General features: G+C 70.7%; 59 protein-coding genes and 1 tRNA gene (2 of these 60 only partly in view). 36 read left to right on the forward strand and 24 right to left on the reverse strand.

Annotation, left to right across the window (positions count from 1 at the left end):
• The 5 genes from BIU95_RS03095 to BIU95_RS03115 form a co-directional block, all read right to left on the reverse strand.
• A protein-coding gene (locus tag BIU95_RS03095) for a cell wall metabolism sensor histidine kinase WalK (RefSeq protein ID WP_031260211.1) crosses the window boundary here: on the reverse strand, positions 1-1,549 show its 5' portion. 149 nt of this gene lie to the left of the window's left edge; 1,549 of the gene's 1,698 nt are visible here — the first part of the coding sequence; it begins with the start codon at positions 1,547-1,549; its stop codon lies off the left edge, out of view.
• Positions 1,550-1,628: 79 nt separating this feature from the next.
• A complete protein-coding gene (locus BIU95_RS03100; RefSeq protein WP_017888045.1) occupies positions 1,629-2,324 on the reverse strand; it encodes a response regulator transcription factor in 696 nt (231 codons plus the stop codon).
• A 51-nt stretch (positions 2,325-2,375) separates the two neighbouring features.
• The gene (locus BIU95_RS03105; RefSeq protein WP_017888044.1) at positions 2,376-4,073 is read right to left on the reverse strand and encodes a DNA repair helicase XPB; all 1,698 of its coding nucleotides are present in this window, start codon (positions 4,071-4,073) and stop codon (positions 2,376-2,378) included.
• A 48-nt stretch (positions 4,074-4,121) separates the two neighbouring features.
• Entirely contained in the window at positions 4,122-5,888 is a 1,767-nt protein-coding gene (locus BIU95_RS03110) for a helicase-associated domain-containing protein (RefSeq protein ID WP_071250297.1), read from the reverse strand.
• Between the two features lie 28 nt (positions 5,889-5,916).
• Positions 5,917-6,216, reverse strand: a complete 300-nt coding sequence (locus BIU95_RS03115) for a hypothetical protein (protein WP_139179609.1) — start codon at positions 6,214-6,216, stop codon at positions 5,917-5,919.
• A gap of 55 nt (positions 6,217-6,271) precedes the next feature.
• On the opposite strand from BIU95_RS03115, the gene BIU95_RS03120 reads away from it, so the two are divergent.
• Positions 6,272-6,649 (forward strand): cold-shock protein, encoded by a 378-nt coding sequence (locus BIU95_RS03120; protein WP_017888041.1) that lies wholly within the window; start codon positions 6,272-6,274, stop codon positions 6,647-6,649.
• Between the two features lie 4 nt (positions 6,650-6,653).
• Entirely contained in the window at positions 6,654-7,475 is an 822-nt protein-coding gene (locus BIU95_RS03125; protein WP_071250299.1) for a DUF3027 domain-containing protein, read from the forward strand.
• Between the two features lie 87 nt (positions 7,476-7,562).
• Here the strand turns inward: BIU95_RS03125 and serC are convergent, their stop codons facing one another.
• Positions 7,563-8,678 carry a phosphoserine transaminase gene (gene serC / locus BIU95_RS03130; RefSeq protein WP_017888039.1) on the reverse strand — a complete coding sequence of 372 codons (1,116 nt, stop codon included), beginning with the start codon at positions 8,676-8,678 and terminating at the stop codon, positions 7,563-7,565.
• A gap of 184 nt (positions 8,679-8,862) precedes the next feature.
• Between serC and BIU95_RS03135 the strand changes: the two genes are divergently transcribed.
• The 6 genes from BIU95_RS03135 (at position 8,863) to BIU95_RS03160 (ending at position 14,816) form a co-directional block, all read left to right on the forward strand.
• The gene (locus BIU95_RS03135; RefSeq protein ID WP_017888038.1) at positions 8,863-9,558 is read left to right on the forward strand and encodes a metal-dependent transcriptional regulator; all 696 of its coding nucleotides are present in this window, start codon (positions 8,863-8,865) and stop codon (positions 9,556-9,558) included.
• A gap of 242 nt (positions 9,559-9,800) precedes the next feature.
• Positions 9,801-10,772 carry a C40 family peptidase gene (locus BIU95_RS03140; RefSeq protein WP_051067405.1) on the forward strand — a complete coding sequence of 324 codons (972 nt, stop codon included), beginning with the start codon at positions 9,801-9,803 and terminating at the stop codon, positions 10,770-10,772.
• Between the two features lie 354 nt (positions 10,773-11,126).
• Positions 11,127-11,621 (forward strand): HNH endonuclease, encoded by a 495-nt coding sequence (locus tag BIU95_RS03145; protein ID WP_017888036.1) that lies wholly within the window; start codon positions 11,127-11,129, stop codon positions 11,619-11,621.
• Between the two features lie 172 nt (positions 11,622-11,793).
• Complete coding sequence (locus BIU95_RS03150; protein ID WP_017888035.1) at positions 11,794-12,690, forward strand: CPBP family intramembrane glutamic endopeptidase; 897 nt, start codon at positions 11,794-11,796, stop codon at positions 12,688-12,690.
• A complete protein-coding gene (locus BIU95_RS03155) occupies positions 12,687-13,523 on the forward strand; it encodes a CPBP family intramembrane glutamic endopeptidase (RefSeq protein WP_017888034.1) in 837 nt (278 codons plus the stop codon). The genes BIU95_RS03150 and BIU95_RS03155 overlap by 4 nt, the downstream gene beginning before the upstream one ends.
• 147 nt (positions 13,524-13,670) lie before the next feature.
• Positions 13,671-14,816 carry a TIGR03364 family FAD-dependent oxidoreductase gene (locus BIU95_RS03160; protein ID WP_082046978.1) on the forward strand — a complete coding sequence of 382 codons (1,146 nt, stop codon included), beginning with the start codon at positions 13,671-13,673 and terminating at the stop codon, positions 14,814-14,816.
• A gap of 90 nt (positions 14,817-14,906) precedes the next feature.
• On the opposite strand, the gene BIU95_RS03165 is transcribed toward BIU95_RS03160, so the two are convergent.
• A complete protein-coding gene (locus BIU95_RS03165) occupies positions 14,907-15,599 on the reverse strand; it encodes an HAD family hydrolase (protein ID WP_071250300.1) in 693 nt (230 codons plus the stop codon).
• Positions 15,600-15,815: 216 nt separating this feature from the next.
• On the opposite strand from BIU95_RS03165, the gene BIU95_RS03170 reads away from it, so the two are divergent.
• Both BIU95_RS03170 and BIU95_RS03175 read left to right on the forward strand, forming a co-directional pair.
• Positions 15,816-16,919 carry an epoxide hydrolase family protein gene (locus tag BIU95_RS03170; protein ID WP_071250302.1) on the forward strand — a complete coding sequence of 368 codons (1,104 nt, stop codon included), beginning with the start codon at positions 15,816-15,818 and terminating at the stop codon, positions 16,917-16,919.
• A 13-nt stretch (positions 16,920-16,932) separates the two neighbouring features.
• A tRNA-Arg gene (locus tag BIU95_RS03175) sits at positions 16,933-17,004 on the forward strand.
• A 625-nt stretch (positions 17,005-17,629) separates the two neighbouring features.
• On the opposite strand, the gene BIU95_RS03180 is transcribed toward BIU95_RS03175, so the two are convergent.
• Together BIU95_RS03180 and BIU95_RS03185 are read right to left on the reverse strand one after the other, a co-directional pair.
• Positions 17,630-18,289 (reverse strand): hypothetical protein, encoded by a 660-nt coding sequence (locus BIU95_RS03180; RefSeq protein WP_139179611.1) that lies wholly within the window; start codon positions 18,287-18,289, stop codon positions 17,630-17,632.
• A gap of 258 nt (positions 18,290-18,547) precedes the next feature.
• On the reverse strand, positions 18,548-18,799 hold the full coding sequence (locus BIU95_RS03185; RefSeq protein ID WP_042540092.1) for a hypothetical protein: 252 nt from the start codon (positions 18,797-18,799) through the stop codon (positions 18,548-18,550).
• Positions 18,800-18,881: 82 nt separating this feature from the next.
• Here BIU95_RS03185 and BIU95_RS03190 point away from each other — a divergent pair, with 82 nt between their 5' ends.
• The 3 genes from BIU95_RS03190 (at position 18,882) to BIU95_RS03200 (ending at position 20,419) form a co-directional block, all read left to right on the forward strand.
• On the forward strand, positions 18,882-19,499 hold the full coding sequence (locus tag BIU95_RS03190; protein WP_071250306.1) for a hypothetical protein: 618 nt from the start codon (positions 18,882-18,884) through the stop codon (positions 19,497-19,499).
• Between the two features lie 32 nt (positions 19,500-19,531).
• Positions 19,532-20,035: a hypothetical protein gene (locus tag BIU95_RS18110; RefSeq protein WP_139179612.1), complete on the forward strand. Its 504-nt coding sequence runs from the start codon at positions 19,532-19,534 to the stop codon at positions 20,033-20,035.
• 75 nt (positions 20,036-20,110) lie between these two features.
• A complete protein-coding gene (locus BIU95_RS03200; RefSeq protein WP_042540086.1) occupies positions 20,111-20,419 on the forward strand; it encodes a hypothetical protein in 309 nt (102 codons plus the stop codon).
• 204 nt (positions 20,420-20,623) lie between these two features.
• Here BIU95_RS03200 and BIU95_RS03205 read toward each other — a convergent pair whose 3' ends face one another.
• Genes BIU95_RS03205 through BIU95_RS03215 form a run of 3 tightly spaced genes read right to left on the reverse strand, consistent with a single transcriptional unit; the run spans position 20,624 to position 22,721 of the window.
• Entirely contained in the window at positions 20,624-21,223 is a 600-nt protein-coding gene (locus BIU95_RS03205; protein WP_139179613.1) for an HTH domain-containing protein, read from the reverse strand.
• A gap of 44 nt (positions 21,224-21,267) precedes the next feature.
• Entirely contained in the window at positions 21,268-22,170 is a 903-nt protein-coding gene (locus BIU95_RS03210) for a hypothetical protein (protein WP_017888029.1), read from the reverse strand.
• Positions 22,167-22,721 (reverse strand): RNA polymerase sigma factor, encoded by a 555-nt coding sequence (locus BIU95_RS03215; RefSeq protein WP_071250312.1) that lies wholly within the window; start codon positions 22,719-22,721, stop codon positions 22,167-22,169. Before BIU95_RS03215 ends, BIU95_RS03210 begins: the two co-directional genes overlap by 4 nt.
• A 111-nt stretch (positions 22,722-22,832) precedes the next feature.
• Between BIU95_RS03215 and argG the strand changes: the two genes are divergently transcribed.
• From argG to BIU95_RS03235, 5 genes are all read left to right on the forward strand, one after another.
• Positions 22,833-24,275, forward strand: coding sequence for an argininosuccinate synthase (gene argG / locus BIU95_RS03220; protein WP_042540079.1), 1,443 nt, complete (start codon positions 22,833-22,835; stop codon positions 24,273-24,275).
• 258 nt (positions 24,276-24,533) lie between these two features.
• Positions 24,534-24,701: a hypothetical protein gene (locus BIU95_RS18500; protein WP_017888026.1), complete on the forward strand. Its 168-nt coding sequence runs from the start codon at positions 24,534-24,536 to the stop codon at positions 24,699-24,701.
• A gap of 41 nt (positions 24,702-24,742) precedes the next feature.
• Complete coding sequence (locus BIU95_RS03225) at positions 24,743-25,354, forward strand: copper resistance CopC family protein (RefSeq protein ID WP_042540077.1); 612 nt, start codon at positions 24,743-24,745, stop codon at positions 25,352-25,354.
• A gap of 245 nt (positions 25,355-25,599) precedes the next feature.
• A complete protein-coding gene (nadE, locus tag BIU95_RS03230; RefSeq protein WP_042540131.1) occupies positions 25,600-26,427 on the forward strand; it encodes an ammonia-dependent NAD(+) synthetase in 828 nt (275 codons plus the stop codon).
• 178 nt (positions 26,428-26,605) lie between these two features.
• Positions 26,606-28,063: an SPFH domain-containing protein gene (locus BIU95_RS03235; protein WP_017888023.1), complete on the forward strand. Its 1,458-nt coding sequence runs from the start codon at positions 26,606-26,608 to the stop codon at positions 28,061-28,063.
• Positions 28,064-28,096: 33 nt separating this feature from the next.
• Here BIU95_RS03235 and BIU95_RS03240 read toward each other — a convergent pair whose 3' ends face one another.
• Both BIU95_RS03240 and BIU95_RS03245 read right to left on the reverse strand, forming a co-directional pair.
• Complete coding sequence (locus BIU95_RS03240; protein ID WP_017888022.1) at positions 28,097-28,510, reverse strand: hypothetical protein; 414 nt, start codon at positions 28,508-28,510, stop codon at positions 28,097-28,099.
• A gap of 72 nt (positions 28,511-28,582) precedes the next feature.
• On the reverse strand, positions 28,583-29,533 hold the full coding sequence (locus BIU95_RS03245) for a phosphotransferase (RefSeq protein ID WP_017888021.1): 951 nt from the start codon (positions 29,531-29,533) through the stop codon (positions 28,583-28,585).
• A gap of 169 nt (positions 29,534-29,702) precedes the next feature.
• Between BIU95_RS03245 and BIU95_RS03250 the strand changes: the two genes are divergently transcribed.
• From BIU95_RS03250 to BIU95_RS03290, 9 genes are all read left to right on the forward strand, one after another.
• On the forward strand, positions 29,703-31,763 hold the full coding sequence (locus BIU95_RS03250) for an MDR family MFS transporter (RefSeq protein ID WP_071250316.1): 2,061 nt from the start codon (positions 29,703-29,705) through the stop codon (positions 31,761-31,763).
• Positions 31,764-31,840: 77 nt separating this feature from the next.
• Positions 31,841-32,434, forward strand: a complete 594-nt coding sequence (locus BIU95_RS03255; RefSeq protein ID WP_052481880.1) for a TetR/AcrR family transcriptional regulator — start codon at positions 31,841-31,843, stop codon at positions 32,432-32,434.
• A 241-nt stretch (positions 32,435-32,675) separates the two neighbouring features.
• Positions 32,676-34,013: an enolase C-terminal domain-like protein gene (locus BIU95_RS03260; RefSeq protein WP_071250318.1), complete on the forward strand. Its 1,338-nt coding sequence runs from the start codon at positions 32,676-32,678 to the stop codon at positions 34,011-34,013.
• 48 nt (positions 34,014-34,061) lie between these two features.
• Positions 34,062-35,297 carry a sugar ABC transporter substrate-binding protein gene (locus BIU95_RS03265; RefSeq protein WP_235517659.1) on the forward strand — a complete coding sequence of 412 codons (1,236 nt, stop codon included), beginning with the start codon at positions 34,062-34,064 and terminating at the stop codon, positions 35,295-35,297.
• A gap of 108 nt (positions 35,298-35,405) precedes the next feature.
• The gene (locus tag BIU95_RS03270) at positions 35,406-36,380 is read left to right on the forward strand and encodes a carbohydrate ABC transporter permease (protein WP_042540073.1); all 975 of its coding nucleotides are present in this window, start codon (positions 35,406-35,408) and stop codon (positions 36,378-36,380) included.
• Entirely contained in the window at positions 36,373-37,263 is an 891-nt protein-coding gene (locus BIU95_RS03275) for a carbohydrate ABC transporter permease (protein WP_052481878.1), read from the forward strand. The genes BIU95_RS03270 and BIU95_RS03275 overlap by 8 nt, the downstream gene beginning before the upstream one ends.
• Before the next feature lie 49 nt (positions 37,264-37,312).
• Positions 37,313-38,638: an alpha-L-fucosidase gene (locus tag BIU95_RS03280; protein ID WP_071250320.1), complete on the forward strand. Its 1,326-nt coding sequence runs from the start codon at positions 37,313-37,315 to the stop codon at positions 38,636-38,638.
• Positions 38,638-38,982 (forward strand): L-rhamnose mutarotase, encoded by a 345-nt coding sequence (locus tag BIU95_RS03285; protein WP_071250322.1) that lies wholly within the window; start codon positions 38,638-38,640, stop codon positions 38,980-38,982. Before BIU95_RS03280 ends, BIU95_RS03285 begins: the two co-directional genes overlap by 1 nt.
• Positions 38,979-39,941, forward strand: a complete 963-nt coding sequence (locus BIU95_RS03290; RefSeq protein WP_071250324.1) for an aldo/keto reductase — start codon at positions 38,979-38,981, stop codon at positions 39,939-39,941. The genes BIU95_RS03285 and BIU95_RS03290 overlap by 4 nt, the downstream gene beginning before the upstream one ends.
• An 86-nt stretch (positions 39,942-40,027) precedes the next feature.
• On the opposite strand, the gene BIU95_RS03295 is transcribed toward BIU95_RS03290, so the two are convergent.
• From BIU95_RS03295 to BIU95_RS03320, 6 genes are all read right to left on the reverse strand, one after another.
• Complete coding sequence (locus BIU95_RS03295) at positions 40,028-40,312, reverse strand: GlsB/YeaQ/YmgE family stress response membrane protein (RefSeq protein WP_017888011.1); 285 nt, start codon at positions 40,310-40,312, stop codon at positions 40,028-40,030.
• A gap of 101 nt (positions 40,313-40,413) precedes the next feature.
• Positions 40,414-41,091 carry a FadR/GntR family transcriptional regulator gene (locus BIU95_RS03300; RefSeq protein WP_017888010.1) on the reverse strand — a complete coding sequence of 226 codons (678 nt, stop codon included), beginning with the start codon at positions 41,089-41,091 and terminating at the stop codon, positions 40,414-40,416.
• A gap of 96 nt (positions 41,092-41,187) precedes the next feature.
• The gene (locus tag BIU95_RS03305; RefSeq protein WP_201300444.1) at positions 41,188-41,982 is read right to left on the reverse strand and encodes an SDR family NAD(P)-dependent oxidoreductase; all 795 of its coding nucleotides are present in this window, start codon (positions 41,980-41,982) and stop codon (positions 41,188-41,190) included.
• Positions 41,982-42,830 carry a fumarylacetoacetate hydrolase family protein gene (locus BIU95_RS03310; RefSeq protein ID WP_071250326.1) on the reverse strand — a complete coding sequence of 283 codons (849 nt, stop codon included), beginning with the start codon at positions 42,828-42,830 and terminating at the stop codon, positions 41,982-41,984. Before BIU95_RS03310 ends, BIU95_RS03305 begins: the two co-directional genes overlap by 1 nt.
• A gap of 42 nt (positions 42,831-42,872) precedes the next feature.
• Positions 42,873-43,766 carry an amidohydrolase gene (locus BIU95_RS03315; RefSeq protein WP_139179614.1) on the reverse strand — a complete coding sequence of 298 codons (894 nt, stop codon included), beginning with the start codon at positions 43,764-43,766 and terminating at the stop codon, positions 42,873-42,875.
• Positions 43,767-43,819: 53 nt separating this feature from the next.
• Positions 43,820-44,089 (reverse strand): glutaredoxin family protein, encoded by a 270-nt coding sequence (locus BIU95_RS03320; protein ID WP_017888006.1) that lies wholly within the window; start codon positions 44,087-44,089, stop codon positions 43,820-43,822.
• A 114-nt stretch (positions 44,090-44,203) separates the two neighbouring features.
• Here BIU95_RS03320 and BIU95_RS03325 point away from each other — a divergent pair, with 114 nt between their 5' ends.
• From BIU95_RS03325 to BIU95_RS03350, 6 genes are all read left to right on the forward strand, one after another.
• Complete coding sequence (locus tag BIU95_RS03325) at positions 44,204-46,036, forward strand: adenosylhomocysteinase (RefSeq protein WP_071250331.1); 1,833 nt, start codon at positions 44,204-44,206, stop codon at positions 46,034-46,036.
• The gene (locus tag BIU95_RS03330; RefSeq protein ID WP_071250333.1) at positions 46,033-47,418 is read left to right on the forward strand and encodes an amidohydrolase family protein; all 1,386 of its coding nucleotides are present in this window, start codon (positions 46,033-46,035) and stop codon (positions 47,416-47,418) included. Before BIU95_RS03325 ends, BIU95_RS03330 begins: the two co-directional genes overlap by 4 nt.
• The gene (locus BIU95_RS03335; protein WP_231564110.1) at positions 47,415-47,933 is read left to right on the forward strand and encodes a cupin domain-containing protein; all 519 of its coding nucleotides are present in this window, start codon (positions 47,415-47,417) and stop codon (positions 47,931-47,933) included. Before BIU95_RS03330 ends, BIU95_RS03335 begins: the two co-directional genes overlap by 4 nt.
• Before the next feature lie 87 nt (positions 47,934-48,020).
• On the forward strand, positions 48,021-48,842 hold the full coding sequence (locus tag BIU95_RS03340; protein WP_056071722.1) for an ABC transporter substrate-binding protein: 822 nt from the start codon (positions 48,021-48,023) through the stop codon (positions 48,840-48,842).
• A gap of 4 nt (positions 48,843-48,846) precedes the next feature.
• Entirely contained in the window at positions 48,847-49,725 is an 879-nt protein-coding gene (locus BIU95_RS03345) for an amino acid ABC transporter permease (RefSeq protein WP_071250335.1), read from the forward strand.
• Positions 49,722-50,498: an amino acid ABC transporter ATP-binding protein gene (locus BIU95_RS03350; protein WP_042540059.1), complete on the forward strand. Its 777-nt coding sequence runs from the start codon at positions 49,722-49,724 to the stop codon at positions 50,496-50,498. Before BIU95_RS03345 ends, BIU95_RS03350 begins: the two co-directional genes overlap by 4 nt.
• Here the strand turns inward: BIU95_RS03350 and BIU95_RS03355 are convergent.
• On the reverse strand, positions 50,495-51,460 hold the full coding sequence (locus tag BIU95_RS03355) for an NAD(P)H-quinone oxidoreductase (RefSeq protein ID WP_017887999.1): 966 nt from the start codon (positions 51,458-51,460) through the stop codon (positions 50,495-50,497). The genes BIU95_RS03350 and BIU95_RS03355 overlap by 4 nt on opposite strands.
• Positions 51,461-51,606: 146 nt before the next feature.
• Between BIU95_RS03355 and BIU95_RS03360 the strand changes: the two genes are divergently transcribed.
• Complete coding sequence (locus BIU95_RS03360) at positions 51,607-52,014, forward strand: hypothetical protein (protein WP_017887998.1); 408 nt, start codon at positions 51,607-51,609, stop codon at positions 52,012-52,014.
• Positions 52,014-52,499, forward strand: coding sequence for a hypothetical protein (locus BIU95_RS03365; protein ID WP_071250337.1), 486 nt, complete (start codon positions 52,014-52,016; stop codon positions 52,497-52,499). Before BIU95_RS03360 ends, BIU95_RS03365 begins: the two co-directional genes overlap by 1 nt.
• 81 nt (positions 52,500-52,580) lie before the next feature.
• On the opposite strand, the gene BIU95_RS03370 is transcribed toward BIU95_RS03365, so the two are convergent.
• From BIU95_RS03370 to BIU95_RS03380, 3 genes are all read right to left on the reverse strand, one after another.
• Positions 52,581-53,459 carry an aldo/keto reductase gene (locus BIU95_RS03370; protein ID WP_031260190.1) on the reverse strand — a complete coding sequence of 293 codons (879 nt, stop codon included), beginning with the start codon at positions 53,457-53,459 and terminating at the stop codon, positions 52,581-52,583.
• A 181-nt stretch (positions 53,460-53,640) separates the two neighbouring features.
• Complete coding sequence (locus BIU95_RS03375) at positions 53,641-54,108, reverse strand: DUF6264 family protein (RefSeq protein ID WP_071250339.1); 468 nt, start codon at positions 54,106-54,108, stop codon at positions 53,641-53,643.
• Positions 54,109-54,118: 10 nt separating this feature from the next.
• Positions 54,119-54,991 carry a CoA ester lyase gene (locus BIU95_RS03380; protein WP_017887994.1) on the reverse strand — a complete coding sequence of 291 codons (873 nt, stop codon included), beginning with the start codon at positions 54,989-54,991 and terminating at the stop codon, positions 54,119-54,121.
• A 143-nt stretch (positions 54,992-55,134) separates the two neighbouring features.
• Between BIU95_RS03380 and BIU95_RS03385 the strand changes: the two genes are divergently transcribed.
• Positions 55,135-55,163 carry the beginning of an ATP-binding protein gene (locus BIU95_RS03385; RefSeq protein WP_017887993.1) on the forward strand. The gene runs 3,799 nt beyond the window's last position, so 29 of the gene's 3,828 nt are visible here — the first part of the coding sequence; the start codon lies at positions 55,135-55,137; the stop codon falls past the right edge of the window.

Genomic DNA, 55,163 nt, shown 5'->3' on the forward strand with positions numbered 1-55,163 from the left:
GTGCGCGCGAGGTGTCGGCACGCCAGAAGCGCTGGAAGATCTTCTCGCGCAGCTGCGGCGGGATCCCCTCACCGTGGTCGATCACGTCGAGGTGCGCCATGCCGCGCTCGTCGTCCACGCCGATGCCGATCTCGATCGGGTCGTCGTGCGCCGTGAACCGCATGGCGTTGCCCATCAGGTTCGTGACGATCTGGCGGATCTTGTTCTCCTCTGCCAGGACGATCGGCGGGCGCTTCGGCAGCACGACCGTGGGCAGCGGCGTGGTCTCGTCGGTCGGTGTGGCGCCGGCGTCGATGTTCATCGCGCGCGTGCGGCGGGCTCGGAGGCGCGCGATGGTCTGGCGCGAGAACGCGATCGGGCCCGTGGTGTTCGCCGAGGTCGGCGACACGGGGGGTGCCTCGCCGGTGTCCGGAGAGACGACGGACGACGGGGACGACGACGGACGGACGGCCTGCGGCACGCTCTCGCCGGTCAGGGAGTCCTCGACGAGGACCTGGATCTCGCGGTCGGGGTTGGAGGCCATGGTGTCGAGCGCCGAGTCGCGGGCGATGGCGACGAGGTCGACGGGGCCGAGCTCGAGCGGCTTGGACTCGTCGATGCGGGCGAGCTGCAGCAGGTCCTGCACGAGCAGGCCCATCCGCTGCGCTTCCTTCTCGATGCGCTCCATCGCCTGGGCGACGTCTTCTTCCTTGCGGAGGGCACCCATCCGGTACAGCTCGGCGTACCCGCGCAGGGACACCAGCGGGGTGCGGAGCTCGTGGGAGGCGTCCCCGACGAACCGGCGCATCTGGTCGATGGTGCGCTCACGGTCCTCGAACGCGGAGTCGATCCGCTCGAGCATCACGTTGAGGGAGCGGTTGAGCCGGCCGACCTCGGTGTTCGGGGTGTCGGCTTCGAGGCGCTGGTTGAAGTCACCGGCGGCGAACCGGGCCGCGGTGTCCTCGACGTCGCGCAGCGGGTCGAAGGTCGCGGTGACGAGCAGCCGGGTGAGCATGGCGCCGAGCAGGATGACCGAGGCGCCGAACCCGAGGAAGATCGCGGTGAACTTGCCGATCGTCTCGTCGGTGCCGGCACTGGAGACCGCAATGAGCACGTAGCCGGTCTCGGTGGTGCCGTCGGACTGGTTCTGCAGCGACGCCGGGATGATCTGGGCACGCCACTCGTGGTCGTGCTGGCTGTCGTAGAGCGAGATGCGCTGGTTCGACTGCGCGGCCTGCACCAGGGTGGCTTCGCGGACGTCGGGCCGACTCGACGCCTTCGTCTGGCAGATCCGGTCGCCGTCGGCGTCGTACGCGGCGACGTAGGCGCTCTGCGACACCACGACGGACAGCTTGCAGTACTGCTCGCCGTCACTGATGTTCTGGCCCTCGAGCTGCTCGGTGGTCTGCTTGACCGTGTTGTCGAGCTGCTGCATGAGGTAGGTGGACAGCACCGTCATCGTGCCGAGTCCGGCGACGAGCAGTCCGAGCGCGACGAGGAGCACCGTGATCCCGGTGATCTTGGTGCGCAGGGAGATCCCGTCCCACCAGTGGTTCATTCGCGTGTGCATGCTGCCTCAACGATAGACAGCGGCCGCCCGGTGAAACCGGACGGCCGCCGTGAAGTCGAGCCCCGAGGGGCCTTGGCCCCTAGGAAGCCTTGGACGCCTTCAGCATGTAGCCGAAGCCGCGCTTGGTCTGGATGATCGGCTCGGCGGAGTACTGGTCGAGCTTGCGGCGCAGGTACGAGATGTAGCTCTCGACGATGCCCGCGTCGCCGTTGAAGTCGTACTCCCACACGTGGTCGAGGATCTGCGCCTTCGACAGCACGCGGTTCGGGTTGAGCATGAGGTAGCGGAGCAGCTTGAACTCGGTGGGGGAGAGCTCGATCTGCGCGTCACCGATCGTGACCTCGTGCGTGTCCTGGTCCATCGTGAGCTCACCGGCGCGGATGATCGCGTCTTCCTCGTCGTTCATGGTGCGACGGAGGATGGCCTTGATGCGGGCGACGATCTCGTCGAGCGAGAACGGCTTGGTGACGTAGTCGTCACCACCGACGGTGAGGCCGGTGATCTTGTCCTCGGTGTCGTCCTTCGCCGTCAGGAACAGGATCGGCGAGGTGTAGCCCGAGGAACGCAGGCGCTTGGTCACACCGAAGCCGTTCATGTCGGGCAGCATCACGTCGAGGATGATGAGGTCCGGCTCTTCTTCCAGCACGGCGGAGATCGCCTGTGCGCCGTTGCCCACCGCACGCACGGCGAAGCCGGCGAAGCGCAACGAGGTCGTCAGGAGGTCGCGGATGTTCGGCTCGTCGTCGACGATCAGGATCTTGGGGCCATCGCTCATGGTCTTATCTTCTGACTGTTCCCTCGGGGTTTCCTGAGAGCGCTTCGTACGTCAGCCCACGGGCGTCTGGACCTGGTCGGCGTCGAGGATCGTGTAGGAGTACCCCTGCTCCGCCAGGAACCGCTGCCGGTTCTGCGCGAAGTCCTGGTCGACGGTGTCCCGGGCCACGAGCGTGTAGAACGAGGCGGGCAGGCCGTCCTTGTTCGGTCGGAGGAGTCGGCCGAGCCGCTGCGCCTCTTCCTGCCGGGACCCGAACGAGCCGGACACCTGGATCGCGACGGTCGCGTCGGGCAGGTCGATCGAGAAGTTCGCGACCTTGGACACGACGAGCACATCGACCTCGCCGGACCGGAACGCGTCGTACAGCCGCTCCCGTTCGTCGACCGGGGTCGCTCCGGTGATCTCCGCCGCGTCGAGCGACGCGGCCAGTTCGTCGAGCTGGTCGATGTACTGCCCGATCACCAGGATCTGCTCACCGCGGTGCTTCTCGATGAGTTCCCGCACCACCGGGGTCTTCGCCGGCGACGTCGCGGCGAGCCGGTAGCGCTCGTCGTCGCTCGACGCCGCGTACTCCAGGCGGTCCTGGTGCGGCAGGTCGATGCGGACCTCGTAGCAGGAGGCCGGCGAGATGTAGCCCTGCGCCTCGATCTCCTTCCACGGGGCGTCGTAGCGCTTCGGCCCGATGAGCGAGAAGACGTCGCCCTCGCGGCCGTCCTCGCGCACGAGCGTGGCGGTGAGGCCGAGGCGTCGGCGGGCCTGCAGGTCGGCGGTCAGCTTGAACACCGGAGCGGGGAGCAGGTGCACTTCGTCGTAGACGATGAGGCCCCAGTCGAGGGCATCGAGGAGCGACAGGTGCGTGTACTCGCCCTTCCGACGGGCGGTGAGGATCTGGTACGTCGCGATCGTGACCGGCCGGATCTCCTTGACGCTGCCCGAGTACTCGCCGATGTCCTCCGGCGTCAGGGTCGTGCGCTTCAGGAGCTCGGTGCGCCACTGCCGCGCCGAGACGGTGTTGGTGACCAGGATGAGCGTCGTCGCCTTGACGGTCGCCATCGCACCGGCGCCGACGAGCGTCTTGCCCGCACCGCAGGGCAGCACGACGACGCCGGAGCCCTGGGCGAAGAACGTGTCGACCGCCTGCTCCTGGTACGGCCGCATGTGCCACTCGGCGGTGTCCAGGTCGATCGGGTGCGGCTGGCCCGGGGTGTAGCCGGCCAGGTCCTCGGCCGGCCAGCCGAGCTTCACGAGTTCCTGCTTGATCTGCCCACGCGCCCACGGCTGCAGTTCGACCTCGGTCGAGGACCGCATGTCACCGAGCAGCGGCTTGATCCGCTTCGACCGGATGACCTCGGCGAGCACCGACGGGTCCTCGGCGGTGAGCAGCAGGAGCGGCAGCCGCTCGAGTTCCTCGGCGGGGGAGTTCGCGATCACGGGCGCGTCGGGGCGTTCCTCGCGACGGATCACGAGTCGTCCGTAGCGCGAGACCGTGTCGCGGATGTCGACCGTGACGCTCTGCGGCACGGGGAACTTCGCGAAGCGTTCCAGGGTGTCGATCATCGCCTCGGCGTCGTGGCCCGCGGCGCGCGCGTTCCAGAGTCCGAGTCGGGTGATCCGGTAGGTGTGCACGTGCTCGGGAGCGCGTTCGAGCTCGGCGAAGGCCGCGAGCTCGTGGCGTGCGTCCTCGGCGTCGGGGTGCGCGACCTCGAGGAGCACGGTGCGGTCGCTCTGCACGATCAGCGGTCCGTTCATGACCTGCCAGCCTAGCCGTCAGCGCCTGCGTACTGGTGACCGCACGGCTCAGGCGTCGCTCTCGACCGACACGACGAGCGACAGCGGCAGCGTGCGCTCGACGTCGACGGCGGTGTCCCGCCCGCGGACGCGTCCGGCGGCGACCGACGTCGGCACGATCGAGAACGGTCGCTCCGAGCCGTCCGGCATCCGGACGGTCACGCGGATCGGCGTGCGCCCGCGGACGGCCAGGTCGATCTGCCGACCGAGCCACTCCTGCTCCGGCTCCGCGTCGCCGCGCCGGGTCGTCAGGCGGAGCCGTTCGACGAGTGCGTGCGCCGACTGCTCCGGCGAGCGTCCGGTGGGGCTGCGCCGGCCGGGAGGCCCGTGGTGCGCCTCGGGACGGGCTGCGGTCGTCAGGACGGCCGGGTAGCGCTGGTCCTCGAGCGCGTTGTGCACGACGTGCGGCGGGTAGCGCGTGGTCAGCGTCGTCAGGTCGGGCCGGTCCCAGGCGAGCTGCCGGAGTTCGGCGTCGACCCCGATCAGGTCGAGCTGGTCGGGGGTGCCTCGGACCTCGGTGCCGACACCGCCGGGTCCCCGGTCGACGACGATGCTGCCGTCGCGTCCGGCGACCTGGTCGATCAGGTAGGCCAGGGGCTGCGGGATGCCGGTGGCCGACAGCCGCCCGAGCAGCGCCAGCAGGTCGTCGCGGGAGTGTCCGGCCCGGAACGCCGTGCGCAGGGTGTCCTCGGAGATGCGGTACCGCGCCGCGAGCCCCGGTGCCTCGAGCACGGCGACCGTGCGCAGGGCGTCGTCGTCCACCGGTGCGAGGGGCCCCGGCGCGATGACGGTGAGGTCGTGCTGCAGGTAGACCCGTTCGACGGTGCCCGGCAGGTCGTCGGCGGCCTGCTCGGCGTCGCCGTCGAACAGCGCCCGGCCCGTGCTCGTGACGAGACCGTCGACGGCCAGGCCGAGCGACGCCGCGGTGCCGGCGACGTCGAGCAGCAGGGCGTCGAGCCAGCGGGATCCGGCCGGGTAGGCCCAGCGTCCGAGCGGTACGAGGTCGCGCAGGTCGCCGTCGGCCAGCGCGAGCACTTCGTGCACGGCCGGCGGGAGGGTGTCCGACCATGCGGCCACCAGCGACACCCAGCGCTCCGGCCAGCTGGCGAGCAACCAGGCGTGCCCGGCGTCGGTGACGATCCAGCGTCCGGTGTCGGGGTCGGCGAACCCGATGCCGTCGAGCAGCGCCAGGCGACCGGCGACGAGTTCGGCGTCGGTGCCGATGCGCTCCGCGAGGGTCCGGGCGAGCGGCATGCCGATTCCGCCCTTGACGAGTTCGCGGACCGCGCCGGCGTCGACCGCCCGCAGCAGCTCCGCGAGCACGGTCATCGTCGCGAACGCCTGTTCCGCGCCCGTGGTGCGCGCACGCTCGAGCGCCGCGGCGTCGAGGACGGGAGCAGCGGGGCGGACCTGCTCCGGGCCTCCAGGCTGTTCGTCGAGTGAGGTGAGGTCGGGGTGGGCGGCCACGCGTGCGGCGACCGCGTCGTCGACGGCGCCGTCCTGGTCGGCCAGGCCGAGCTCGACCGCGGGGCCGAGCGCGTCGACGGCACCGCCGTCGCGGAGCGCCAGGATCGTGGCGCGCGGCAGGTGCTCGACGGCGGCGTCCACAGCGTCGTCGCCGCGGAGCGCCTCGGCGAGGTCGAAGAAGTCGGTGATGCGCTGCGGGCCGGTCTCGGCGAGTGCAGCGGTGGGGAGTCGCCTCGCCGCGACGAGGCGCTGGAGCGCGTCGTCCGGCATCGCCCGGAGTCGGGCGGCGAGGTCGGCGGTGGTCGTCATCGTCCGGTGCCAGCGTCCGGGGCGGACGTCAGCGAGCCGTCCGGTTCGCTCGTGCGCGACGTGTCCAGGTGATGGCGAGGAGCGTGAAGACCAGCACCATGCCGATCGGGAAGCCGATGAGCGGGATCGCCATGATCACCGGCCACGGCATCGACGCCTGCGCACTCGATGCGGTCAGCCACATGACGATGATGGCCGCCATGCAGAGGAAGGCAGCGATGAAGATGCCACCGATCATGAACGCCAGAGCGCGTTCGGTACGATTGAACGTCAGCGGGGGTTCTGCGGAATCCTGCGGGTTCCCGGTTGATCGGGTCGGATTGGCCATCGACCCAGGATATCCGACGCACCACGGCCGTACCACGACCTCGAGGAGTCCACGCATGCCCACCGGCAAGGTCAAGTTCTACGACGACGACAAGGGCTTCGGCTTCATCACCGGAGACGACGGCGACCAGGTGTTCCTGCACGCGTCCTCGCTGCCCGACGGCGTCGTGACCGTCAAGGCCGGCACGCGGCTCGAGTACGGCGTCGTCCAGGGCAAGAAGGGGTCGCAGGCGTTGTCCGTGCGGCTGCTCGAACCCCAGCCGTCGCTGTCGCGGATGACCCGTCGCTCCGCGGACGACATGGCCGTGATCGTCGAGGACCTGGTGAAGGAACTCGACCGGATCAGCGGAGACCTCCGCCACGGCCGCTACCCGAAGAACGGCGATCGCATCGCCGCCATCCTGCGGCACGTCGCAGACCAGTTGGAGGCGTGACCCCATGACCGAGTCCGAGACAGCAGGGGCCGAGACGGCTCCCGACGCAGCGTCGACTGACGCCGTGTCCATCGACGCAGCGTCCATCGACGCAGCGTCCATCGACTACACCGACCTGGCGCGCGAGGCGTTGCTCGAGGTCACCCCCGAGTCGACCGTCGGCGCACCCGTCGGCACCGTTGACGAAGGGGACGGCGTCGTGTCCGTCCTGTTCGCCAACCGCCTGCCCGGGTACCCCGGGTGGCGCTGGACCGTCAGCGTCGCGAAGATCGGCGACGACGAACCCACCGTGCTCGAGGTCGAGCTGATGCCCGGGGACGGCGCGCTCGTCGCACCCGAGTGGGTTCCGTGGTCCGAGCGGCTGGCCGAGTACCGGGCCGCGCAGGAGCACGAGGCAGAGGACGGCGAGTCGGACGAGGACGACGAGTCGGACGATGACGATGACGACGACGAGTTCGACGACGACGAAGACGAGTCGGACGACGACGAGGACGACGACTACGACGACTCGGACGACGAGGACGACGAGGACGACGAAGACGAGTCGGATGACGACGACGATGACGAGTTCGATGCCGACGAGGACGACCTCGACGAGTCGGACGACGACGACATCGAGGGCGTGGACGTCGATGCGCTCGCCGATGTGAGTGACACCGACGCCTCCGACGGCGCCGACGGTGCCGACGGTGCCGACGAGGATGAGGCTCCGCAGTCGCCGCGCCGCCGCCGTGCCCGCCGCGTGCAGCCGGTCGAGCCCGACGCCGACCTCGAGGTGGACCAGCTCGACGCGGGCGAGGCCGACCCGGACTTCCACCGCGCCTGACGCACCCGCACCGACGAACGAACGGGCCCGGCACCACCGATCTGGTGGTGCCGGGCCCGTTCGGCGTTCCGGCGGGTGTCCCCGGCGTCAGCGCAGGGCGTCGACCGTGAAGTCGATCGCACGCACGAGCTTCGCGACGTCGTCCGGGTCGATCGCGGTGAACGTCGCGACGCGCAGCTGGTTGCGGCCGAGCTTCCGGTACGGCTCGGTGTCGACGATGCCGTTGGCGCGCAGGGTCGCGGCCACGGACTTGGCGTCGATCGAGTCGTCGAGGTCGATCGTGGCGACGACCTGCGACCGCGCAGCGGCGTCGGTGACGAACGGGGTGGCGTACTCGCTCGCCTCGGCCCAGTCGTAGATCGTCGACGACGAGGTCTTCGTGCGGAGGTCCGCCCACGCCAGACCGCCGGACTCGTTCATCCACCGGACCTGCTCGTCGAGGAGCAGCAGCGTGGAGATCGCCGGGGTGTTCAGGGTCTGGTTCAGGCGCGAGTTGTCGACCGCGTTCTTCAGCGACAGGAACTCGGGGATGTACCGGTCCGATGCGGCGATGCGCTCGATCCGCTCGATCGCCGCGGGGGAGAGCAGTGCGAGCCAGAGCCCGCCGTCAGAGGCGAAGTTCTTCTGCGGCGCGAAGTAGTAGACGTCGGTGGCGCTGACGTCGAACAGGGCACCACCTGCGGCGCTGGTCGCGTCCACGACGGTCAGGGCGCCGACGTCACCGGTCGCTCGGACGACCGGGGCCATGACGCCCGTCGAGGTCTCGTTGTGCGGGTAGGCGTAGACGTCGACGCCGTCCACCGGCTCGAGTGCGGCGAGGGAGCCGCCCGGCGCTTCGACGACGTGCGGAGCCTGGAGCCACGGGGCTGCGGCGGCCTTGGCGAACTTCGACCCGAACTCGCCGAAGGACAGGTTCTCGGCCCGACGCTCGATGAGGCCGAAGGCGGCGGCGTCCCAGAACGCTGTCGAGCCGCCGTTGCCGAGGACGACCTCGTAGCCCTCGGGGATCTGGAACAGGTCGGCGAGGCCGGAGCGGACGCTGCCGACCAGGTCCTTCACGGGCTTCTGGCGGTGCGAGGTGCCGAGGACCGTGGCGCCGCGCGTCACGAGTGCCTCGAGCTGTGCACCGCGGATCTTCGACGGACCGCAGCCGAAGCGACCGTCGGTGGGGAGGAGTTCGGCCGGGATGACGATGTCTGCCATGCACCGATCCTACCGACGCCGATCCGCATGCCCCCGCCCGTGTACCGGCCGGACGGGGTGGGTCCGGCGCACCCGCTCACCGCGTCCGATGACCCTTTCTCACGTGTGCCCGGGCGCCGGTCGGTGTTCGTCGGTGCGAACAAGTAGTGTGGTCGGCGCTGGGCCCAGACATGAGAGGCGGACCGTGACCGATCTCGTCGACACCACGGAGATGTACCTTCGCACCATCCTCGACTTGGAGGAAGAGGCGATCGTGCCGCTGCGCGCGCGCATCTCCGAGCGCCTCGGCCACTCGGGTCCGACCGTCTCCCAGACCATCGCCCGCATGGAGCGCGACGGCCTGGTCGTCGTCTCCGGTGACCGGCACCTGGAGCTCACCGACGAAGGCCGTTCCCGCGCCACCCACGTGATGCGCAAGCACCGTCTTGCCGAGCGCCTGCTGGCCGACGTCATCGGACTCGACTGGGCGTTCGTGCACGACGAGGCATGCCGGTGGGAACACGTCATGAGCGAGCAGGTCGAGGTCCGTCTGCTCGAGATGCTCGGCAACCCGACCGAGTCGCCGTACGGCAACCCGATCCCCGGGCTGGCCGAGATCGGTGGCCCCGCGGCCGCCGGGTTCCTCGACGGCGTCCAGAACATCGTCGCCGCGACCGAGGGCACCGACGCCGTGGCGACCGGGGTCATCCGGCGCCTCGGTGAGCCCGTGCAGTTCGAGCCGGAACTCCTGCACCAGCTCCGGACAGCGGGCGTCATGCCCGGTCGGGTCGGCAGTGTCCAGCGGGCGGGGGCCTACGTGGCGGTCCGTGTCGAGGGCGAAGACTCGGGCATCGAGCTCCCCATCGAGGTCGCGCAGCACGTCTACATCGAGCGCGACTGACCCCTCCGGGGTCGTCCCTGAGAGTCTTTACCGATTCGTTACCTCGGGGCGTTTTGTCTCGACACGGTAACGACGCCTCCGTACACTCGTCCGAGTCGCCGTGCTGCCCCTGAGCCGGAGACCCGTGGCAGGACGTCTCGAACCCGTCTCCTGCCTCGATCGGAAACGATGACGAACGGATGGGGTTGCACACCGCCGGACACCCACGGCGGCGTGATGACGAGACGTTGGAGACAAACCTCTTGACGCAGACCGGTACCGCCGCGGACGACCAGACGCCCGCGAACCCGACGAACACCGAGAACGCCACCACCGCCCCGCTCACCCGGCGGGCCGTGCGCGAGACCGAGGGCCGAGCCGTCCGCAAGGTCGTGCCGGTGCGCTCCGCTCCGCTGCCCGGCGGTCGTCGTGCCGCGCAGGCCGCCGCCGCCGCGAGCACCGCGAAGGCCAGCTCGGTGTCGCGGAAGCGCAAGTTCCTCGCGCCCGTCGTCCTCACCGTCGCCGCCGGCATGTTCGGGACGGTCGCGGTCGCTCCGGCCTTCGCCGCGACGTCCGCCAGCAACTCGACCGTCGCCGCGGACGCCCAGCGTCAGGTCCGCGCCACGCAGAGCCAGGAGCTGTCGGTATCCGACGCCGTGGCGCTGGCGGACACGAGCCGTGACGGCTACGGCGCCACCTCCACCGCGACGCTCAACGCCGAGAAGGCGGCCGCGCAGGCAGCCGCCGACCAGGCTGCTGCAGCGAAGCAGGCCGCAGCTCAGGCGAAGGAGACGCAGGCCGCCCGCGCCGCGACCGCGAAGCAGTACGCCTCGTACACCGGGCCGTCCGCGGCGGAGTACGCAGCCAGCTCGTCGGCGGCGAACACCCCGTTCTCGCTGCCGGCCGTGGTCAACACCGCCAAGCAGTACATCGGCACCCCGTACGTCGTCGGCGGCGCTGACCCCTCGGGCTTCGACTGCTCCGGCTTCATCATGTTCGTCTACGCCCAGTACGGCATCAACCTGGCGCACTCGGTGCCGCTGCAGGACCAGGCCGGCACCACGATCCCCGAGTCCGAGGCGCAGCCCGGCGACGTCGTCATCTTCAACAACGAGGCGCACGACGGCTTCTACATGGGCAACGGCATGATCATGGACGCCCCGAAGCCCGGTGGCGCGGTGTCCATCCGCCCGATCTGGACGAGCGACTACCACATCGTCCGCTTCGGCATCTAGCGAACACTGCCCCCGGGGGAGTGTGAACTTCTCCAGAACCGGCCCGCACACCCTCGTGCCGGGCCGGTTTCTGGGTTAACCTGACGCTGCACCGGTCCGCACCGGCGCGAACAGGAGACCCTCATGTCGACGTTCCGCACGACCCGCACCATGGGTCGGCGCGCGCGTGTCGACATATGGTCGAGCACAGCCTGCGTGCACGAGCACGCCCCTGCATGACGAGAGCACTGCCCATCCGGGTGGTGCTCTTCGTGGTTCCAGGGGTGTGAACAGGCCGTGTTCACCCGTTCCGCGTCGTCGGTCCGACGCACCCGCAGCGCCTGGAAGCCGTCCAGGCACGTCGGAAGGGAACCCATGCGCACTCTCGTCCTCAACGCCGGTTACGAGCCCCTCGCGGTGATCTCGTTCCGACGAGCCCTCGTGCTGGTCATGAACCAGAAGGCCGCCGTCGTCGCGGCCGACGTCGAACACCCGGTCACCGGGTCGACGTCGAGCTACGAACGTCCGACGGTCATCATCCTCACCCGCTACGTCCGCATCCCGCACTCCCGGCTCGTGCCCGTGTCCCGTCGCGGCGTCCTGCGTCGCGACGGCAACCACTGTGCCTACTGCGGCCGGCACGCCACCACCATCGACCACGTGCACCCGCGGTCGCGCGGTGGGCAGGATTCGTGGGAGAACCTGGTCGCCTGCTGCCTGACCTGCAACAACACCAAGGGCGACCGCACCCCGCAGGAGATGGGGTGGCGCCTCCGGTTCCCGCCGAAGGTGCCGCACGGGTCCTCGTGGGTCGTGCGCGGCATCGAGCGTCCGCAGGCGGAGTGGGACGAGTACCTCGTGGCCGCGTAGCGGCCGTCGGTAGGAGGCACCACGAAACGGACTGGAGGCCCGTGGCGACGCCGCCACGGGCCTCCCGTCCGCCCTGACGCGCGCAGGGCAAGCGGGGTGATCCGGGTCCGCACTACGCTGACGTGAGGACGAGTCACCAGACGCCCCGACGACCGAGACCCGCGAGGACAGCATGGCTGCAGGAGCAGATCGCTCGACCGACACGGCAGCGGCACGGAACCCGTGGCAGCGCTTCTGGGACCGCGGCGGCTGGTGGCGCGCAGTGCTCGCCGTCGTCCTCTACCTCGCCGTCTACGAGGGGCTCGGCTGGCTGAACGCCCGCACCCTCGCCAGCGACATCACCGCGGACGAGCTGTTCGCCACACCCCGCGGAGCCGTCGTGGGCGTCGCCCTGCCGATCATCGTGATGGGGCTGCTCACCCTGGTCTTCGTCCGCACGCTCGGCTGGGGGCGCGAGGTCTTCGGTCGCCAGCCACTGCCGGGGCGGGGGTGGATGTGTACCGCCGTCGTCCTGCTGCTCGTCCCGATCGTGATCCGGCTCGTCGCGACCAACTGGTCGTCGTACTCGGTCGCCGTGGTCTTCGCGGTGCTCTTCCTCGGTCTGTGCATCGGGTTCGCCGAGGAACTCGTCGCACGCGGCGTCGCCGTGAACCTGCTCCGCCGCGGGCGCCACACCGAACGCACCGTCGCGCTGCTGTCGTCGGTGTTGTTCGGGCTGATGCACGCCTCGAACGCCATCGGCGGGACCCCGCTCGTCACGGTGGCCGTCACGGTCGTGTACACGTTCGGCGCCGGCATGATGTTCTACCTGTCGATGCGTGTCACGGGCAGCATCGTCCCCGCGATGCTGCTGCACGCGGCGACCGACCCGACCACGATCCTGGCGACCGGTGGCATCGACACCACCGCCGCGACCGCCGGCGACGCCGGGCTGATCAGCCTGGCGGGGATCTTCAACTTCGTCTACCCGGTGCTCGCGCTCCTGGTGCTGTTCTTCATCAAGGGCCGTGTCAGCAGCCCCGAGACCGAGACCGAGACCGAGCCCGACCCGCAGGGAGTGGCCGCATGACCGCCGCAGTCAATGGGCGTCGTGAGGTCCCGCGGCTGTTCTCGATCGCCCTCGTCGCCTGCGTGGTCTACGTGCTCATGGCTGCCGGCGTCGGGAACCTGCTCAGCGCTGTCGTCAACGGGGAGGACCACCCGATCGCGGACTGGCTCGCCGGCACCTGGATCCCGGTCAGCATCATGATCGCCGCCGGGGTGTTCTTCGCCCGGCGCTCGGGGTGGTGGAACGACATCTGGCGAGAACCGGCTGTCGCCGTCGGGCGACCCCGGCGCTGGTGGTGGCTCGCCGCTCCGGTGCTGTCCCTCGTCTCGACAGTGATCTTGTTCAGCCTCGTGCCGTGGTCCGAGGCGTCGGCCGGGATCATCGTCGTCGTGCTCATCGGTGCGCTCGGCGTCGGCGTCGGCGAGGAGCTGTTCTTCCGCGGGATCCTCGTCACCGCGCTCCGCGCACATCACTCCGAGTTCGTCGTCCTCATCGTCTCCTCGGTGCTGTTCGGCCTCGCCCACGTGGTCGGCTTCGTGATCGCCGGACTCCCGCTCGGCTTGATCCTGTTCCAGGTGGCGTTCCTCAGCATGGACGGAGCACTCTTCTACGCGGCCCGCCGCGCCACCGGGAGGCTGTGGGTGCCGATGCTCTTGCACGGGCTCAACGACGCCGCGCTGTTCCTGCAGACCGCCGGACGGAACCACGAGGGCGCCGAACCACCGTCAACGACCGGGGTCATCGAGATCATCCTGATCGGGCTCTCCGTCGCGATCGCGATCAGCGTGGTGCGCGAGACGCTCCGCAGTCGACGGGACCGCCGCGCCACGCCGGGCGGCACCGAGACCACCTGACCCGGCCGGGCTGTCCGGACAGGTGCCGATCGATTTCACCTGCCGTCCACGCCGTGTGCACCGGGACGGAACCCCGCCCCACCGGTTGCCTGCGACAGTTGCGACGTCCGCACCGGACCGGCGTCCCGCACTGCCCGAAAGGTCTCCATGCCCCGCTCCGCACGCACCGCACTCGACACCGAGACGGACCACCAGCCACTGACCGAACGGTACGACGTCGTCGTGGTCGGCGCGGGCATCGTGGGACTCGGCATGGCGTACGAGGCACTCCGGCAGGGCGCCCGGGTCGCGGTGGTCGACCGTGCGGGTGCGGTCGTCGGGGCGAGCGTCCGGAACTTCGGCCACGCCTGCGTCACCCCGCAGACCGGCGAGGCAGCCGGGTACGCCCAGGAGGCACGCCGCCGCTGGCTCACACTCGCGCAGCTCGCCGGCTTCACGGCTCGGGAACTCGGTGCCCACGTCGTCGCCCGTCGCCCCGAGGAGATGGCGGTGCTCGAGGAGTACCGCGACTCGGGCGCGGAGGTGCGGCTGGCCGACGCGGTCGAGATCGCCGCGGCCGTGCCGGTCGACCCGGACACCGCCCTGGGCGGCGCGCACCTGGCGCACGACCTGCAGGTCGACCCCCGGGAGGCAGCACCCGCGATCGCGCGCTGGCTCGCCGAGCAGGGGGTCACCTTCCTCTGGCGCACCCCCGTGCTCGAGGTCGCCGCCGGCGCCGTCCGCACCGGTCGCGGCGTCGTCGAGGGGACCAGGGTCGTCGTCTGCACGAACCACGACCTCGACCAGCTCTTCCCGGAGCTCGCCGAGTCGATCGGCCTGGTCCGCTGCCGGCTCCACATGCTGCGTGCGACGATCCCGCTCGCCTTCCCAATCGCCACACCGCTGCTGACCGGGTGGTCGCTGCTGCGCTACTCGGGGTTCGCCGCGATGCCCGGAGCGGGAGCACTGCGGGACCGGCTCGCCGCCGACCTGCCCGAGGGAGTCCGCTGGGACCTCAACCAGATGTACACGTCGCCGCCGGACGGCAGCATCATCGTCGGGGACACCCACGAGCGCGGGGTCGACGCACCGCCGTTCCAGGACGAGGACGGCTTCCGGCTGCTCGTCACCGAGACCGAGCGCCTGTTCGGTGCGCCGGTCTCCGTGGTCGACCGGTGGCAGGGCGTCTACGCCTCGGCGCCGGGGCGGGAGTTCCTCATCGACCAGCCGCTGCCCGGCGTCGACGTCGTGACGGTCACCACGGGCATCGGCATGACGACCGGCCTCGGCATCGCCCCGGCGGTCCTCGGCTGAGGGGGACCGTCAGTCGCGCAGCCGCCGACCAGGCCGACCAACGCTGCGACCCCGGCGGCCTCTGGCACCGGCGAGGTCGTCACGCGGTCGTCACACCGCGGCCACGGCCTCGTCGACCTCGGCGAGCACCGACGGAAGCTCGGCGACCGAGTCGAGGACGTGGGTGTGCTCGACCGTCGCGAAGTCCGCGTCCTGGTGCGTCCCGGTCCGCACGCCCGCCACGACGGAGGCGCCGGCGCGGTGCCCGGTGAGCAGGTCGGCGACGGTGTCCCCGACGACCGCCACGGCACGGACGTCGTCGGTGCCGGTCCGGAGCACGGCGGTGAGCACCATGTCCGGGTACGGGCGCCCGCGCCCGGCGTCGGCGGGGGAGAGCGCGAGGTCGACCAGCGGCCGCCAGCCGAGCAGGTCGAGCACCGCGTCACGCGTCGCGGGCGAGAACCCGGTGGTCAGCGCGATCTGCCGACCCGCGGCGCGGAGTGCGACGAGCGTCTCGACGGCACCGTCCACCGGCCGCACGCCCCGGCCGAGGGTGCGTGCGTAGGCGCGTTCGAACGCGGTGTTCGCCGCTGCGGCGCGGACGCCGTCCCCGTCGAAGAGCGCCGTGAAGACGGCGATCTTCGACTGGCCCATGGTGTCGACGGCGTACTGCACGGCGTGGTCGTGCTCGGCGCTCCCACGCTCGAGGCCGACGTCGGTGAGCGCGGTGCGGAAGGCGTCGAGCACGACGCCACCGTCGTCGACGGTGGTTCCTGCCATGTCGAGGCAGACGAGCGAGATCATGGGACTCCTGGGTACGTGCCGCCACGCCGGGACCGGCGCGGTCCGACCAGCGTCGACGCACCCCATGGCGGGCAGACGATGCGCGGGTGTCCGCCAGGTGAACGCCGCCAGGAGGCTCGTCACGGCCTGTGCGGACATGCAGCCGGTCCGCCAGGGGGAGCGGCTCCGGTCCCCGCTCGCCGATCTGCGTCGGTGGCGCCGCGTAGCGTCGGCCGCATGGGCGAGACACCGCACATCGACGGCGCGACCATCGACGACCTGCGCGCGCGGCTGCGTGCCACACGCTGGCCGGACGCACCCGCCGGGGTCGGCTGGTCGCTCGGTGCCGACTACGACGTCCTGCGGCCACTCGTCGAGTACTGGGCCGACGGCTTCGACTTCGACGCGCACCGTGCCGCGCTCGAGGCGCTGCCCTCGCGTCGTGCCGTCGTGGACGGCATCGGCATCCACCTGCTGCACGACCGGGCCGCACAGCCGGACGCGCTGCCGGTCCTGCTCGCGCACGGCTGGCCGGACTCCGGCTGGCGGTACCGGAAGGTGCTGCCGATGCTCGTCGACGCCGGGTACGACGTCGTCGTGCCGGACATGCCCGGGTACGGCTTCTCGGATGCGCCGCCGCAGGTGCTCGACGCCCGGCAGGTGGCCGGCATGTGGGCGACACTGATGACGGATCTCGGGTACGAGCGGTTCGCGGTCTCCGGTGGCGACATCGGCACACACGTCGCCCGGTACCTGGCACTCGACCACCCCGACCGGGTCGTCGCCGTGCACCGCATCGACGGCGGGCTCGCCTGGCCGGGGCTCGACCCGTCGACGCTGTCCGCCGCCGAACGGGAGTTCGTCGCTGCGACCGACCGCTGGCGCACCGCCGAGGGCGCCTACGCGATGCTGCACCGGACGAAGCCGCAGACCGCAGCGGTCGGGCTGAACGACTCACCCGCTGGGCTGGCCGCCTGGATCGTCGAGAAGCTCCGGGCGTGGAGCGACTGCGACGGCGACCTGTGGTCGGTCTACACGCGCGACGAGGTCCTGGCGCTGCTCACCGAGTACTGGGCCACCGCCACGATCGGCTCGGCGATGCGGATGTACCACGCGAACGCCGCGATCCCTGCGGAGCAGCTGGAGCGACGGGTCGAGGTGCCGTCCGGGTTCTCGATCTTCCCCGGCGACCTGGTGCGGGCGCCGCGCGAGTGGCTCGAGCGGACCACGAACCTCGTGTTCCACCACGAACTCGACCGCGGCGGGCACTTCGCGCCGTTCGAGCAGCCCGACCTGTTCGTCGACGAACTGCACGCGTTCCTGGGGCCCTTCCGCCGCTAGAGTGGACGCGCCAGCCTCTGTAGCTCAATGGAAGAGCAGTTCCGTCCTAAGGAAACGGTTGGGGGTTCGAGTCCCTCCAGGGGCACAAACAACCGGAAGTACGGCGGTCCGCAAGCCCAAGTTTCACCCAGGTCAACGGTTACCCAGCGGTCATGACCGCCGGTCCGACACGAAAAGCGGCTGCATCCAAGTGGATGCAGCCGCTTCGTCGGTGTCGGGGCCGGGTCAGTCGATCGGCGTCTGCATCGGGGCGAGCATCTGCAGGGCTACTCGCGCGTCAGCGGGTGTCTTCCTCGCCTTCGGGACGCCCCATCAGGCGACCCGCACAGCGTCAAGCCACGCGAGGATGACAGCCCGGTCGCAGCACACACGGCCGCCAACCTTGTGCGCGGATGCGGGACACAGCGGGACATTCCGGGAAGTGCCAGAAAAAGCCCAGGTCAGTCTTGCTTGCACTCACTCCGGTCTCTCCGCGCACACCGGCACCGTGCCGTTGCTGCGTTTGACCCTCCCTGCTTGCTCTGACTGGGTTTTCTTGAAACCTGCAGCAGTCCCGCCGACGGCGCTGACGAGGGCTGTGCCGGTGGACGCACCGAGGATGAGGCTCTGCACGCCCGCAGCTACTGCGCGTCTCGAAACCCGATGAAGATGTGCCGGAGTTCAAGCATGTCCTCAGCATCCGCGTCGGCGTACCGTCCCGACACCGCTGGTCAGCAGCGCTTGGTGCCGCCGACGCCGTTGTCGGTCCAGCAGCCACCGCCGCCAGAGCCGACTCCGCCGCCACCGACGAACTCTGGGCCCTTCCGCGGCGCAGTGGAGCCCCACGGAGCGGTCACCCTGTCGCTCTGCCCGGACGTCGTTCCGCCCGTCGCCGGCCCGCCACCAGTCGAGCGCTGCGTCACACCGGACTCGGTGCTGGTTTCCGCTGTCGCCGCAGCTGCGCGTGCGGCTGCCTGGCGGGCAGCGTCCGCGGCCTCTGCTCGCCGGACGGCTTCCGCTTCCGCGGCCTTCTTCGCGGCGGCTTCCTCGGCAGCTCTCTTCGCTGCTGCCTTCTCCGCGGCGACGCGGGTCGTCTCGTCCGCCTGGAACGTCTGGAAGTCATCAGCCAGGTCAGTTGCCGCCGTGGTGAGTTGCTTCGAAGTAATCGCCAGAACCGCCGCGCGCTCGGTGACCGCTTCCGCGTCGCCGCGGGACTCACATGTTGGCGCGGTCGCCAGCGACTGCAGCTTCTTCTGCTGGGTGGTGACGGCGGCGAGCCGGTCCTTTCCGCTGCTGCCGTGTGGCTGCGCGGTGGAGGCGGGCTTGTCGGCGTACTTCTTCGACGTCCAGCCGTCCGTGTGCGGCAGCTGCGTCGCCTCGGACTTCTTCACCGCGGTGTCGGCCGCGGCTGTCGCCCTCTTCGCGACGGCAGACGCCTTCGACAGCTTCCCGCGGGCAGCGTCACACTGACGGACCGTCTCCGCGTTCGCAGCCACAGTCACGCCGGTGCCGACGGCGATACCGCCGAGGATGACGGCCGCGGCTGTCGCGATGAGGGCGTTTCGGCGGCGATTCAGTACAGCGATGATGGGACTCCTACAGTCGGGGGGGGGGGGCACGATGACCTGTCGGCCAGGTCGGCGAATCTGTCAGGTGTTCGGGAGCTGCCGGTCCACGATGCGGTCGGTCAGGATTGCCTGACCGACCTTGACGTTCACACGCAGCAGGTCCTTCTGCACACCGGCGAACTCGCCGACGGCGAGACGCGGTCCGAGCGCTTCCCGGTTCAGCACCTTGTGCACGACCTGCAGCGCGGCCCTGACACCGGCGCTGCGAAGTCGCTCCGCCTCCTCGGACAGGGTGGTCGCGAGGTCCGGGATCTCGTCGAAGGGGTGCGGCATGCTGCCCCTATGCGCGGACCGGCCGCACCTCCGTGGCGGGAGGTTGTGCCATCCTGGTCAGTCTCGGGGGAGGGGAAACACCATGAGGGGAACCAGCCGCAGCGTCGCCGCTGTCGTCATCGTCGCGGCGCTCGCCGCGACCATCACAGGATGCAGCAAGGCCTCGACGCCGACCATCTACTCGCACTCGGAAGCGGTCTCCGCCGACGACGAGATGTTCACCGTCCTGAACGACACCATCGACGCCACCGGCGGTCTCCAAGCATGGAAGGCGTGGTCGTCCAACAAGCCGTTGGACAAACCGGTCGGTACCGGTGACCACAGCAACGGCGGCGGTGAATGCCTGCCCACCAACGGAATGGGCATGGCAGGCGACCCGCTCGGCGACTACGACGGCGCCTCCTTGAACTCAACCGACTTCGTGGATGCTGATGCAACTCTCGCAGCTGTCAAGAAGGTCTGGACGGCCGCCGGCTACACGAACATCACCACCGACGTCAGCACCGACGCCGGCGCCGACGACGGCATCGTCGTTCGCGCCGCCCACGAAGCGCCCTCCCCCACGCTGACCTTCACCTACCGGGACACGAAGGAGAAGCAGAAGGTCCTGCTCGAAGGGGACTCCATCTGCCAGTCCTACGACTACCTCAACGACGACGAGCCGGACCGGTACGACGACCCGACTGACGCACCATCGTGAGAACCGCAACCCGGATTGCCGCTGCAACGGTCATGGCGGCGCTCGCCGCGGTGACAACCGGATGTGCGAGCACGCCGACGATCTACACACACCAGCAGGCCGACCGTGCTGACGCGGAGATGTATGAGGTGCTGAACGACGTCATCGATGCCACCGGGGGACACACAGCCTGGCGGTACTGGTCCGCGCAGCAACCACTCGACGGTCCACTGACCCGCGGACTGGCATCCTCGGACTGCCTACCAAAGGACTGGGCCGGTTTCTCGGGCCACTCCATGGGGGAAGCGGACGGTGCCTACCTCGAGACGGTGTCGAAGCGAGACCTCAGCGACATCACACAGAAGGTGAAACGGGTGTGGGCGGACGTCGGCTACACGCATGTGGACACGGACCGGTCGAACGGGCAGACGTTCATCCGCGCTACCCGCGACGACCCTTCGCCGTCCGTGAGCATCCAGTACCCCGACGGTGAGAAGGCAGCGGTGGTCACGCTCCGAGCGGGGTCCCTCTGCAAGTCGTACGACGACGACGAGTAGCGGCGGGCGTCTCAGCTCTGCCAGGCACAGTTGGTACAGCGGCCGGCGAGGATGGTACCCCGCCGGCGCTTCCCGGTGACCCGTGCCGTCGTCTCGCACGGGCTGTCCGCGCACCTTGAGATTCGTCACGTGCAGCTTCTCGTGGTGCCCGGCAACCACGACGGAAACGACGCAATCAACGGTATCCCCACCGACAGTGAAGGCGTCCATCGTTTCGACGATCGCATCGGTTTCCTCCCCCGGGGCTGGCGGGCACGCACCACCACCGGCGTGACCGTCGCTGCGCTCGGTGGCGCGAACAGCATTGATGTCGGCGCCCGGGGTCAGCAGCTCTTCGAAGATTCGCTGCGGACGGGCGCCGACATTGCGAACCTTCCACCGTAAGCAGGCACGGTGGTGGCAGCGGCGAAAGATCACGGCGGCGTGAGCGGGTCGTTCGTGGCCGGTGGTACTACGGACAGCCCGTCCACCGCGACGAGGTCATCTGAACCGCGGCAGTAGGAGCAGAAGAGCAGCGCGAGCCCACACCGGGCTCCTGCTTCTCCTGCCTCAGAGGAGGCTTGGTCTAGAGCTGTACTGGAAGGTACTTCACCGCACACAGCACGGATGTTTGGGTAGTTCCGGGAATCGTCGGGAGCCCCGCGTCCTCAGGAAACTGCTGGGGGTTCGAGTCCCTCCAGGGGCACCAGATCGAAACGGTTCGAGTTCCTGCCGCGCGTCGGTGTCGCTCAGTGTCTCGACGTCGCGAGGTTGACGGCGTTCACGAGGTACGAGGTACGAGGTCCGGGTCGCGATCGCGTACTTCACGGCATCGCTCACCCCGGTCGGGTCCTCCGAGAACGCATCGAGGTCGGACTCCGCGATCCCGGTGAGCGACGCGATGTTCGCCACCGTCAGCCCGGAGACCTGCGTGAGACCCTCGAGCATGCCCCGGACGCGGTCATCGTCGGGCACGCTCCCAGCCGCGGCCAGCATGGCTGCGAAGACGGCGAGCCGCTGCGATTCGTCGGGAGTCAGCCCGGTCCCGAGGGCGGTCAGACCCTGGTGCTCGGTCCCTGGCCCGGCCAGGTACGCGGAGAGCGTGGACTCCGAGATCCCGGTCATCTGCGCGATCGCCTCGAGCGCGACGGAACGGTGCTCGATCAGCGCGCGGAGTTCCGCCCGGACGTCGAGGGCCTCGGCAGTCATCTCGTTCCCTTCATCGGTCGCAGGACTCTCCGCACCATGGTGCATCATCCAGCGGGCTGGGCCGGCGGGTCCTCCGGCACGGGGTGTTCCGCCTGCCAGAGCGCGTCGACCTGGCCGAACTCCCGCGGGTAGCACTGGGTGTCGAACACCTCGAGGCCCTCGGTCGGCGTCGAGTACAGGTACCAGGGGCCCGTGCCGACGGGTCGGCTCGTCCAGGACCCGTTCGCGAACCAGAGGAGGGGCACGTCGTCCATCGGGTGTCCCGCCTGCGTCAGGCAGGCCTCGAGCCGGTTGAACGCGGCGCGGTACTCGTCGAGGGTGATCCGGCCGTCGCGGATCTCGGCTCGCTGCTGGGCAGACGGATCCGCGATCGGCGCGGACTCGGCCCACGAGGCCCAGACGGCGTAGCGGGCGGAGCCGCCGCCCATCACGGAGACGGTCACCGACGCACGTCCGGAACCGGTCGCAGGGGACAGGCTCCAATGCGCACCGGTCGCGCCGGGCGTGCAGCGGGTCGGCCCGTCGACGGTCGTCCCGTCGACGGCCACGGTGAAGGTCGCCGGGTCGAGGCACTTCCACGTGAGCGTCACACGGTCAGCGTCCGCGGGGCGGGCACCGAGCGAGAACGAACCATCGCCCTGCGTGCTCGCGAAGGCCGGAGTCCCGAGGATCGTGGCGTGGTTGACGTCCTCGACCATGTAGCGCGTCGAGGTCGCAAGGGTGCTCTCCAGCGCGGCATCCGGGTCGCTCGACGGGAGGGCAGCCGCGGTGATCCCGCCCGTGACGGCCGATCCCGCCAGGAACGCCGCCGCGATCGTGAGGACCGTGCCGCGGGTCGGTCGGCGACGTCGACGGAGCGGCGCTCCGGTGGCGCTGGTCGCGTCGACCTCTGCGACGAGTGCGTCGCGCATCGCCGCGAGCCGGGGGGAGATCTGGTCGTGGTTCACAGTGTGCCTCCGAGGGGTTCCGCTGTCGCCGAGTACTGCTTGTGGAGCCGCGCCTTCGCACGGTGGAGCCGGGACTTGACGGTGCCGGGCGGGACGCCGAGGACGGTCGCGGCCTCACGCTCGCTCAGCCCCTCGAGCACGCAGAGGGACAGGACGCGCTGGTCTCCGATCGGAAGACCACGGAGTGCGGTCACGGCCTCTGCGTCGGTGAAGGAGTCCGCCGGGTCGGGTGCCGGGTCGTCGACCGGGAACCTGCCGAGGAACGAGCGGTGGCGCCGAGAGGACCGCGTCAGGTTGTGCGCCGTGTTGGTCGCCGTGACGAGGAGCCACGGCAGCATCGAGTCGTCGACGAAACGGACGTGGTCCCGCTTCCGCCAGGCTTCGAGGAACACCACGGCGACCACGTCGTCGGCGTCGTCCGGCGTCGGGACGAGCGATCGGACGTGACGACGCAGTCGCGCCGCGTGCCGGTCGAAGAGCCGACCGACCGCACGGCCGTCCCCGGCGACGCCCAGGGCCCAGTCGGACCGGTCCCCCGTGATCTGGTTCATGCTCTGTATTGTCCGGTCGCCCCGGATCGGTTCCTGGTTCTGCCCGACCAGTTCTCCACAACCGTCGCCCCGGACGGTAGTCCACCCCGCTGGCCCCGTACGATTGACCCTGTGTCCAAGGTCCTGAGCAGTCTCCCCGTCGGCGAACGAGTCGGCATCGCGTTCTCAGGGGGTCTCGACACCTCCTGCGCCGTTGCCTGGATGCGCGAGAAGGGAGCGATCCCCTGCACGTACACGGCTGACATCGGCCAGTACGACGAGCCGGACATCGACGCCGTCCCGAGCCGCGCCCACGAGTACGGCGCCGAGATCGCCCGGCTGGTCGACGCGAAGAGCGCCCTGGTCGAAGAAGGCCTGGTCGCCCTGCAGACCGGTGCGTTCCACATCCGCTCCGGCGGCAAGACGTACTTCAACACGACGCCCCTCGGCCGTGCGGTGACGGGCACGATGCTCGTCCGCGCCATGAAGGAAGACGGCGTCGACATCTGGGGCGACGGCTCCACCTACAAGGGCAACGACATCGAGCGGTTCTACCGCTACGGCCTGATGGCCAACCCGCGCCTGCGCGTCTACAAGCCGTGGCTCGACTCCGAGTTCGTCGAGGAGCTCGGCGGCCGCAAGGAGATGAGCGAGTGGCTCGTCGCCCGTGGGTTCCCGTACCGCGACTCCACCGAGAAGGCGTACTCGACCGACGCGAACATCTGGGGCGCGACGCACGAGGCGAAGAGCCTCGAAGAGCTGTCCAGCGGCCTGGACATCGTCGAGCCGATCATGGGTGTCGCCGCCTGGCGTGACGACGTCGAGGTCGCGACCGAGATCGTCAGCGTCCGGTTCGAGGCCGGTCGCCCCGTCGCGATCAACGGCGTCGAGTACACCGACGCGGTCGCCCTGGTCTACGAGGCGAACGCCATCGGTGGCCGCCACGGCCTGGGTGCGTCCGACCAGATCGAGAACCGCATCATCGAGGCGAAGAGCCGCGGCATCTACGAGGCGCCGGGCATGGCGCTGCTGCACATCGCCTACGAGCGCCTGCTCAACGCGATCCACAACGAGGACACGGTCGCCTCGTACCACAACGAGGGTCGCCGTCTCGGTCGCCTGATGTACGAAGGCCGCTGGCTCGACCCGCAGTCCCTGATGCTCCGCGAGTCGCTGCAGCGCTGGGTCGCCTCCGCCGTCACCGGCGAGGTCACGCTGCGTCTGCGTCGCGGCGACGACTACACGATCCTCGACACCACGGGCCCGGCGCTGTCGTACCACCCGGACAAGCTGTCGATGGAGCGCGTCGGCGACGCCGCGTTCGGGCCGGACGACCGCATCGGCCAGCTCACGATGCGCAACCTCGACATCGCGGACTCCCGTTCGCGACTCGAGCAGTACGCCGCCGCCGGCCTCATCGGTGGCGCGACGGCCGAGCTCGTCGGCGAGCTCGAAGCGGGCGAGGCCGAGGAGATCCTCGGTGGCGCGATCGTCGCCTCCGACGCCGAGGACGCGATGGGCCGTCGCACCGACCTGGCCTCCGAAGGCGCCGCCTTCGACTCCGGCACCGACTGATCGAGCGGACCCGCGCCCTGGGCGCGACCCCCTGACGACTGGAGGCCCGGTGCCAGCTGGCACCGGGCCTCCCGTCGGTCGTCAGCCGCGAAGCGCATCCGCCTCGACGGCGGTGGGACGCGACCGTATCGTTGCGGTACCGGGTCAGTCATCAGGGACTCGTCGTCACGATGCTCCTCACGATCTGTGGGGTCTGGCACAGCGGGTCGACCCGGACGGATCCGAGATGCGCATCATCTCGACGAAGGGCTGGTCATCATGGCCGCCAACTTGCAGAACATCTGGCACCGCCACGGGCTCCGGTCCCCGGAAGAACTCGCCGCCCTCGTTGCCGAGCGCCTCGAAGGAACCGGCCACCAGCTCGTCGGCGCCGGCGACGCGCGCTACGAGCCGACGTACGCAGACTTCCTCGGCGAGCAGCTCTGATCCGCAGCGGATTGCCGCTCGACCGTCGGTAGAGTCTGCGCATGCGTACAGCCCGAACCACTGCGGCGGCACTGGCGATCGTCGCGGCGGGACTGCTGACGCTCGTCGGCGTCCAGCCCGCGTCTGCCCACTCGGCCCTGACGAGCAGTACCCCGGCGGACGGGGCGGTCGTCACCGAACCGCTGCAGACGGTCGACCTGACCTTCTCCGAGGCGCCGCTCGCCGGCCTCGACGCCGGGCTCCGGATCCAGGTGACGGATGCTGCCGGCATGGACGTCGCCACGGGTGACGTGACCGTCTCCGGCACGACCATGCGCCGCGCGGTCGATCTCGACCGGGGCAACTACACGGTGCTCTGGCGGTACGTGTCGCCGGACGGCCACCCGATCGAGGGCACGCTCGCGTTCGACTACCGGGCTGCAGCTGCTGTTCCGACCCCGAGCGCGACCGGTGCTCCGACCCCGACGGCGAGCACCGCGCCCACACCGAGCGCCACCGCGACGGCCACCGGGGCGTCCGACGGAGCGCCGTCGTCGTCACCGGGCATCGCGCCCGGCGTGTGGGTCGCCCTCGGCGCCGGCACGGTCCTGGTGGCCGGTGCTGTCGTCGTGCTGCTGCTGCGCCGTGGGCGCAGCGCCGAGCGCAGCTCGTAGCGCGGCGCACCTCACTTCGTGAGCAGGAACGGTCGGGTCGCAGGCGCGCACCCGACCGTTCCTGCGCACGAAGCGCACGCGGCGCGACCGCGTGCGCCACGGGAGTGGCCTCGAGTGCGGCGTCGGCGCGGTGCGGAACCCGATCGGGACGAACAACACCTCTGCGCGATCGACAGCACCATCGCGTGGCATCGAACTGTCGATCGATCCGGTCCATCCGGGCCGATCGGCGTGATACTGGGGTGGTGCGTGAACTCCAAGCCGCCATCGCAGCGGACCTCAACGTCCAGCCGACCATCGACCCGGAGCAGGAGGTCGCCCGTCGTGTCGGGTTCCTGCGCGACTACCTGCTGACGACCGGGGCGAAGGGGTACCTCCTCGCCATCAGCGGCGGGCAGGACTCCACCCTGGCCGGCCGCCTGACCCAGCTCGCGGTCGAGTCGCTCCGTGCCGAGGGGCACCCGGCCGAGTTCACGACCGTCCGCATGCCCTACCGGGTGCAGGCCGACGAGGACGACGCCCAGCTCGCCCTGCAGTTCATCGCGGCCGACCCGGGCATCACCGTGAACATCGAGCACGGGGTCGACGGGGTCGTCGAGGACACCGCGGCCTCCGGCGTCGAGCTGAGCGACTTCGTGAAGGGCAACGTCAAGGCCCGCATGCGCATGGTCGCCCAGTACGCGGTCGCCGGGCAGCGTGGCCTGCTGGTGGTCGGCACGGACCACGCGGCCGAGGCCGTCACGGGCTTCTTCACCAAGTACGGTGACGGCGGCGTCGACCTCACCCCGCTCACCGGGCTGTCGAAGAGCCAGGGGCGGCAGCTGCTCGAGCACCTCGGCGCACCCGCCCGTCTGTACGAGAAGGCCCCCACCGCGGACCTGCTCGACGAGACGCCCGGGCAGACCGACGAGGCGAACCTGGGGCTGTCCTACGCCGAGATCGACGCCTACCTGCAGGGGCACGACGTGTCGATCGAGGTCGCCGAGGCGATCGAGTCGCGCTACCGCGCGACGGAGCACAAGCGGCAGGTGCCGGCGACGCCCTTCGACGACTGGTGGCGTGCGGGCGCGTAGGCGCTGACGCGACACGGCCGGGAGGCGCGGTGCAGGTGATCCTGCACCGCGCCTCCCGTCTGTCGTCCCCGACACTTCCCTGCGCGCCCCCCGCTGTCCGCCGGCGCTCCTAGGATGGGAGCCAACGGAACAACAGATGCGGAATCCAGGCTGGTACCTGGTCCGCAAGGGGGGAAACATGGACGTCCTGTTCGCGCTCGGAGCCATCCCGCTGGTCATCGTGGGGATCATCGTCCTCGCCGTGATCGCGCTGATCTACGCCAAGGTCGTGTACCGCAACGCCGGCGCCGACGAAGCGCTCATCATCACCGGCAAGCGCTCGCGCAAGGTCAAGAACGACGACGGCACCGAGACCGTCGAGTCCGGCATCAAGGTCGTGCTCGGCGCCGGCGTGCTCGTCCGACCCTTCTTCGAGAAGGTCGCGAAGCTGTCGCTCAGCTCGCGCGCGATCGACATCAACGTCAACGCGCAGGACTCCCGAGGGGTCACCATCGACGTCGAAGCGGTCGCGCTCGTCAAGGTCGGCGAGACCGACGCCTCGATCCGGGCTGCCGCGCAGCGGTTCCTCGGGCAGGAGAAGAAGATCGACGACTTCGCGCGCGAGGTCCTGTCCGGTTCGCTCCGCGCCTCGATCGGTGCGACCGACGTGTCGACCATCATCCGCAAGCGCGACCAGCTCACCGTCGCCGTGCTCGACGTCGCGAAGGACGCCCTGCACAGCCAGGGGCTCGACGTCGACTCGTTCGAGATCAAGGGCATCTCGGACCGCAACGAGTACATCAGTGACCTCGGTCGTGCCGAGCGTGCACGCGTGCGACTCGAGGCCGAGAACGCCGAGGCCCAGGCCGACCGTGAAGCGCGGGAGGCCCGCGCGACCGCCGACCAGGCGATCGCCGAGGCCGAGAACACCCTGGCCATCCGTCGTGCCGCGCTGCAGCTCGACGCCGACCGTGCGTCCGCCGAAGCCGCTGCCGCCGGCCCGCTCGCCCAGGCGCGTGCGTCCCAGGGCGTCGTCGAGCAGGAGCAGATCACCGCCCAGAAGCGTGCCGAACTGCGTCGTGCCGAGCTCGAGTCCGAGGTCTCCGCCGTCGCAGAGGCCCAGGCGCGCAAGACCCGCGTCGAGGCCGAAGCCGCTGCCGGTGCCCAGGTCGAGACCGCACGCGCCCAGGCCGAGGCCCGCCGGATCTCCGCCGAGGCCGTCGCGGCCGAGGCGAAGGCCGAGGCGGATGCCCGCAAGCTCGCCGCCGACGCCTCACGCGCCGAGGGTGAAGCCGCCGCCGACGCGATCCGTGCGAAGGGTCAGGCCGAGGCCGATGCGACCAAGGCGCAGGCCGACGCGCTCGCACAGCACTCCGAGGCCGTCCTGCGGGTCAAGGCGATCGAGACACTGCCGAGCATCGCCCGCGAGCTCGCTGCTCCGATGAGCAACATCGACACGCTCACCGTGGTGTCCTCCGACGGCGCCGGCGCACTGTCGAAGAGCGTCGTCAGCCAGTTCAGCGAGGTCGATGCGCTGCTCGGTGCCACCGCCGGGTTCACCCTGAGCGACATCGTGAAGAGCACCACGACGGGGCAGGCAGCCGCCCGTGCCGTCGTGCGCGAGCAGGCGGCGCCGCAGGCCGAACCGGTCGAGTAACCGAGCGGACCCGTTCGGCGGGCGCGTCGGGGGTCAGCCCTCGCCGCGCCCGTTCTCGTCCTGTTGGTCGCGCTGCTGCCCACCGGCGTCCTCACGCTGCTGCGACCCGGCGTCCTCGCGCTGGTCGGCCAGCCGCTGCTGCCAGACGACACTGCGAGCGGCGCCCTCGAGCACGTCGTCGACGCTGCGTCCGCTCTGTGCGGCGAGGGCGCCGCTGAGCCCAGCGGTCAGGGTCCCACCGGCCGCGGCGAGTCGCTCGACGACCTCTTCCTGCCGCTGCGTCAGGGGCTCGTCGACCAGCTCGTCGATCGTGTCGCGGATGTTCTGCTCGCTCGCGTCCAACGCCGCTTCGTCGCCGGACTGCAGGGCTGCTGCCTCGCCGACGACGACGAGACCGAGGCGCGCGGCGTCGTCTTCGGGGCGCGGGGTGCGGTGCTCGTCAGTCATGCGGTGGACCGTACGCTCCGGCGCGCTGCGCTCCCTGGACAGATGCGTCCCCCGGCGTCCGCGGACGAGCCGTCAGTCGGCCCAGCGGCGGAGCAGCCACTCGGCGGCCGCCACGCCCTCGCGCCGCTGGAAGTCGCGGATCGTGGGCATGTTCGGTGGCGCCGGCGGCAGGGCGTGCTCGAAGAACAGCCCGGCGAGCCCGGCCAGCACGGCGTCGATCGTGTCGGCCGGAACCTCGGCGAACACCGGGTGCGTGGCGAGGTGGTGCTCGACGTCGGCGTCCTCACCACGCACGAGGGTGTCGAGCAGGTAGGTCAGTGGGTCAAGCCAGTGCGCACCCACGCTCGCCCAGGGCCAGTCGACCACCCAGACGAGCCCGCCGCCGTCGACGAGCAGGTTGTCCGCTCGGCAGTCGGCGTGCACGAGGTGCTCGCCGTCGACGAGCGCGGCCGCCTGCGATGCCGCACGGGCGATCGCGGGGCCGGCGTCGAGCACGTGCGGCGGCACGACCTCGGCGACGCGGGCGGCGGTCGCGTCGTCGGTCAGCATCCGGTCCCAGGCCCCGAACTCGCCGCGCAGGTCCTCGGCGATGCGGGGGAGTGCCGCCAGGGCGCCGGTCGCGAGCGGCAGGGTGTCGAGCGCGTCGAGCACGGCCGTCGTGTCCGAACCGTCGAGGTGGCTGCCCGGGTGCTGTCCCGCGACGTCGTCGAGCACGAGCGCGACCCAGTCGTCGCCGTCGACGGTGGTGTGCAGTGCGTCGAGCAGTCGCGGCGCCTGCACGGTGGTCGGCAGCTGCGCCATGACCGTGGCCTCGCGCCGGTGCAGCTCGAAGGCCGCTTCGTTGCGCGAGCGCGACACCGTCTTCACGAAGGCGCGTCGTCCGGCCCCGGTCGTCACGCGGTCGGCGCTGCCGGGGGACCACCCGCTCGCCTGCGACTCGGCGGTCACGACGGGCCCGCCCAGCACCCCCTCCACCTGCTGCCGCAGCGTCGTCGGTACGTCGGTCCAGGTGGTTCGCCCCATGACCCGACGCTACCTGAGAACCCGTACACAAACGTGCACGCTCGGCAACTTTGCGTTGGCGGCAAAGGTGCTTGCGGTGTAAAGTTGCATAGCCTGCAAGGTTGATCCTGATTTGGGGTCCCGACCAGGCCGACGACCACCACGCCACACCCCCTGTGAGGAACACCGCATGTCCACTGCCACCGCACCCGTCGAGGTGTCGCGCGGACGACAGGACTCCCCGGCGAGCACGCCGGGCAAGCCGATCATGTCGCACCGCCAGATCCTGCTCGTCATCTACGGCCTGATGGCGGGCATGTTCCTGTCCTCGCTCGACCAGACGATCGTCGGTACCGCGATCCGTACGATCGGCGACGACCTGCACGGCCTCGACCAGCAGGCCTGGGTCACGACCGCATACCTGATCGCGTCGACCATCACCACGCCCATCTACGGCAAGCTCTCCGACGTCTTCGGGCGTCGCCCGCTCTACATCTTCGGCATCGCGGTCTTCATCCTCGGGTCACTGCTCTCGACCCTGTCGACGTCGATGACCATGCTGGCCGCCTTCCGCGCGTTCCAGGGCATCGGTGCCGGTGCGCTGATGTCGCTGCCACTGGCGATCATGGGCGACATCCTCGCGCCCCGTGAGCGCGCGAAGTACCAGGGCTACTTCCTGGCGGTCTTCGGCATCTCGTCCGTCATCGGCCCGCTCATCGGCGGACTGTTCGCCGGTGCGAGCTCGATCGTCGGCATCACCGGCTGGCGCTGGGTGTTCCTGATCAACGTGCCGATCGGCGTCGCGGCGCTGCTCATGGTGATCGCGTTCCTGCACCTGCCGAAGTTCGGCGAGGCCAGGGCGAAGCCGCGCATCGACTGGTGGGGCGCGACCTCGGTCATCGTCACGCTGGCACCGCTGCTCCTCGTCGCGGAGCAGGGTCGCACGTGGGGCTGGGGTTCGGCGAGCGCGCTGGCCTGCTACGGCATCGGCGCACTCGGCCTCGTCGCCTTCCTGGTGATCGAGACCCGCATGCAGGACGACGCGATCATCCCGCTCAAGCTCTTCCGCTCGGCCACGTTCTCGATGGCGACCGTCCTGGGCTTCCTGGTCGGCTTCGCGATGTTCGGTGCGATGCTCACCATCCCGCTGTACCTGCAGATCGTCACCGGTCTCACGCCGACGGAGTCCGGGTTCGCCACGCTGCCGATGATCGGTGGCCTGATGATCGCCTCGATCGCGTCGGGGCAGATCGTGGCCCGTACCGGCCGATACCGGATCTTCCCGGTCATCGGGACGGCGTTGGTGTCGCTCGGCTACGTCGTCCTGACGTTCATGACGATCGACAAGCCGCTGTGGTTCCTGATGATCGGCATGTTCCTGATCGGTCTCGGGCTCGGCCAGCTCATGCAGAGCATCACCCTGGCGTCGCAGAACGCGGTGCAGCCGCGGGACATGGGTGTCGCGACGTCGTCCGCCACGTTCTTCCGCCAGATCGGTGGCACGCTCGGCACCGCCGTGCTGCTGTCCGTCTTGTTCTCGCTCATGCCGACGAACATCCTGCACGCCACGGCGGACCAGTCGAACCTGAAGCCCGCCCTCACCGCGGCGCTCGACCCGACGGTCGCGAGCGCCAAGGCGAACCAGGGTGTCATGGACCAGATCTGGAACCCGATCGTCACCCCGCTCCAGCAGCAGGTGCAGTCCGGGCTCGACACCGCCACCGACCAGGTGACCGCGGCCACCGCCGGTGCTCCCGATGCGGTGCGGCAGCAGGCGCTCACCGCAGCCGCCGACAAGGCGCACGCCAGCGTGCAGGACGGCCGACTCGTCGTCGACTGGTCCGACTCGTCGCAGCGCACCTACTGGGTGGACCAGCTCGCCCCGGAGCTGTCGAAGCAGATCGACAAGGGCGCGAACGACTCGAAGGACTCGAACGCCGAGACGAGCGACACGTCCTACCTCAACGGTGCGGACCCGGCCCTGACCCGGCCGTTCATGTCGGGGTTCAACGCCTCGGCCGTGACCGTCTACTGGGTCGGTTTCTCGGTGATCCTGCTCGCGTTCGTCCTGAGCTTCTTCTTCAAGGCGCCGCCGCTCCGCAAGAGCTCGGCCCTGCAGGAGCAGGCGGACGACGCCGGCACCGCCGACGACCTCGAAGCGCAGGCCGTGCGGGCCGCGGACACGATGGGCTCGCCCACCGCCCCGGTCACCGGTTCGATCCCGGTCCAGGGCGGTCGGTCCAAGGACTAAACCCCGCCGGGCCTCCTCGTCACACGACGCGGAGGCCCGGCGTCGCACGGACCCGAGAGCAGGACGGAGCGCAGCACGTGCACCAGACCACCACCACCGAGGACATCGTCGCGAGCGACTGCGGCCTGCGGGAACGCAAGAAGCAGCAGACCCGGTCCGCCATCCACCGGTCGGCACTCGCCCTGGTCACCGATCGGGGGCTCGCCGGGGTGACGGTGGAGCAGATCTGCGCGGACGCCGGGGTCTCCCCGCGGACGTTCTTCAACTACTTCCCGTCGAAGGCCGAGGCGGCCCTCGGGTTGCCGGCGACGATGGTCCCGGACGCGGCGCGCGCAGTGTTCCTCGGTTCCGCGGGTCCGCTGGTGTCGGACCTCTGCGAGCTCGTCGCGCAGACGGTCACCCTGCCACAGGACCGTCGGCGCATGAAGGAGCTCGTCCGGGCTCGGCCGGAGATGGTCCCGGCGATGATGCAGTGGATGGCGCACGCCCGGCAGACGGTCCTGACGGTCGCTGCCGAGCGGGTCGGCGAGGACACCGCGCGGACCGCGACCACGCTGGTGATGGCCGCCGTGATCGAGTCGGCCCACCGGTCGGCGGACGGTTCGCGCGACGAGCTCGCGGCGCGGCTGCGTGCGGTCGTCGCCGAGATGGGGCGGCTCGCCTCCGCCTGACCGGCGCGACCATCGCGTCGCCCCCGGCGCGGGGGCGAGAACGGCCTGGAGGCGCGGTGCGGGACCGACCCGCACCGCGCCTCCAGGCCGTTGATGCGTCCAGACCGCCGCATGCGCAGTCATCGGACGGTTGCGGGGTGACTTTCGCCGAAACGGCACGAACACGGCTCTTGACGCGCAAGACATCGGATGTTTTGATTGCACCGTTCGGTCGACGGAGACCGGACGGCAGGAGACACAGATGAGCCGCATCACCGGTCTGCACGTGCACGACATCCGGTTCCCGACCTCGCGAGAGCACGACGGGTCCGACGCCATGAACCCCGCTCCCGACTACTCCGCCGCCTACGTCGAGATCACCACCGACGCGCTCGACGGCCTGGTCGGCACCGGCTTCGTCTTCACCATCGGCCGCGGCAACGAGGTGCAGGAGTCGGCGATCGCGGCGCTCCGCGGGCACGTCGTCGGCGCCGATGCCGAGGCGGTCCTGGCCGACATGGGCGGCACCTGGCGCGCGATGGTGCACGACTCGCAGCTGCGGTGGCTCGGCCCGGAGAAGGGCGTCATGCACATGGCGATCGGCGCCGTGGTGAACGCCCTGTGGGACCTGCGGGCGAAACGTGCGGGGCAGCCGCTCTGGGCCCTGCTCGCCGACCTGCGCCCCGAGGAACTCGTCGACCTGGTCGACTTCCGGTACCTGACCGACGCGATCACCCCGGCCGAGGCGCTCGAGCTGTTCCGCGCCGCCGAACCGCTGCGTGCCGAACGCCGTGCCCGTCTGGAGCGCGAGGGCTACCGCGCCTACACGACGACCCCGGGCTGGCTCGGCTACGACGACGAGAAGCTCGCGCGGCTGTGCCGCGAAGCCGTGGACGACGGGTTCACCCAGATCAAGCTCAAGGTCGGCGGCGACGTGGACGAGGACGTCCGACGGATGGGCATCGCCCGCGCCACCGTCGGCCCGGACGTCCGGATCGCGATCGACGCGAACCAGCGCTGGGACGTCGACGAGGCCGTGGCGTGGATCGACCGGCTCCGCCCTTTCGACATCGCGTGGGTCGAGGAGCCCACGAGCCCGGACGACATCCTGGCCCACGCCGAGATCGCCCGGCGCATCGCCCCGATCCCGGTCGCGACGGGGGAGCACATGGCGAACCGCGTGATCGCGAAGCAGCTGATCCAGGCCGGGTCGATGTCGGTGCTGCAGATCGACGCCACCCGGGTCGCCGGGGTGAACGAGAACCTGGCGATCCTGCTCCTCGCCGCGAAGCACGGCGTCCGTGTCTGCCCGCACGCCGGCGGTGTCGGCCTGTGCGAGGCGGTGCAGCACCTGTCGATGTTCGACGCGGTCGCCCTGACCGGCGACCTCGACACCCGGTGCATCGAGTTCGTCGACCACCTGCACGAGCACTTCGTGACCCCGGTCGACGTCCACGACGGCCGCTACTGGCCGCCGACCGCGCCCGGCGCCGGCACCGAGATGCTCGCCGACACCCTGACCACCCACGCGTTCCCGGACGGCCCGGTCTGGGCCGAGTCCGACGCAGCGCACGTCCCGGACGCCGTCCGGGTCGCCTGACTCCCCCCTCCCCGCACACCCCATCACCACGACGAAGTGGAGACACCGATGCAACGACGACGTACCGCCGGGCTGGCGGCAGCAGCAGCTGCCCTGCTCGCGCTCACCGGCTGTTCCGCTGGCAGCAACGCCAGCGACGGCCAGTCGAAGGACTCCCTCACCTGGGCCATGTGGATCGCCGGGAAGGAGGACAAGGCCGCGTGGCAGAAGGTCGCCGACACCGTCAAGACCGACGACGACGTGGACGTGTCGATCCAGGGCTCCCCGTTCAACGACTACTGGACGAAGCTCCGCACGCAGCTGTCCACCGGCACCGCCCCGTGCATCGTGAGCATCCAGTCGCTCCGCGCCGCGAACTACACGGACGTGCTCGTGCCGATCGACGACATGGCGAAGCAGGCCGACCTCGACCTGAGCGAGTACGACCAGACCGGGCTCGACGGCATGAAGGTCGACGGCAAGCTCTACGGGCTGCCGTACGACACCGGCCCCATGGTCATGTTCTACAACAAGGACATCTTCGACAAGGCGGGCGTCCCCGAGCCGAAGCCGGGCTGGACGGTCGACGAGTTCGAGGACGCCGCGAAGCAGCTCAAGGCCGCCGGCACGCCGATCTGGGGCACGAGCGTCGAGGACATCCCCCTCGAGTCGATGATCCTCGGCTACAACGGCGGTCGGGTCATCGGGGCCGACGGCACGCTCGACGCCTCGAACACGAAGTTCGCCGAGGGGCTCGACTGGATCGGCAGCCTGGTCAAGGACGGCTACGCCACGCAGGCGAGCACGGACGGCTCCACCGACGACAACGCGTTCGTGTCCGGTGACGTCGCGATGTACAGCGACGGTCCGTGGTCGATCATCAGCCAGAAGGCCAAGGTGCAGTTCGACCTCGGCATCACGACCATCCCCTCGGGCACGGACGGACCCAGCTCGTTCGCCGCCGGGTCGGGCTTCGGCATCTCGAAGCAGTGCAAGTACCCCGAGCAGGCGTTCAAGGCCATCACGACGATGACGAACGAGGCCACGCTCACCTCGCTCGCCGAGCAGGGTCGCGCCTTCCCGGCACGCACCGCGGCGCAGCAGGCCTGGTACGACAACGCCGGCATCGACGGGGTCGAGGACGCCCTGAAGACGGGGCTCGAGAACGCCACCCCGCTGCCCGGCAACAAGCAGAGCGACCAGCTCAACCAGCTCTTCGCGCAGTACGCCCTGCAGGCGGTGAACGGACAGACCTCCGGCAAGGACACGATGTCGTCCATCGCGAGCCAGCTCGGCTCGCAGTGACGGGCGTCACCCCTTGACGGACGGGGAGGCCCGCCACGGCCCCGCCACGGGCCTCCCGTCCGATCCCCACCCTGTTCAGGACCGCGCGAACGACGAGGAGGTCGTCGCATGACCACCATCCAGGACCCACCCGCCGAGGCGGCGCTGCCCGCCCCCGCGGTCGCGGTCGCGACCGGCGCGGCGCCCCGCCGGAAGACCGGCGGCGCCGACGCCGAGCTCGGCCGCCGCTCGTGGTGGGGCGCGGCGTTCGCCGCACCGCACTCGATCGGCCTCGTCGTGTTCACGGCGTTCCCGATCCTGGCGTCGCTCGTCGTGAGCTTCATGAACTGGCCGATGCTCGGTGAACGCTCGTGGGCCGGCCTGTCGAACTACGCGCAGCTGTTCTCCGACCCGATCTTCCGGACGGTCACGCTCAACACGGTGCTGTTCGTCGTGCTCTACGTGCCGCTCAACCTGGTCGTGTCCCTCGGACTCGCGGCCTGGCTCACCCCGAAGATCCGGCACCGGCACGTCTTCCGCGTGCTGTTCTTCATCCCGACGATCACGCCGATCGTCGCGAACGTCGTCGTCTGGCGGATGCTGTACCAGCCGGGCGGCGCCATCGACGCGACGCTGCAGTCGACCGTCGGCGTGCACGCCCCGAACTTCCTGGCGGACGACCACTGGGCGATGCTCGCCGTCGTCGCGATGAGCGTCTGGCAGGGGTTCGGCTACAACATGCTGATCTTCTCGGCGGCGCTCGACTCGGTGCCGGAGAACCAGATCGAGGCTGCCCAGCTCGACGGGGCGAACGCCTGGCAGATGTTCTGGCGGATCAAGTTCCCGCTCATCTCGCCGTCGATCTTCTTCGCGACGATGATGACCCTGATCACCTCGTTCCAGGTGTTCGTGCAGCCGTTCGTCCTGACGAAGGGCGGTCCCGGCACCGCGACCGAGACCCTGGTGCAGTACATCTACAACACCGGGTTCCAGACCCAGCAGCTCGGGCTCGCATCGGCCGGGGCGTGGGTGCTGTTCGTCATCATCCTCGGCATCACGGCCGTCCAGTTCCTCGGACAGAAGCGGTGGGTGCACTATGAGTGAGCTGACCTCGTCCAACCGGACGATCAACCCGCGGGCGCTGCCCCGCACGCACCGGCAGGCCGGCAGGGTGCGCCACGCGGTCGGGTACGTGCTGCTGTGCCTGGTGGCCCTGCTGTTCGTCTCGCCGCTCATCTACATGGTGGCGACGAGCCTGAAGCCGTCGGCCGACGTGTTCACGACCCCGCCGACACTGTGGGGCTCGTCCATCGAGTGGGGCAACTACGCGCAGGCGTTCACCTACCTGCCGTTCGCCCGGTTCATCCTGAACGGCGTGTTCGTCGCCGCGGCCGGCACCGCGATCAACGTCGCCGTCGCGGTGCTGTCCGGCTACGCGTTCTCACGACTGCGGTGGCGCGGCCGGAACACGGTGTTCGTCCTGTTCCTCGCGACGCTGATGATCCCGCAGGACGTCCTCGTCATCCCGATGTACGTGATGATGCAGGGCTTCGGGTGGGTCGACACGTTCCAGGCGCTCATCATCCCGTGGGCGTTCACGGCCCTCGGCGCGTTCCTGGTGCGGCAGTTCTTCCTCACAGTGCCGCAGGAGCTCGACGACGCCGCCCGGGTGGACGGTGCCGGAGCGATCCGGACGTTCTTCTCGGTGATGCTCCCGCTCGCCCGGCCGACGATGGCGGTCCTCGCCGTGTTCTCGTTCATCGCGTACTGGAACTCGTTCCTCTGGCCGCTCGTCATCGTCAACGACGTCGAGGCCCGTGGCACCATCCCGCTCGGCCTGCAGCAGTTCTTCGGGCAGCAGGGCTCCGAGTGGAACCTCGTGATGGCGGCGTCGGTGATCTCGATGCTGCCCACCGTGATCCTGTTGATCCTGCTCCAGAAGCACCTGGTCAAGGGGATCGTCACCAGCGGTCTCGGTGGCCGGTGACGCCGCCGGACGTCTTCCCTCGTCCTCCACTGAAAGGAACACTGGCCTCATGACCATCACCGCACCTGCCGACCCGCAGACCGCGACGGATCCCGCGGGGTTCCCCGCGTGGTTCTCCCACGACCGGTTCGGCATGTTCATCCACTGGGGGCTCTACGCCCTGCCGGCACGGCACGAGTGGGTGAAGAACCACGAACGGATCACCGACGCCGACTACCAGAAGTACTTCGACCACTTCGACCCGGACCTGTTCGACGCCGCCGACTGGGCCCGCCGTGCGCGCGCGGCGGGGATGAAGTACGTCGTCCTCACCACGAAGCACCACGAGGGCTTCTGCCTGTGGGACACCGCACTCACCGACTACAAGTCCACGAACACCCCCTTCGGCCGGGACATCGTTCGGGAGTTCGTCGACGCCGTCCGTGCCGAGGGGCTGCGGGTCGGTTTCTACCACTCGCTCATCGACTGGCACCACCCGGACTTCACCGTCGACGGCGTGCACCCCCGGCGCGACGACTCGGCGGAGGAGATCGAGGCGTTCAACGAGGGCCGCGACATGTCGAGCTACCGCGAGTACCTCCACGGTCAGATCGAGGAGCTGCTCACCGACTACGGGCAGATCGACTACCTGTTCTACGACTTCTCGTACCGGGACAACGACCACGAGGACATCTGGGGCGGCAAGGGTCGCGACGAGTGGGGCTCCGAGGAACTCATGGCGCTGACGAAGCGCCTGCAACCGGGCATCATCGTCAACGACCGGCTCGACATCCCCGGTGACCTGGTCACCCCGGAGCAGTACCAGCCCGACAAGCCGATGGAGGTCGGCGGGGTCCCGGTGCCGTGGGAGGCCTGCCAGACGTTGAACGGCTCGTGGGGTTACGACCGCGACAACCTGAACCTGAAGCCGGTCGACCTGCTCGTCCGCATGCTCGTCGACGGCGTCTCGAACAACGGGAACATGCTGCTCAACATCGGGCCGACCGGTCGCGGTGAGTTCGACGGGGTCTCCCGCCGGACGCTCGAGGGCATCGGGACGTGGATGCACCAGCACGCCCGCTCGGTGTACGGCGCCGGACCCGCGAAGTTCGTCGCCCCGCGGAACACCGTCTACACGCAGAGCGGGAACCGCCTGTACCTGCACCTGTTCGCCTGGCCGTTCGAGCACGTGCACCTGCCCGACCTGGCGGGCAAGGTGGCGTACGCGCAGCTGCTCAACGACGCGTCGGAGATCCACTTCCGCGAGATCCCGCCGGGCACCCGAGCGCAGAACACCGGGCTCGGCGGCCAGCCCGCCGGCACCCTCACCCTGACGCTGCCCATCGTGCGACCCGACGTCGCCGTCCCCGTCGTCGAGCTGTTCCTGCGCGACTGATGCAGCGGATCCTGACGCGGACGCGACTGCGGGCCGGGAACGAGGCGGCGTACGACACCGTGCACGCCTCGGTCCCGCCCGCGCTCGCGGCACGACTGCGCGAGGCCGGCGTGCACGACTGGACGATCTGGCGGGACGGGCTCGACCTGGTCCACCTGATCGAGGTCGAGGACCACCGCGCGATGCGCCGAGCGCTCGCCGACGACCCGGTCAACGCCGAGTGGCAGGAGACGATCAACCCGCTGCTCGAGGCGGCCGACGACTACTCGGGCGACGACGACGGGGTCCCGCGGGTCTGGTCGCTGGCGGACCAGGTGGACGGCGCGGACCAGGTGGCCCCGTGACGGACCTCGCCCTCGACCTGGAGCGTGGGCCGTTCTGGTTCGGTGGGGCCGGCATCGGCAACCTGCTCCGTCCGGTCTCCGACGACGACGCCCGCGACACGGTCGACGCCGCCTGGGACGCCGGGGTGCGCGGGTTCGACACCGCTCCGCACTACGGCCTCGGATTGTCCGAACGACGGCTCGGGGCGGCGCTCGCCGGACGCCCCCGGCAGGAGTTCCTCGTGTCGACGAAGGTCGGGCGGGTGCTCGTGCCGGGGCGCGGCGACGGCGACGACCTGGCGTCCGGGGGCTTCGCGGTTCCGGACGACACCGTGCGGCAGTGGGACCCGTCGCCCTCGGGCGTGCGGCGCTCGCTCGACGATTCGCTCGGTCGGCTCGAGCTCGACCACGTCGACGTCGCCTACCTGCACGACCCGGACGTCTACTCGCTCACCGACGGCCTGACCCAGGCGCTGCCGGCCCTCGCCGAGCTCCGCGACGAGGGCGTCGTGCGGGCGGTCGGCGTCGGGTCGAACTCCGTCGAGGCGCTGTCGGCGGCCGTCGACACCGGGCTCTGCGACGTCGTCATGCTCGCCGGCCGGTACACGCTGCTCGAGCAACCGGCGGCGGCGCTCGTCGACCGGTGCGCGGCGCTGGGTGTCGCGGTCGTCGCGGTCGGCGTCTACAACTCGGGGCTCCTCGGACAGGAGCGCCCCGCGGCCGGCGCGACCTACGACTACGCCGAGGCGCCCGCGCGGTTGCTCGCGCGGGCGAACGCCATCGCCGACGTGTGCGACCGCCACGGGGTCACCCTGCCCGAGGCCGCGCTGGCGTTCCCACGGCGGGCCCCGGCGGTCGCCGCGATCGCCCTCGGCGTGCAGTCCGCCGACCAGGTGCGCTCGAACGTCGCCCGGGCCGCCGCCGTCGTGCCCGAGGCGCTCTGGGACGACCTGCGTGCTGCGGGCCTGCTCGACACCTGACCCACGCACGACGAAGGCACCCCGGCCACGCGGTTGCGCGGTTCGGGGTGCCTTCGGTAGTGCGCCGGCGAGGCCGACTGGTGCGACTAGCGGTTGCGCGAGCCGCGGCCCGAGACACGCACGTAGATGAGCAGCACGATGATCGCGCCGATGATCGACCCGATGATGCCGGCAGGCTGGAAGAAGCCGTCGGCCAGGTCGTGGCGGAAGATCAGGAACCCGAGGAACCCGCCCACGAACGAGCCGATGATGCCGAGCAGGATCGTCATGGGGATGGAGATGTGCTGCTTGCCCGGAACGACGAGTCGTGCGATGGCGCCGGCGATGAGGCCGACGACGATCAGTCCGATGATGGTGCCGATGACGCCCATGGTGTTCTCCTTGTTCTGCGGCCGGTCCGAGCAGCGGCAAGACGCCGTGCTGTGGGCCGACGGCCAACGAAACACGGAACTACCTGGGAGGATTGTCGGGTTCAGTCCAGGGAGCGCCGCAACCAGCGCTCGACCCCTTCGACGTGGGACACGACGAGGGCCTGCACGAGCTGCGGGTCGCGGCGTCGGATGGCGTCGACGATGGCCGCGTGCTCGTCGAGGGTCCGCTGCACCGAGCCGTTCTGGGTCAGCCCCCGCCACACCCGCACCCGCACCGTCTTGCTCGACAGGGCGTCGAGCAGTCCGGACAGGTACTGGTTGCCGCCGATGCCCGCGATGGTCGAGTGGAACAACAGGTCGTGGGCGACAAGGTCCTCGACGCCGGTGTCGTCGGTGACGGACTGCATCAGGGTCGCGAGTTCGTCGATCTGCTGTTCCGTGGCACGCGCGGTCGCCAGGACGGCGGACGCCGGTTCCAGGATGCGTCGCACCTCGAGCAGGTCGACGAGCGACCGGTCGTGGTGCATGTCGACGACGAACGACACCGCCTCGAGCAGGACGCCCGGTTCGAGGGACGTCACGTACGTGCCGTCGCCGCGTCGGACGTCGAGCACGCGGATGAGCTCGAGCGCCTTCACCGCTTCACGCAGGCTGTTCCGCGACAGGCCGAGCGACTCGCTCAGTTCCTTCTCGGGCGGGAGGCGCTGGCCGGGTTGGAGCTCGCCGCTCACGATCATCTGCTGGATGCGTGCGATCGCATCGTCGGTCAACGACGCCACGTCACCACCTCCTGTGGACCCGGCCGCCTGTGCGACGGGACGTCCCGACGATACCCGGGACGGGCCTCCAGGCCGTGCGGCGGAGCCGTGGCGCGATCACGCCGGCCGCAGCCGGAGCGCCTGCATCCCGCCGTCGACCGCCAGCTCGACGCCCGTCGTCGACCGGGCGAGCGGGCTCGTCAGGTAGGCGACCGCCTCGGCCACCTCGGCTGCCTGCACCAGTCGGCCGTGCGGCTGGCGTGCCTCGAGCGCGGCGCGTTCGGCTGCCGGGTCGTCCGCGGTCGACAGGAGCCGTGCGATCCACGGGGTGTCGGCGGTGCCCGGGTTGACGGCGTTGACGCGGATGCCCTCGCGGACGTGGTCGGCTGCCATCGCGCGGGTGAGTGCGGAGATCGCCCCCTTCGTGGCCGAGTACAGCGCACGCTGGGGGAGCCCGGCGGTGGCCGCGACGGAGCAGGTGTTGACGATGCTCGCGCTGTCGGAGGCCCGGAGGTGGGGGAGTGCGGCGCGGGACAGGCGAACGGCACCGAGCACGTTGACCTCGTACACGCGGCGCCACTCGTCGTCGGTGTTGTCCTCGACGCTCCCCTGAGCGCCGATGCCGGCGTTGTTCACGAGCACGTCGAGACCGCCGAGCTGGTCGACGGCCGACGCGACGGCGGCACGGACGGACTCGTCGGACGACACGTCGCAGGTGACGGAGACGAGTCCCTCGGCGGTGGACGGCTGCAGGTCGAGCACGGCGACCGCTGCGCCGCGCTCCCGCAGGGCTGCCGCGATGGCCGCGCCGATGCCGGAGGCGCCGCCGGTGACGATCGCGCGGAGACCCGCGTGGCTGCCGGGCGTCCCGGTGGTGCCGGTGGTGCCGGTCTGGTCGGTGGTGTCGGTCATCAGGCTGCTCCTACGGTCTGGCGCTGCGAGCCGAGCCCGTCGGCGGTGAGTTCGACCACGTCGCCGGGCTGCAGGTACGGCGCGTGTCCTGCGAGGGCGACCCCGGCCGGGGTGCCCGTGCTGATGACGTCGCCCGGGTACAGCACCATGAACTGCGACAGGTACCGGACGATCTCGACGGGTCGGAAGATCATGTCGGCGGTGGTGCCGTCCTGCCGCACCTCGCCGTTGACGGTGAGCCGGAGCGCGAGCGCCGCCGGGTCGACCTGGTCGGGGGTGACCAGCCACGGGCCGAGCGGGTTGAACGTCTCGCAGGACTTCCCCTTGTCCCACTGCCCGCCGCGCTCGAGCTGGAAGGCGCGTTCGGAGACGTCGTTCGCGATGGCGTAGCCCGCGATGCAGGCGCTCGCCGCCTCGTCGGAGTCGCAGTACCGGGCGGTGGCGCCGATGACGACGGCGAGTTCGATCTCCCAGTCGGTCTTCTCGCTGCCGCGGGGGATCAGGACCTGGTCGTCCGGGCCGATCACCGTCATCGGGTCCTTCATGAACACGATCGGCTCGGTCGGGATCTCGGCGCCGGTCTCGGCGGCGTGGTCGCGGTAGTTCAGGCCGATGCAGACGACCTTGCCGGGGCGGGCCACCGGTGCGCCGCGCCGCAGGCCCTCGGCGTCGGGCAGCACCCGGACGTCGCCGGCGTCGCGCGCGTGCCGGACGCGGGTGACCGGGTCCGCTGCCAGGAAGGCGCCGCTGATGTCGGTCGTGATCGGGCGGAGGTCGAGGACCTCGCCGTCGGTGTCGACCGCGACGGGGATCTCGTCGTCCGCGGGGCCGAGTCGTGCGAACTGCATCGTTCCTCGCTCTCTGGCTGCACCGGCGCAACCAGAGACATCCTATGTCTGGTCCGAGGTGTCGACAAGGTTCCGGGTGCTGAGGGTCCTGTCATGCAGGTAGGTGCGCTCCGCCGTACCGCCGAGGATCGCCTGGCGCTCGTCCGGGCTCAGGTCGGCCAGCGCCTCGGTGGTGCGTCGGACCACGTCGTCGTAGGTCGTGGCGAGTGTCGAGACCGGCCAGTCCGACCCGAACATCGACCGCGCCGGGCCGAACCGCTCGACCACGGCGCGGACGTACCGGTCGACCGGCTGCCGTCGCCACTCCGGGCCGGCCTCGGTGAACAGGCCGGACACCTTGCAGGCGACGTTGGGGCGTGCGGCGAAGTCATCCATCCGGCTCGGCCACCCGGGGTCCTCGCCCGCGATGTCGGGCTTGCCGGCGTGGTCGAGGACGAACGAGGCCTCGGGCACGGCGTCGACCAGTGTCAGCGCTGCACGGTGCTCCCGTGCGCGGACGAGCAGGTCGAACACCAGGCCGGCGGCGGCGAGGGCGCGGACGCCTCGGACGACCTCGGGCCGGGCGAGCCAGTCCGGGTCCGGTTCGTCCTGCGCCTGGTGCCGGATGCCGACCAGGCGGTTCCCGGCCACGGGGGTGCGTCCGGGTCGTGCGACGAGGGCGGCGAGGGCGGCGATCCGGTCGGCGACGTCCGGGGCGGTCAGGTCCACCCAGCCGACGACCCCGGCGACCGGCTCGGGCTGCTCGAGGAGCCAGGCGGTCTCGCCGGGGTCGTGCACGGCCTGCACGACGATCGTCCGGGTGACGTCGGTGCTCCGGGCGGCGGCGCGCAGGTCGTCCACGTCGAACCGGCGGCGGATCGGGGCGACCGAGTCGTCCATCCAGGGGTACGGCCGGTCGGCGGGATCCCAGAGGTGGTGGTGAGCGTCGATGATCACGCGCTCATGATGCCTGATTCATCCGATGTTCACCCGCGCGTTGCCGGTGGGGCTCAGACGACGCCGGAGGCCTCGAGCTCGGCGCGCAGCTCGGCGTCGGACGGCTCGACGAAGTGCTTGCCGTTCGGCAGCACCACGACGGGGATGTTCTTCCGGCCGCTGATCGCCTCGGCACGGTCCGCCGCGGACAGGTCCTGCTCCACGTCGACGTACTCGTAGTCCACACCGAGGGTGTCGAGCAGCGCCTTGGACCGACGGCAGTCGCGGCACCAGTCGGCGCCGAACATGGTCACGCGGTCGGGGGCAGTCGTCGCATCGCTCATGTGCAGAGAGTACGTCGGAGCGCCACCGGGCATTCCCGGAGCCCGCGTCGCAGGGCGACAGGACCGCAGGCCTCCGCAGCAGGCGCGTGCCCGGCCTCGCCCTACGATTGGCACATGCCGCCAGCACCCGACCCCGCGACGCTGGCCTGGGCCTCGGCGGCCGTCCGGCGGTTCGCCGCTGCGACCAACCTGCTCGTCGCCGCCCGCCGGTTCCGCATCATCGGCGGGGACCCCCGGGACGCCGCGGCGCTCCGGCACCTGCTGACCGCACTCGGCGCGCGCGAGGCCGACGAGCAGCAGCCGAACCCGCAGCAGCCGTCCGACCTGGTCGACCAGCTCTGGTGTCTCGGCACGCCCGAGGAATCGACGCCCGCCGTCGAGCAGGCCGCCGACCGCCCGCGCGGCACCACCCTGGTCGTCATCGACGCCGGCCGGTACCTGCCCGCCGTCGACGAGGACGCCTTCGGCCCCGTCGCACCCGCCCGACCCGGCGTCCTCGCCGTCCCGATGCTGTCCGACGACGTCTTCCTCGTCTCCACCGGCCGCGACCCCGAGGACGACCCCGCAGCCGAGGCCCGCCTGCGATGGGCCCGGCGGTCGATGCCGGTCGCCCGGTCGGTCGCCGCCGAACTCCGCGACGGCGGACTCCTGCGCGGCACACGCATCGGCGTCGCGATGTTCCTCGAACCCAAGACGGCGGTGCTGAGCCTGCTCCTCCGCGATGCCGGTGCCGAGGTCGTCGTCTACGCCCACGCCGACGAGACCGACGACGCCGTCGCTGACGCACTGCGGTCCGCCGGCCTGACGGTGTTCGCGAGCAGCACCGCGACACTCGCCGAACAGAAGCGGCTGGCCCTCGCGATGCTCGACACGGCGCCGCACATCCTGCTCGACGACGGGGCACACGTCATCCGGCTCGCCCACCAGGAGCGCCCCGACCTGCTGCCGACGATGCTCGGCGCCGCCGAGGAGACCACGAGCGGCCTGCGGCCCCTGCGTGTGCTGGCAGCGCGCGGCGAGCTCGGCATCCCCGTGATCGCGGTGAACGACGCCCGCACCAAGACGTTCTTCGACAACCGGTACGGCACCGGGCAGTCGACGGTGTTCGCGGTGCTCGACCTGGTCGACGGGCTCGCGTCCGGCGCACACCGATTGCAGGCTGGGCCCACGCCGCCGGTTCCGGCCCGACGCGCCAGCGGCGGGCTGGCCGTGCCGGTGGGGAGAGGCGCGGCGGCGGTCGCCGGGTTCGGGCACGTCGGCGAAGGGGTCGCCCTGGTGCTCGCCGCCCTCGGGTTCCGGGTGACGGTCGCCGAGACCGACCCGGTCCGCGCCCTGCAGGCCCGCTTCGCCGGGTACGCCGTGGCCCCGCTGGTCCAGGCGGTGCGTGACGCCGACCTCGTGATGAGCGCCACCGGGGTGCCGGACACCATCGACCTCGAGGTGCTCCGTGCCTGCGCGGACGGCGCGATCGTCGCCGTCGCCGGTGGGGTCGACCAAGAGATCGCGGTCGATGACGCCCTCGCCGCCGGGGTCGAACGGCGGCCCGTGGGGCCGAAGGCCGAGCGGTTCGTGTTCCCCGGCGTCGACGGCGGGCCGATCGTGCTCGACGACGGTGGCTGCATCAACATCACCGCGGCCGAGGGCAACCCGGTCGAGATCATGGACCTGTCCTTCGCCGTGCAGCTCGGCGCCGTCCGGATGCTCCTGGAACGCGGCGACGAGCTGGAGCGTGCCGTCGTGCCGATCGACCCCGCGGTCGACGACGTGACCGCCCGCGCGGCGCTCGCCGCCTTCGGAACGCACGTCGGCCCTCTCCCCACCGGCACGGCCGGGCTGCCGCTGGCGCGTCAGACCGGAACCGGCGGCGTGGGCCCAGGCCTTCCCCCTGAACACCCGGCGGACCGCGAGCCGGACGTCCGGACGCACCGTTTCGGAGACCCCACGTGAGCGCCCGACCGCACCCGGTCACGGTGCACTCGGCGCGCGTCGTCGTGCCGATGACCGCGCCGCCGATCGCGGACGGCGCGGTCGCCGTGCAGGACGGCCGCATCCTGCACGTCGGCGACCGGTCGTGGGTCATCGACCAGCTCACCGGTTCCGGCGCGACGTTCACCGAGCGGCAGTGGCGCGGTGCGCTCCTGCCCGGACTCGTGAACGCGCACTCGCATCTGCAGTACACCGGCATGGCCAGTGTCGGCCAGCGCCAGTACGGCGGATTCGAGGACTGGGCCGCGGCGTTCAACGTCGACTACGCCGAACCGCACGACTGGCGGGCCGAAGCCGCGGACGGTGCACGGGCGTCGATCCTGGCCGGCGTCACGAGCATCGCGGACATCGTCACCGACATCGAGGCCGCCACCGCGCTGCAGGACGCCGGGCTCGGCGGCATCGCGTACTGGGAGGTCATGGACTGGGAGAACGACGCCTGGCAGTCGCACGGTCGCGACCAGGTGCTCGACGAACTCGACCGGATCCCCACGACGCCCGGTGCGGGTCTGTCGCCGCACGCGCCGTACTCGCTCGAGGTCGCCCCGCTGCTCGAGCTCCCCGACATCGTGCGGCAGCGCGGTCTGCGACTGCACCTGCACCTCGGTGAGGCGGCGTTCGAGGGGGAGCGCACCGCCCTCGGTCCGGTCCCCGGGCTCGACGGGGTCGACGGCGTCGGCCACGGGAACGACTGGCACCTGGCGAACGTGCCCTCGTTCCGGGCGCTGCGAGCCCTGGGCTTCGGTGCGAGCGCAACCGCGTTCGTCGACCGCCTCGGAGTGCTCGGACCGGACTGCCACATCGCCCACGGCGTCTACATGACCGCGGCCGACCGGGCCCTCCTGCGTGCCCGGGGCACCGCCGTCGCACTGTGCCCCCGCTCCAACGCCGTCATCGGCCTCGATCCGCCGCCCGTCGCCGACTACCTGCGCGAGGGCAGCCCGATCGCCATCGGCACCGACTCCCTGTCGTCGTCGCCGTCCCTCGACCTGATGGCCGACGTCACCGCGCTGCACCGGATCGCCCGCGCCCAGGGCTACGGGCACCGGGACCTGCACGAGCGGCTGCTCGCGGCGGCGACCCTCGGTGGCGCGCACGCGATGGGGCTCGCCGTCGGGCCGGACCGCATCGGGCACCTCGCCGTCGGGGCGCGTGCCGACCTGGCGGTCTTCGACGTCGATGCCCGTACCGTGCCGGACGCGCTCGCCGAGCTCGTCGAGGACGGCGCCGGGCGGGCGGCCGCCACCGTGATCCGCGGGGTCGTCCGTGCCGCGGCGGGCGTCGTCACCGAACCGGCTTCCCCGCACATGGACATCCCCGCACCGCACCAGGAGGAACGATGACCGAGACCGCACCGCGCCCAGGGATGGCCGCACGCCGAACCGTCACCGGTGAGCTGATCGAGTGGCTCGACGTGCCGAAGCGCGCGATCGCCCTCGGCATGGAACCGCACCCCGAGGGGGGTTGGTACGTCCGCACCTGGACCTCGCCGGCGACGGTCACCACCCCCGCGGGGGAGCGTCCCGCCGCCACCCTGATCCACTTCCTGCTCCCCCCGGGCGAGGCCTCCGCCTGGCACCGGGTCACGAGCGACGAGATCTGGATGTGGCACGGGCCGGACCCCGTCGACCTGCAGCTCGGCGGCGACGGCGACGTCCCCGAGCCCGGTGCGACGATCACCCTCGGCCCGGACGCCGGACGAGACCGGGTGAACGACGCGCAGGCGTTCGTGCGCGGCGGCGTGTGGCAGCGGACGATCCCGGGCGACGGCGAAGTGCTGCTGAGCTGCCTGGTGTCGCCGGGCTTCTCGTTCGACGACTTCACGATGGCCGACGACGGGGACTCTGCCGCCGAGTAGCACCGCGACACCGTTTCGCGTTGGTATCCCACCGCGAAGTACACTTCGACCTGCCCCCACCCCCCCCCCTCGCACGAAGGCCCGACCGTGACCCGTCCCCTCCGCTTCACCCTCGCCGTCGCCACCGCCGCGGTCGCCGCCCTCGCCCTGTCGGCCTGCTCCGCCGGGGGCAGCAGCAACGCCGACGGCACCGTGACCGACGGCAAGCTCACGATCGCCACCGGTGACCCGGCGTACTCGCCCTGGGTCGAGGACAACAAGCCGCAGTCCGGCAAGGGCTTCGAGTCCGCCGTCGCGTACGCCGTCGCGAAGGAGATGGGCTACGGCAAGTCCGACGTCGTCTGGAAGCGCAGCACCTTCGACAGCGCCATCGCCCCGGGCCCGAAGGACTGGGACCTCAACGTCCAGCAGTTCTCGATCGACGCGAAGCGCAAGAAGGCCGTCGACATGTCGAGCGCGTACTACACGACGACGCAGGCTGTGGTCACGACGGAGAAGTCGAAGGCCGCCGACGACACCACGATCGCGGCGCTCAAGCAGGACGCCATCGGTGTCGCGACCGGCTCGACGAGCATCGCGAGCGTCAAGGACGTCCTCGGGGTCACCCCGCAGGTGTTCAACTCGAACGACGACGCCGTGCTCGCACTCAAGTCCGGCCAGATCGACGCCATCGTCACCGACCTGCCGACGGCGTTCTACATGTCCGGCGCGCAGCTCGACGACGGGACCGTGTCGGCGCAGTTCCCCGACGACGGCAAGGGCGACCAGTTCGGCTTCGTCCTGCCGAAGGACTCGGAGCTCACGAGCAAGGTCGACAAGGCCCTCAAGACCCTCGACGACGACGGCACCCTGCAGGAGCTGCAGACCAAGTGGCTGTCGTCCGAGACCGGCACCCCGGTCCTGAAGTAACCGCATGACGCTGCCAGCAGGCGCCGGCGCCCCGGTGGCCGCCCCCGCGCCGAGCCAGGTCGAGCTCGAGCGTCGGCTCTACCGTCGCCAGCGGGGCCGTCGTTCGGTCGTCGTGTCGGTCGTCTCCACCCTGGTCGTGCTCGCCGTCGTGTACTTCGGCGTCGTGAACACCCCCGGCTGGGCGGCGGTGCAGCAGTCGTTCTTCGACCCCGAGACCGCGATCGACACGTTCCCGGACATCCTGCTGGGCCTGTGGCTGAACGTCCGGATCCTGTTCTTCAGCGCCATCGGCGTCGCCGTGTTCGGCACCCTGCTCGCGGTCGTGCGGGGCCTGCGCAACCCGGTGTTCTTCCCGCTGCGGATGCTCGCGACCGGGTACACGGACCTGTTCCGCGGCCTGCCGCTCATCATCGTGCTCTACCTGGTCGGCTACGGCATCCCGGGGCTCGGGGTGTTCCCACGGCTGCCCGCCGAGGTCTGGGGCACGATCGCGATCACCCTGACCTACTCGTCGTACATCGCCGAGGTGCTCCGGGCCGGCATGGAGGCCGTGCACCCCTCGCAGCGCCTGGCCGCCCGGTCGCTCGGGCTCTCGCACGCCAAGACGCTGCGCCTCGTGGTGCTGCCGCAGGCGATCCGCAAGGTCACGCCGGCGCTCATGAACGACTTCGTGTCGATGCAGAAGGACGTCGGCCTGGTCTCGATCCTCGGCGCCGTCGACGCGGTCCGCTCCGCCCAGATCGCGCAGGCCGAGACCTACAACTTCACCCCCTACTTCGTCGCCGGGCTGCTGTTCGTGGTGATCAGCCTGCCGCTGATCCGCGTCACGGACGCGATCGCGCGTCGGCAGCAGCGGCGTGAGCAGATCGGAGGGACCGTATGAGCGAGGCAGGCCTGGAGGCCCGTGGTGCGTCCGGTACGGACGCCGCGGTCCTCGAGCTGCGCGGGTTGCGCAAGGCCTTCGGCGAGCACGAGGTCCTGCGCGGGATCGACCTGACGGTGCACCGCCACCAGGTCATCTGTGTCATCGGGGCGTCCGGGTCGGGCAAGTCGACGCTGCTCAAGACGGTCAACCTGCTCGAGGGCATCGACGACGGCGAGATCCTGCTGCAGGGCACGGACATCGCCGACCCGCGCGTCGCCGTCGACGCCGTGCGGGCCCGCATCGGCGTGGTGTTCCAGCAGTTCAACCTGTTCCCGCACATGAGCGTGCTCGACAACGTCACGCTCGCTTCCCGTCAGGTGCACGGCATCGGACGGGCCCAGGCCGAGGAGACCGCGCGACGGTTGCTCGACCGGATCGGCCTCGCTTCGTTCGCCGACGCGTACCCCGACCGGCTGTCCGGCGGGCAGCAGCAGCGCGTCGCCATCGTCCGGGCCATCGCGTCCGACCCCGAGCTGCTGTTGCTCGACGAGGTCACGAGTGCGCTCGACCCCCAGCTCGTCGGCGAGGTGCTCGACCTGGTCACCGAGCTGAAGCGGCAGGGCTCGACGATCCTGATGACGACGCACGAGATGCACTTCGCGCGGAACGTCGCCGACCGGATCGTCTTCCTGCACCGCGGCGAGGTCGTCGAGCAGGGATCGCCCGCCGAGGTCCTCGACCACCCGCAGCACCCCGCGCTGGTCGAGTTCCTCGCCCGCGTGCACGCCTAGGGCGTCAGCAGCACCTTGCCGATCACCTCACCGTCGCGCACGCGGCGGTGGGCCTCCTCGACCTCGGCGAGCGGCAGTACCGAGTCGATGACCGGGCGCACCCGGCCGGCGGCGACCAGCGGCCAGACGTTGTAGCGGACCGCCTCGACGATGGCGGCCTTCTCGGCGAGCGGCCGGGCGCGCAGGGTCGTGCCGCTGATCGACGCGCGCTTGCGCATCAGCACCCCGAAGTCGAGCTCGGCGGTGCGGCCGCTGCCCGCGGCGATCACCGCGATGTGCCCGTTCGGGGCGAGGGCCTGCAGGTTCCGGTCCAGGTAGGACGGGCCGACGACGTCGAGCACCACGTCGACACCGACCCCGTCGGTGAACGCCAGGACGCGCTCCACGAAGTCCTCGGTGCGGTGGTCGACGACCAGGTCGGCACCGAGGTCCCGGGACGCGGCGACCTTGCGCTCCCCACCGCTCGTCGCGATGACCGTCGCACCGAGGGCCTTCGCCCACAGCACCGCGTGCGACCCCATGCCGCCCGTGCCACCGTGCACCAGGAGCGTCTGCCCGGGTCGGAGCCCGGCGAGCATGCCGATGTTCGAGTAGACCGTGCAGGCGGCTTCGGGCAGACCGGCGGCCTCGACCAGGTCGACCCCGTCGGGGACCGGCAGTACCTGGGTGACCGGGGCGACGACGAGCGACGCGTACCCGCCGCCGGAGAGCAGTGCGCACACCCGGTCGCCCACCGCGACGGTCGTGACCCCGGTGCCGACGGCCCGGACCGTGCCGGAGACCTCGAGCCCGAGGACGTCCGAGGCCCCGGGCGGCGGCGGGTAGTTCCCGGCGCGCTGCTGCAGGTCCGCGTTGTTGACGCCGGCGGCGGCGACCTCGATCAGGACCTCGTCGGTGCCGGGTCGGGGGTCGGGCAGGTCGGTGACGGACATGGAAGCGTCGTCGAACGTGATGGCGTGCATGCCCTCGACGGTACGCGCCCCGTCCCTCGTGCCGGCTGTCGGGGGCCGCGGCCGGCCGGACCCGGAGCGGATCTTCCCTGTACGCTCGATCATGGATCTGCACCTCATCCGGGGGAGTGCGGACGGATCGAGGGGGACCCTCCACCATGCCCAAGAAGCTCATCGCGCTGGCCACCGCCGGCCTCGCACTCACGCTGCTCGCCGGTTGCTCCACCGGGCCGTCCAAGGCCGAGCAGTGCACCCAGTTCGAGAAGACCGTCAAGTCCGCTGCCGAGGGCGTGCAGTCCGAGGCCGCGAACCTGCAGTCCGACCCGGACGCCGCCGTCACGAAGCTCAAGGAGCTCGACGCGAAGATCTCCGACGGCGTCGACGACCTGTCGGACGACGACCTGAAGGCCAAGGGCGACGCCTTCGAAGAGGCCTACGGCGACCTGGTCGACGACATCGAGGACATCGCCGAGGACCCGAAGTCGGCCGACGTCTCGGGCCTGACGAAGTCCAGCACCAAGGTGCAGGACGCCGGCAACGCGTTCCAGAAGGAGTGCAACTCCTGATGCGCCGCACCCTCACCGCGCTGGCCACGGCCGGCCTCGCACTCACGCTGCTCGCCGGTTGCTCCGGCGGTGACGGTGGCAACGGTGGCAACTCGTCCGGCGGTGACTCGGGGGCGTCCAGTGCGCCCTCGGCGTCGAAGACCGCCGCGGCGGCACCCGCGCAGAGCAAGCAGGAGGCCTGCTCCCTGCTCGAGAACGAACTCGCGTCGTTCCTCAAGGAGCAGGGGGCCAACACGGCTCCGTCCGACGTGAAGGCCCGCGGGGCGCTCATCGGCGAGTTCGTCCAGCGCATCGACTCGGCGCTGACGAAGGTCTCGAACGAGCAGGTGCACGACACGTTCGAGGAGTTCTCGGGCGCGGCCAAGCGCTACAGCTCGGCCATCGAGTCCGGTTCGGCAGAGGACTCGACCGAGGTCAAGAAGGCCCAGTCCGACGTGCAGAGCACGCTCGACCAGGTTTCGGCCGTCTGCCCCGCCAAGAGCTGACCGCCACCGCGCACCACACACGACGACGCCCCGCCCTCCTGCGAAGGAGCGGCGGGGCGTCGTGCATCCCAGGGGGACGGGTCAGGCGGCCGCGGCCTGCGACGCGTCGAGCCGTGCGACGTCCTCCGGTCGCAGCCGCACGGTCGGCGCGGTGATCGAGTTCAGGATCGACTGCGGGCGCGACGCCCCGGGGATCGGGACGACGACGTCGCTCTTCTGCAGCTCCCACGCCAGGGCGATGACCTGCGGGGTGACGCCACGGTCGCGGGCGATGTAGGCGAAGTCCTCGAACGCCGTGCCGAGGTCCGCCGCACTCCCGATGCCGCCGAGGGGGCTCCACGGCAGGAACGCGATGCCGAGCTCGTCGCACAGTTCGAGCTCCGGCTCGCTCGAGCGGAACTTCGGCGAGTACTGGTTCTGCACCGAGGCCAGGCGTCCGCCGAGCACCTCGTTCGCGGTGCGGATCTGGTCCGGGTCGGCGTTCGAGATGCCCGCCATCCGGATGACGCCCTCGTCGAGCAGCTCGGCGAGCGCCCCGATCGAGTCGGCGTAGGGCACCGCGGGGTCGGGACGGTGGAACTGGTACAGGCCGATCTGCTCGACGCCGAGCCGCTTCGCCGACGCCTTCGCCGCCTCCTTCAGGTACTCCGGGTGCCCGTTCTGGGTCCAGTTGCCGGCTTCGGGGCGCAGGTGTCCGCCCTTCGTCGCGATGAGCACGGCCGAGGTGTCGTCGTGGTACTCCCGGACGGCCCGCGCGATGAGCTCCTCGTTGTGCCCCACCTCGTCGTGGCCGCCGAGGTGGTAGGCGTCGGCGGTGTCGATGAGCGTGACACCGTTCTCGAGCGCTGCGTGGATCGTGGCGATGGACTGACGCTCGTCCGGTCGGCCCTCGATCGACATGGGCATCCCGCCCAGACCGATGGCACTGACGGACACGTCTCCGATGACTCGTTGCTTCATCGGCCCAGCATGCGCCGGGGGTGCGCCCGCACGCCCAGGTGGTCACGCCGTGACCGTGACCGACAGGCGGACGGGAGGCCCGTGGCGGCCCCGCCTTCGCGCCTCCAGGCCGGAACGGACACGCGTTCTCCGACAGGACACGCGTCGATCGACGCGTGTCCTGTCGGAAGGGTGGTGTCGGTCAGGCGCTGGCGGACACCGACGACGCGGCGGAACCGCTGTCGACGGCGTTCGCGAACACGACGCCGCCCCAGGCGATGACGACGATCGCGAGCACGAAGCCGATCGCGGCGATCCACCACGACGGCTTGCGGCGGATCCATGCGCCGATCGACAGCACGATCGTGGCGACCCCGATGACGAACGCGCCACCGACCGCGATGGCGGCGCCACCGAAGTACCCGCCGGGCGAGCACCCGGCCGAGGCGTCGCACGACGTCGTGGCCGAGGCGACCGCGATGATGCCGACGACCGCCGTGATCGCGGTCATCACGGCACCGAACACCAGGAGCAGGACCGTCGAGATCCGGTCGGCGAGCTTCGCCGGCGGGAACAACGTGGTGCCGCCGCGCTCCCACGCCGCGCGCTGCGCGTCCGTGGGGGCGGAGGAGGGCTGCTGCGGAGGGCCGGGGACGTTGGACCAGGTCATGCGTGCAGTCCTACCGCGCCTCGACCCCGAACGCCTGTGCGAGCCGCTGGATCTTCTGCGCCCGACCGAGTCGGGGCAGGTCGGAACCGTCGCGGATGACCCGGCCGCGGGCCTCGAAGTCGTCCAGGAAGTCCTGTGCCCAGGCGACGTCGGTCGGGGTGGGGGAGATGACCTCGTTGATGACGGGGAGCTGCTCGGTGTCCAGGCAGAGCTTGCCGGTGAGGCCGAGCGACACGGCGACCTGCGACTGCTCGCGGAGGATCGGGTGCGACGACCCGACCGTGGGGCCGTCGATCGGGCCGGGCAGGTCGCCGACGCGCGAGGCGACGACGAGCTTCGACCGCGGGTACGCCATCGCGAGGGTGTCGGCGCTCGTCCCGGTGTCGCGGCGGTAGTCGCCGGACCCGAAGGCCAGGCGGAACGCACCCTGCGCCTTGGCGATCGACACGGACTCCTCGATGCCGAGCGCCGACTCGACCAGGGCGATCACCGGCGTCTGGCCGCCGAGCCGGTGCCAGGTGTCGGTGACCTGGGCGGGGGACTCGGTCTTGGCGAGCATGACGCCCTGCAGCCCGGGCAGGCCACGGAGCTCCTCGACGTCGTCGGCCCAGAAGTCCGTCGTGACGTCGTTGATGCGCACCCAGGCCTCGCCACCGCCGGCCAGCCAGGCGGCGACGCCCTGCCGTGCCGAGGGCTTCGCGGCGGGGTCGACGGCGTCCTCGATGTCCAGGATGATCTGGTCGGCGCGGGACCGCTGGGACTTGTCGAACCGATCGGTCGCGGTGCCGGAGACCAGCAGCCACGAGCGTGAGATCTCGGCGGGGACCGATCGACGCCGGTTCGGCGTGGGGGCGGACGGAGCGGTGCGGTCGTCGATGGCCATGCCCCGTTGGTACCACACCAGAGGGGACGAACGCCTCGCTCGGACGCGTGCCGCGTCGATGCGGAAACCCCGAAACCTCGGTTCATTGCCAGAGAGGCCGTCCGGTTCCGCCTACAGTGTCGGATGTGTGGCGAGCGGACAGGGTGACCGACGGTGAGGACGACGTGAACGA

Origin of the sequence: Curtobacterium sp. MCBA15_007, assembly GCF_001864905.1 — a bacterium.
GTDB lineage: Bacteria > Actinomycetota > Actinomycetes > Actinomycetales > Microbacteriaceae > Curtobacterium > Curtobacterium poinsettiae.

What these genes read in the sequence shown, in the direction of transcription:
- BIU95_RS03100 (WP_017888045.1), bottom strand. Translation starts at nt 2,324, where the DNA reads ATGAGCGATGGCCCCAAGATCCTGATCGTCGACGACGAGCCGAACATC.
- BIU95_RS03105 (WP_017888044.1), bottom strand. Translation starts at nt 4,073, where the DNA reads ATGAACGGACCGCTGATCGTGCAGAGCGACCGCACCGTGCTCCTCGAG.
- BIU95_RS03110 (WP_071250297.1), bottom strand. Translation starts at nt 5,888, where the DNA reads ATGACGACCACCGCCGACCTCGCCGCCCGACTCCGGGCGATGCCGGAC.
- BIU95_RS03115 (WP_139179609.1), bottom strand. Translation starts at nt 6,216, where the DNA reads ATGGCCAATCCGACCCGATCAACCGGGAACCCGCAGGATTCCGCAGAA.
- BIU95_RS03120 (WP_017888041.1), top strand. Translation starts at nt 6,272, where the DNA reads ATGCCCACCGGCAAGGTCAAGTTCTACGACGACGACAAGGGCTTCGGC.
- BIU95_RS03125 (WP_071250299.1), top strand. Translation starts at nt 6,654, where the DNA reads ATGACCGAGTCCGAGACAGCAGGGGCCGAGACGGCTCCCGACGCAGCG.
- serC (WP_017888039.1), bottom strand. Translation starts at nt 8,678, where the DNA reads ATGGCAGACATCGTCATCCCGGCCGAACTCCTCCCCACCGACGGTCGC.
- BIU95_RS03145 (WP_017888036.1), top strand. Translation starts at nt 11,127, where the DNA reads ATGCGCACTCTCGTCCTCAACGCCGGTTACGAGCCCCTCGCGGTGATC.
- BIU95_RS03150 (WP_017888035.1), top strand. Translation starts at nt 11,794, where the DNA reads ATGGCTGCAGGAGCAGATCGCTCGACCGACACGGCAGCGGCACGGAAC.
- BIU95_RS03155 (WP_017888034.1), top strand. Translation starts at nt 12,687, where the DNA reads ATGACCGCCGCAGTCAATGGGCGTCGTGAGGTCCCGCGGCTGTTCTCG.
- BIU95_RS03160 (WP_082046978.1), top strand. Translation starts at nt 13,671, where the DNA reads ATGCCCCGCTCCGCACGCACCGCACTCGACACCGAGACGGACCACCAG.
- BIU95_RS03165 (WP_071250300.1), bottom strand. Translation starts at nt 15,599, where the DNA reads ATGATCTCGCTCGTCTGCCTCGACATGGCAGGAACCACCGTCGACGAC.
- BIU95_RS03170 (WP_071250302.1), top strand. Translation starts at nt 15,816, where the DNA reads ATGGGCGAGACACCGCACATCGACGGCGCGACCATCGACGACCTGCGC.
- BIU95_RS03185 (WP_042540092.1), bottom strand. Translation starts at nt 18,799, where the DNA reads ATGCCGCACCCCTTCGACGAGATCCCGGACCTCGCGACCACCCTGTCC.
- BIU95_RS03190 (WP_071250306.1), top strand. Translation starts at nt 18,882, where the DNA reads ATGAGGGGAACCAGCCGCAGCGTCGCCGCTGTCGTCATCGTCGCGGCG.
- BIU95_RS18110 (WP_139179612.1), top strand. Translation starts at nt 19,532, where the DNA reads ATGGCGGCGCTCGCCGCGGTGACAACCGGATGTGCGAGCACGCCGACG.
- BIU95_RS03205 (WP_139179613.1), bottom strand. Translation starts at nt 21,223, where the DNA reads ATGACTGCCGAGGCCCTCGACGTCCGGGCGGAACTCCGCGCGCTGATC.
- BIU95_RS03215 (WP_071250312.1), bottom strand. Translation starts at nt 22,721, where the DNA reads ATGAACCAGATCACGGGGGACCGGTCCGACTGGGCCCTGGGCGTCGCC.
- BIU95_RS18500 (WP_017888026.1), top strand. Translation starts at nt 24,534, where the DNA reads ATGGCCGCCAACTTGCAGAACATCTGGCACCGCCACGGGCTCCGGTCC.
- BIU95_RS03225 (WP_042540077.1), top strand. Translation starts at nt 24,743, where the DNA reads ATGCGTACAGCCCGAACCACTGCGGCGGCACTGGCGATCGTCGCGGCG.
- BIU95_RS03235 (WP_017888023.1), top strand. Translation starts at nt 26,606, where the DNA reads ATGGACGTCCTGTTCGCGCTCGGAGCCATCCCGCTGGTCATCGTGGGG.
- BIU95_RS03240 (WP_017888022.1), bottom strand. Translation starts at nt 28,510, where the DNA reads ATGACTGACGAGCACCGCACCCCGCGCCCCGAAGACGACGCCGCGCGC.
- BIU95_RS03245 (WP_017888021.1), bottom strand. Translation starts at nt 29,533, where the DNA reads ATGGGGCGAACCACCTGGACCGACGTACCGACGACGCTGCGGCAGCAG.
- BIU95_RS03250 (WP_071250316.1), top strand. Translation starts at nt 29,703, where the DNA reads ATGTCCACTGCCACCGCACCCGTCGAGGTGTCGCGCGGACGACAGGAC.
- BIU95_RS03260 (WP_071250318.1), top strand. Translation starts at nt 32,676, where the DNA reads ATGAGCCGCATCACCGGTCTGCACGTGCACGACATCCGGTTCCCGACC.
- BIU95_RS03265 (WP_235517659.1), top strand. Translation starts at nt 34,062, where the DNA reads ATGCAACGACGACGTACCGCCGGGCTGGCGGCAGCAGCAGCTGCCCTG.
- BIU95_RS03270 (WP_042540073.1), top strand. Translation starts at nt 35,406, where the DNA reads ATGACCACCATCCAGGACCCACCCGCCGAGGCGGCGCTGCCCGCCCCC.
- BIU95_RS03275 (WP_052481878.1), top strand. Translation starts at nt 36,373, where the DNA reads ATGAGTGAGCTGACCTCGTCCAACCGGACGATCAACCCGCGGGCGCTG.
- BIU95_RS03280 (WP_071250320.1), top strand. Translation starts at nt 37,313, where the DNA reads ATGACCATCACCGCACCTGCCGACCCGCAGACCGCGACGGATCCCGCG.
- BIU95_RS03285 (WP_071250322.1), top strand. Translation starts at nt 38,638, where the DNA reads ATGCAGCGGATCCTGACGCGGACGCGACTGCGGGCCGGGAACGAGGCG.
- BIU95_RS03295 (WP_017888011.1), bottom strand. Translation starts at nt 40,312, where the DNA reads ATGGGCGTCATCGGCACCATCATCGGACTGATCGTCGTCGGCCTCATC.
- BIU95_RS03305 (WP_201300444.1), bottom strand. Translation starts at nt 41,982, where the DNA reads ATGACCGACACCACCGACCAGACCGGCACCACCGGCACCACCGGGACG.
- BIU95_RS03310 (WP_071250326.1), bottom strand. Translation starts at nt 42,830, where the DNA reads ATGCAGTTCGCACGACTCGGCCCCGCGGACGACGAGATCCCCGTCGCG.
- BIU95_RS03320 (WP_017888006.1), bottom strand. Translation starts at nt 44,089, where the DNA reads ATGAGCGATGCGACGACTGCCCCCGACCGCGTGACCATGTTCGGCGCC.
- BIU95_RS03325 (WP_071250331.1), top strand. Translation starts at nt 44,204, where the DNA reads ATGCCGCCAGCACCCGACCCCGCGACGCTGGCCTGGGCCTCGGCGGCC.
- BIU95_RS03335 (WP_231564110.1), top strand. Translation starts at nt 47,415, where the DNA reads ATGACCGAGACCGCACCGCGCCCAGGGATGGCCGCACGCCGAACCGTC.
- BIU95_RS03345 (WP_071250335.1), top strand. Translation starts at nt 48,847, where the DNA reads ATGACGCTGCCAGCAGGCGCCGGCGCCCCGGTGGCCGCCCCCGCGCCG.
- BIU95_RS03350 (WP_042540059.1), top strand. Translation starts at nt 49,722, where the DNA reads ATGAGCGAGGCAGGCCTGGAGGCCCGTGGTGCGTCCGGTACGGACGCC.
- BIU95_RS03355 (WP_017887999.1), bottom strand. Translation starts at nt 51,460, where the DNA reads ATGCACGCCATCACGTTCGACGACGCTTCCATGTCCGTCACCGACCTG.
- BIU95_RS03360 (WP_017887998.1), top strand. Translation starts at nt 51,607, where the DNA reads ATGCCCAAGAAGCTCATCGCGCTGGCCACCGCCGGCCTCGCACTCACG.
- BIU95_RS03365 (WP_071250337.1), top strand. Translation starts at nt 52,014, where the DNA reads ATGCGCCGCACCCTCACCGCGCTGGCCACGGCCGGCCTCGCACTCACG.
- BIU95_RS03370 (WP_031260190.1), bottom strand. Translation starts at nt 53,459, where the DNA reads ATGAAGCAACGAGTCATCGGAGACGTGTCCGTCAGTGCCATCGGTCTG.
- BIU95_RS03375 (WP_071250339.1), bottom strand. Translation starts at nt 54,108, where the DNA reads ATGACCTGGTCCAACGTCCCCGGCCCTCCGCAGCAGCCCTCCTCCGCC.
- BIU95_RS03380 (WP_017887994.1), bottom strand. Translation starts at nt 54,991, where the DNA reads ATGGCCATCGACGACCGCACCGCTCCGTCCGCCCCCACGCCGAACCGG.